Raw genomic sequence first — 57,671 nt, 5'->3', positions numbered from 1 at the left:
ATAAGCCACTAAATCTGCTGCTTGTTCAGGCGAAAGTGTTGGTACATATTTATAAATTTTAGTCGGTGCAATCATCGGCGTGCGGACTAAAGGCATATAAACTGAAGTAATTGCAATTTTATGTGAATGTACTTCCGCAGATAAACAACGGCTAAATGCATCCAATGCTGCTTTTGATGCAACATAAGCAGAGAAGCGAGTTGCATTCGCCAAAACACCAATTGAACTGATATTGATAATTTGACCGTCTTTACGAACCATCATTTGCGGTAAAATATTCAAAACTAAACGAACTGCGCCAAAGTAATTCAGCTGCATCGTACGTTCAAAATCATGGAAACGGTCAACAGATTCATGTACCGCGCGACGAATCGAGCGTCCTGCGTTATTGATCAAAATATCAATATGATCAACAGAGGCAATGATTTGTTTAGACACTTCATCAATAGCATCCATATCATTTAGGTCACAAGGGAAAATATCAGCCTGTCCACCTTCAGCCTGAATTTCAGCTTGGACTTCTTTCAATGTTTCTTCAGTACGAGACACTAAAAGTACATGCGCGCCTGCTGCTGCGAGTTTTTTTGCAACCGTTAAACCGATACCACTAGATGCACCTGTGATTAGTGCAATTTTACCTTGAACCTTTTTTTGAAAAAGTTGCTCTAATTTTTGATTCATAGCTATTTTCCTGATTCTACTGGCATAAATATATGCTGTATTTTTTTGTTTCGGGTGATTGGGTCTTTGTTTAAAAGATGATCACTTTTGTTGGAAGGCAATAATATACAAAAAAAATAAAAATACTAGTATTAAGTGACTGAATTTATAAAATATTTTTAGAGTAAATACTCTATTATATTTTTACTTATTTCGTGATTTTTACCATATAAAAATGAGTATTAAAAGCAAAAAATCAATCTTATTGTATAAAACATAACCAAATAAATTCACTTGAAAATTTGAATATATTTTTAAGTAAACAGAGTTGATTTCAACTCTGTTTATAGATGGGTATATGTAATATTTTTATCATGATTTATGAAAAAGCAAGCTCATCATATGCTTTTTTTAATTGTTCTTTGGCGTGGGTATGACCTTGATGTGCAGCTTGTTCAAGCCACTTTTCTGCATGACTATAACTTCGGTCTAACCCAAGTTGTCCATTTAAGTAGCTGAGTCCCATTTTATACTGAGCTTCTTGATCTCCACGCAAAGCAGCTCTTAAATAGCACCACATAGCATTACGATTTGCGATTTCATCTAAACTTAGATTTTGATCTTCAAAATGATGTGCTTGCGCTTTTTCGAGAGCAGCTTCGGAAGCATTCTGTTCAAATGCTCGACGAGATGTTGAATCTCCTAAAAAACGGTTAAAAATATGTACCAACATATACAACCTCCTTGCTAATCCATTAACAAAGTAAAAGAGACTGCTAATCACAAAAAAATGATTAGATATAATTAATCTAGCTGATTTTTTACACTTTGCAAATAGTTAAATGTAATTTGTCAATTGCGATTTTTACACATTTGTTAAAAAATACATTATTTAACAAACCAACAATTTTTATTTAAAGTATTAAATCACGCACTGTAATTTTATTACATTGAGAAAATTTGCTATATTTAGGTTGTTTTTTGATTTCGGATAGAATCTGTGAAACGCTCAAGTGTTTTCATCACAGTCTTGCTTAGTTTGTTTATGTTCCAAAGTCTTTGGAATGTAGCGGCAGCTTTTTGTGATCATGAAAGCACTACACTTCCATCACAAAGTCTAATTAGTCAGCATTTTGGACACCATAATGCGCCTGATTGTACTCAGGATCAGCAGCAGCATCCGCAGCTATTGGATGTGTATGGGATAGATAAACCGATTTCTGATCAGTCCGCATCAAAACAATTATCAGCACACCAACATGATGTGCGCTCCAATGATTTCCTTAATCATATAAATGATGATCATCGTGACCATTTGCCTTCCTTTGCGCATTTTATTGTGGTTGATGATCAGCAACAAACAGCGCAGCCTAAGTTTATAGGCTACCCTGAATCCCGCTTTATTGGCTGGAATAATTTGTACCAGTCACCTGATCTATATTTGCCCAATCCTCCGCCTCTCTCATCCCCGCTATAAGGTGGGGTAGCCAAAAAGATTGCCCACCGCTAATGGTTTAATTTAGTGGGGCATTTTTATGTCAAAAGAAATACGTAATTTAGTACAAAAGCCTGTATTTGGTTTTAGGCCGTCTTTGCTCGGTGCACTGATGTTGAGTGTGATGTCATCTCTTAGTTGGGCAGACAACCCATCTCAAGCATTAACCTTACAACAGGCAATTGCAAAAACTGAGCAATATCAGCAAACGCAGAACGTCTGGCAAACACAGCAACAAATTGCAACTGCGAACATCAAACAAGCAAAACTGTGGACAAATCCAGAGTTATCCGTATCGCAAACGGGTTTTGGTTCCAATCAAGATCAAGAGCTTTCAATTGGTGTTTCTCAACGTTTGGATATTTTTGGTGAACGTAGGTCAGCACAGCGGTTGGCACAACTTTCAAAAGACCAAAGTGACTTAAATCAGCGAATTTATCAGGCACAACTCGAATTGGCTGTGAAATACCAATGGTCACAGCTTGCCATTTTTGAATTAGAACGCAACGTGGTTCAAGAGCAACTCAACGTCAGTGAAGAAAATCTGAATGCAATTCAGAAGCGCTATCAAGCGGGGAGTGTCGCTCAGGTTGATGTAGATCGTGCCAGACTGAGTCATGCAGAAAATGCTCGCTTATATCGTCAAGCCGATTTGCAGGTGCAAGTTGCCAAGCAGCAATTATCCAATCTTTGGGGGGACGCTGATAAATCCATTCGTATTGGTTTAAATCCTCAATCTTTATGGCCGTCTTCTACACACCAACAGGTACAAGAATATCTCGCGGACAATCTTTTTGAAAAATCACGTCAGTTACAGGTGTTGCAAGCAAAAGCGACAGTGGCGCAATTAAAAGCTTCGGCACGGCCTAATCCGACTGTGAATTTAGGCGTGAATCGTACTCGATCACCTGAAACCTCGACTGACAATGCTTTAGTTGTGGGGGTCTCTATCCCATTGAATATTTTCAACCGCCAGCAATATGGTGTGCAAATTGCGCAAGCAAAGCAGTATTTACTCAGTAGACAACAGGAATTTTATCTCCGCCAAAATGCTTTGCAGGTGGGAACATTGTTGACTGAATTGCAAGGACTGGAAGTACAGTTTAAAGCAGTCGATGAGTCTCAGATTCCGCTTGCAGCTCAGGTTCAACGTAAAACTTTGCAGGGGTTTACTGTCGGTAAATTTGCCGTTAACGATGTGCAACTCGCAACGTTACAGTTGCAAGAAGTGCGTTTGAGAAAAGTGCAATTATTGAAAGATGGCTGGCAACGTGCCATTGAAGCGGAAAGTCTGAGTCTCGGTATTGAACCAAGTCAAATCATGGCAAAAGACGCTTTAGCTCAGATCAATCAGAGTTTATGGCAGGAAACACAAGCTTTACCAATCGTGGGCGGGGGAAATTAATATGCTGAATCAATTTAAATCTTTTAAACTTCAGAAAGGCAAAATTTCTCAACGCCTACTGATCATCATTACTATTGTAATGACTGCTCTTATTGCCATGGGGTTGTTCTTTTCAACCAAAAAAGGCACGAGCAAAGAAGGCGGTGAAAAAGAAGCAGAACATGCTGAAGAAGGACATTCACATGATGAAAATGCTAAAGGAACCACCAAAGATGGTTCCGAAGAAGCGAAGCACAGTGAAGAAGAGGGTGGCGAGAAAGAGAATGCTGAAGCCATTAGTTTGACTGCTCAGCAGATCACTGAACAAGGGATTAAACTAGCTAAAGTAGAGATGGGTACTGTTACCAAATCAGCTTCTTATCCTGCAAAGGTTATGGTCAATACCGACCGTCAAGCACATGTATCACCTGCATTTAGTGGGCAGGTGGTTGCAGTCAATGTTGAGTTAGGCCAGCGTGTGCAAAAGGGGCAGGCATTGGCGACCTTGGTGGTGCCTGATTTGGTTGATCAGCAGGCGAATTTACAGGTCGCACAAACAAGCTTAGAGCTGGCACGTCAGGACTATGAACGAGAGCGTCAGTTATGGTCACAAGGTATTTCTGCCAAGCAGGATTATCAACGGGCTTACAATGCCTATAAGCAAGCACAGATTCAGGTACAAGCCACCAGATCTCGTTTATCTGCTTTTGGTGCCTCATCGAGCAGTAATGGTCGCTATGTTCTCACAGCACCAATTGCAGGCATTATCAGTAAAAAAGACTTGGTCATGGGTGAAAATGTACAGCTTGCCAGCCAGTTATTTATCATCGATCAACTGGATCAGTTATGGCTTGAATTTATTGTACCAAGTTCTGAATTCTCAGCGATTGCACCCAATCAACAGCTTGAATTTAAGTCGCTGCAAACGGGGAATACCTTTAAAGCGCAGATTCAAAGTTTAAATAGTGAAGCTGATGTGCAGACAGGGCGTTTACAAGTGCGTGCCAAAGTGTTGTCGAATGCGGCTGAATTGCGCCCGAATTTGATGGTCAATGTTCAGCTACAACAGCAAGGCACTGCTCAAGCATTGCGTGTACTGAAAAGTGCTATACAGAAAGTTGAAGGAAAAGACGTTGTTTTTGTTTCCAGTGAACATGATAAGAAAATCGAGTTTACTGCACAGCCTGTTGTACTGGGTCAGGTATCCGGTGATGGTCAGTGGGTTGAAGTGAAGTCTGGTCTGACTCAAGGTCAGCAATATGCAGGCCAGGGTAGCTTTTTGCTGAAATCTGAATTGGAAAAAGGAGAGGCGAGCCATGGGCATTAATGATTCTTCTGATTCTAAGTTAGATCTCGATGCGGATTCAGCATTACCTCAACCTGAAGGTTTATTTGATCGACTGATTCAATTTTCGATTAAAAATGCCATTTGGGTCATGCTGTTTATTGTGGCATGGATTGGCGTAGGGATTTACGGTTATCAAAAACTACCGATTGATGCTGTACCTGATATTACCAATACCCAAGTGCAAGTGAATACCCAAGCAGCTGGTTTTACCGCATTAGAAGTTGAACAAAGGATTACCTATCCCATCGAAACTGCGATGGCGGGTTTACCAAAGCTAGAGTTGACCCGTTCAATTTCCCGTTATGGTTTATCGCAAGTGACCATTATTTTTAAAGATGGGACGGATATTTATTGGGCACGACAACAGATTAATCAACGCTTACAAGAAGCCCAAACCGAACTACCAGATGATATTGCACCGACAATGTCCCCTGTATCGACAGGGCTGGGTGAGATTTATCAGTGGGTGATCAAGGCTGAGCCGAATGCGAAAAAACCTGATGGTACGCCCTATACAGCGATGGATTTACGTGAAATTCAGGACTGGATTGTACGACCGCAGTTACAACGTGTTCCTGGTGTTGCAGAGGTCAACTCCATTGGTGGCTTCAATAAAACCTATGTGGTCACGCCTGATTTAAATCGTTTGCAACAATTACAAATCCCTGTCAGCGATCTACAAAACGCTTTAACTGGAAACAATGAAAACCGTGGTGCTGGTTTTATTGAAACCAATGGGCAGCAATTGACAGTACGTGTCCCAGGAACCTTGAACAATATTGAAGATATTCAAAATGTAAGTATCGGCAATAAAAATGGTTTTCCGATCCGAGTTGCAGATGTAGCGACTGTTTCGATTGGACATGATCTACGTACAGGTGGTGCAACTTACAATGGCGAGGAAACAGTACTCGGTATCGCCATGATGATGATGGGTGAAAATAGCCGTACTGTGGCGAAATCAGTGGATGCCAAAATCAAGGAAGTTCAGCAGTCTTTACCGAAAGGTATTGTGATTCAAACCGTATATGACCGGACAGCTTTGGTCGAGCGTGCGATTAGTACGGTACAGAAGAATCTTGTAGAAGGGGCCATTCTGGTCATTGTTATTTTGTTCCTATTTCTTGGTAATTTCCGTGCAGCGTTAATTACTGCGTGTGTGATTCCGTTATCGATGCTGTTTACTTTGGCGGGTATGGCTGAGCAGAAAATTAGTGCCAATCTGATGAGCTTAGGCGCACTGGATTTCGGGATTATTGTGGATGGTGCGGTCGTTATTGTTGAAAACTGTATTCGGCGACTGGCAGAGGCACAGCATGCAAAAGGCAGATTACTCTCACGAGCAGAACGTTTTAAAGAAGTTTTTCTTGCGGCTAAACAGGCACGTCGCCCTTTAATCTTTGGTCAATTAATTATTCTGGTGGTGTACTTACCTATTTTTGCCCTGTCTGGTGTTGAAGCAAAACTCTTCCACCCAATGGCTATGACGGTGGTATTGGCATTGGTGGGCGCAATCATTCTTTCGGTTACTTTTGTCCCTGCTGCAGTGGCTTTATTTGTTAATGGTGAAGTTAAAGAAACAGAAAGTCGCTGGATGCTGTGGTTAAAGCAAAAATATGAAAAACTACTCAATTTAGCCTATAACTTTAGAATGTTAGTCGTCACTCTTGCGGTGAGTATTCTGTTTTTAACGGGCGTGCTTGCCACTCAAATTGGTAGTGAATTTGCACCCACCTTGAGTGAGGGCGATTTTGCAGTACAACAAATGCGTTCACCAAGTACTGGCCTAGAGCAGTCTTTACGTATGCAGGAGAATACTGAAAAGTTATTGCTCAAAGAGTTTCCTGAAATCAAAGCCATATTTGCCCGCACAGGGACGGCAGAAGTGGCAACAGATGTCATGCCGCCTAATATTTCCGATGCTGTGGTGTTGTTAAAGCCACGTGATGAATGGAAGAATCCAAAGCAAACAATTGATGAGCTACGTCAACGTATGATTGCATTTCTTGGTACATTACCCGGAAATAATAGTGAGTTTTCTCAACCGATTGAGCTGCGTTTCAACGAATTAATTTCTGGTGTGCGAAGTGATGTGGGGATCAAGATTTTTGGCGATGATATGGAGGTGTTGAATCAGCAAGCCACTAAGATTGCACAACAAATCAAAGGGATTACTGGCGCAACTGCCGTCAATGTGGAACAGACTTCCGGCCTACCACTTTTAAATGTTGAAGTGAACAAAGCCGCGGCAGCGCAGTATGGTTTGTCGGTGAGAGCGATTCAAGACTTGGTGGCAACCAGCGTCGGTGGGCAGAATGTTGGGCAAATCCTACAAGGTGACCGCCGTTTCGACTTTGTGATTCGTCTGGATGATGCTCAACGTACACCTGAGCATTTGGCTGTTTTACCTATTCAAACGCCAAACGGAGGTCTAATCCAACTTCAGGATGTGGCTAAAGTTGAAAATATCCTTGGTATTAATCAGGTCAGTCGTGAAAATGGTAAACGTCGTGTCGTTGTGACCGCCAATGTCGAAGGGCGCGATTTGGGCTCATTTGTCACAGAATTACAATCGACTTTGGCGAAGCAGGAAATGCCTGCGGGTTATTGGTTGAGTTATGGCGGACAGTTCGAAAACCTAACCTCTGCGAAGGCACGTATGCAGCTGGTCGTTCCACTGGCGTTGATAACTATTTTTGTGCTGTTGATGGCCGTTTTCCATAACTTTAAGGAAAGTTTGCTGGTATTTACTGGTGTGCCATTTGCACTGTGTGGTGGTTTGATTGCACTGTGGCTTCGAGGTATACCATTGTCGATGTCTGCAGGTGTGGGCTTTATCGCGCTCTCAGGTGTGGCAGTATTAAATGGTTTGGTGATGTTGACCTTTATTAAGGAATTACGTCAACAACTGGATGTTTATCAGGCCACATGGCAAGGTGCAATTTTACGTTTAAGGCCCGTATTGATGACGGCTTGTGTGGCATCGTTAGGTTTTGTGCCGATGGCGTTGGCTACAGGGACAGGTGCGGAAGTTCAGCGTCCACTGGCAACCGTGGTGATTGGCGGCATCATGTCATCCACCTTACTGACTTTGGTGATTTTACCGGTGATTTATCGCTGGATGAATGAACGTAAAGTTAAAGCACAAACGGATGGTTGATCGTTAATTTAAAAATAACCTCACCGTTCTTAGCCAAGAAGGGTGAGGCATTGAAACTGTATAGACAGTTTATTATTGGCTAACAGGCAATACACCTAAACTAATGATGGTGTAATTTTGATTTACAGGTTGAGTGGTTTTGTTAAATGCTTCACTGACTTCAAGCAAATATTGCCCTGAATAAGGAAAAGTGACTGTCGCTGAACCATCTTGAGCAACCGAAACTTTTTGTGCTTGTTTATCTGTTTGCCCTTGAGCACGGATGAGCAGTTCAGCGTTTTTGAGTGCTTGTCCTGATTTTTTAATCAAGATTTGTATAGGTTGCTGCGCAGTAATGCTGTTGGGATGGGTTTTAAATTCGACTTGTATTGCAGCATCAGTGTTGTTTTGAATAGGTGACGTTTTTTCTTTAGAAATGTAGCTTTGGATTGACCATTCTCGGTTAATGGTGATCGGTACAGGCGGTTTCTTAAAGTCAGCTGGAATCACATATTCACGTTCAGCGATCTTACCTGCTTTCTCAGCAGGGACATCAAAAAGCATTTTCCATTCTTTATTATATTGGACATATTTGAGTGGGAAAGATGCTTTACTGAACAGGTGATAGGTGCCTGCTTGTGGTAAGGCTAAGTCAAACACCGTAGCCGATTTTAAAGTGCTTGCAGCTTCAACTTGTAACTTGCTCTGATCTGGTTGAATCACGTTGAGCGCGGTTTGTTTCATGGCATGTTCTGCATTCAGTGCTTCTTCAGCATAGGATGCAATCACTGGGATTTGTGTATTTGTGGTGTTATAGCCCAGAGGTGCAACATAGGGTTCATGTGCATAACTATAAGAGCAAAGAAGTACAGAAAGGTAGAGGTATTTTTTCATTGTCGATATTCCATTAACAGGGGTATTTGAACTGTGGAAAATATAGTCGCCATTATATAGAAGAAACCTTATTATTGATAATAATAATTATTATCAATAATAAATAGAAAAAATATTCATTATTTTGATAAAACAAAATCAGAGGTATGAACATGAGTGAGCAACAAGGGCATGATCATAGTCATGCTGTCGTCACAGAAGGAAATGTAAAAAAACTAACCTTTGCATTGGCATTAACCAGTACCTTTCTAATTGTTGAAGTGATTGCGGGTTTCATGACGCAAAGCTTGGCCTTATTGTCCGATGCCGCACATATGTTTACTGATGCAGCAGCATTGGCAATTGCATTGGTTGCTATCAAAATTGGTAAATTACCCGCAGATGATAAACGGACCTTTGGCTATCAGCGTTTTGAAATTTTAGCAGCGCTATTTAATGCCATGATGCTGTTTGTGGTTGCAATTTATATTCTCTATGAGGCGTATCAGCGCTTTAGCCAACCCCCTGAAATTCAGAGTGTCGGTATGATGATTGTGGCAGTTATTGGGTTGGTGATTAACCTTATTTCAATGAAGATTTTATTCTCCAGTTCAAAGGAAAGCCTCAATATAAAAGGTGCTTATCTGGAAGTGTTAAGTGATGCACTGGGTTCTGTGGGGGTGATCATCGGGGGCGCAATTATTTATTTCACCGGCTGGATGTGGGTGGATACGATTATTGCTGTACTCATTGGCTTTTGGGTCTTACCAAGAACATGGGTTCTGCTAAAACAAAGTATCAATATCTTACTGGAAGGTGTGCCTGAGGAAATTGATATTGAGAAATTACGTAATGATCTTTTATCGGTTAAAGGTGTAGAAAGTATTCATCAACTTAAGGTTTGGGCTATTACATCTAAAAATGTGCATCTGACAGTACATTTATTTGCACCAGAAGCGGATCGGAATCAACTGTATCAACAGGTCATGGAAATGCTCAGCCATCAACATGGGATTACTGAGATGACGCTACAAATTGAAGACAATGAGTGTATGGTGCATTCGCATGAATCAGATGGGCATGATCACAGTAATGCTGATGATGACACACATACAGATGAAGCAAAAAACCATTCACATTAATTAAGGTGAATGGTTTGATTTGAACATGAGGCAAAGCTGAAGGATTAGATTTGCCACTCATGATTGCAGTCACGGCACTTCCAGCTTTTATTGGCTTGCATAAATGATTGCATTGATATTTTAAAATCAGGCAGATCACGCCAAAACATTACCCCTGCAATCACAGCTGCAATGAAGACCACGACTGTTGCAATTTGCAATGTTTGACCTGCACCGTTGCTGAAAATCCACATCACAATACTAATGACGACCAGTAACAACAAAATAAACAGTAACGGAATCAAAAATACCAAGCTTTTTGGAACAACAGGACGTACAGCAGGCGTATTTCCATGGGTAACAGGCAAGATTTTTCGACTTTGGCACTTTGGACATTGGTATTGCATGGTGGCTCCACATTTATAATCTAAGCATATTCTAATCGTTCTATTTTAGAATGCAAAAAAGACTGAATAGCAGCTTAAAATCAAAATTTAGGCAATAAAAAACCCAAGTCGCTATGCTTGGGTTTTTTACAAAGATGTCGCCATCTTGAATATGGCGTCCCTACGGGGATTCGAACCCCGGTTACCGCCGTGAAAGGGCGATGTCCTAGGCCTCTAGACGATAGGGACAAGTGAGGCAACACAGGTAAAACTTTTGGTGGAGTCAAGGAGGATCGAACTCCTGACCTCTACAATGCCATTGTAGCGCTCTACCAACTGAGCTATAACCCCCAGTCTGTGTGAGCGCAATATTAGGGATATTGCGCTCACACGTCAACAGAAAATTTAATTAAGCTTCATCAACTGCATTATTTTTCGGCAATTTAATGCTTTCGTTCAGTTTTTCCCAAACTTTTGCTTCTTTTTTGCTCGGGCCACCCACAATTTCAAGTGCATGACGTAAACGGGCAAAGGTTAAATCCGGGCCAATGGTGACCATCGATTGCATCACAGGAGTAGATGATGTTGAACCAGCAATTGCGATAAAGAATGCTGGCATGAAATCACGGAGTTTGATTTCCATTTGATTCGCCAAATCCATCAATGTTTGGCTCACAGTATCGTTGTTCCAGGTAAACAAGCTTTCTAAACGCCAAATTGCAAATTGTAAGCTTTGACGAACTTGTTCTTCAGTCAACTTTTTGCTGTCAAATTGCTCTTTGGTCAATGTTGGGAATTGATTGAAGTAAAAACCAGCCCAATTTACTGCTTCAGACAGTAAGTTAATACGTGGTTGAATGGCCGCAGCAATATCTTCTAAGGTTTGGCGATCAGATTTCCAAGCCAAAAGTGTATTTAACAGTTCAGCAGGGCTGAGTGCTTTGATCCATTGTCCATTGAGCCAGTTTAGTTTTTCAACATCAAAAATTGGACCACCCAAAGACACACGCTGAATATCAAAGTGTTCAATCATTTCAGCCAAAGAGAATTTTTCTTTTTCATCTGGCATTGACCAACCCATACGGCCTAAATAGTTCAGTAAGGCTTCAGGCAGCACACCGATGTCTTTGTAGTAGTTGATTGAGGTTGGATTTTTACGTTTAGACAATTTTGACTTGTCTGGGTTACGCAACAATGGCATATGGCACAATGTTGGCATGTCCCAACCAAAATATTGGTAGAGCAACTGATGTTTTGGTGCAGATGGAATCCATTCTTCGCCACGAATCACATGGGTGATTTCCATTAAATGGTCATCGACCACATTGGCTAAATGATAAGTTGGCAAACCATCTGTTTTGAGTAGGATTTGCATGTCGACTTGCGCCCAAGGGATCTCTACTTCACCACGAAGTAAGTCATTGAATTGGCAAACGCCTTCTTCAGGGACTTTCATACGGATCACATGGGCTTCACCCGCAGCTAAACGCTGTTGTACCTCTTCTGGGGAAAGTTTTAAGCCACGACCGTCATAACCAGGGGTTTCACCACGGGCTTGTTGTTCAGCACGCATTTGATCAAGCTCTTCCGCTGTTGCGAAACAGTAAAAGGCATGACCTTTTTCAACAAGTTCCAAAGCATATTGTTTATAGATTCCCATTCGCTCAGATTGGCGATAAGGAGCATGAGGTCCGCCGATATCAGGCCCTTCTGACCAATTTAAACCTAACCAACGCAGTGAATCTAAAATCATTTTTTCAGATTCAGGTGTTGAGCGGAGTTGGTCGGTATCTTCAATACGAAGAATAAATTCGCCACCATGTTGTTGTGCAAAGCATAAATTAAACAAGGCGATATAGGCAGTGCCTACATGCGGAAAACCAGTTGGAGAGGGTGCAATACGAGTACGGACTTTCATAACTAAATATTATTCAGAATGTAAATTGAAACTATTATAACGAAAAAGCCCAACTGCTTAAGGGTTAATTCACCAATAAACGATTGGGCTTCTAAATTCTTTTGAGGAGCGTAGAATTTATTTTTCTAAATCAAATTTTTACAAAGTATGCGGTTGGAATAAAGCTTGTACAAAACAAGAAAATTTTTGATGTTGTTCAGCTAAAAAGTTTTGTGAGGCTGTGGTTTTAATCGACGTTAAAACTTTAAGCTGATCTTTATCTGAGATCAGTTTATTCTCGCCACGCTTTTGTTGATTGAGCGCTTTTTCAATCGGTGATTGTTTATCTACCACAACAATTAATGATTGTATTGGCTTGGTCGTATCTTTAATTGCAGCAGTATGGCCTGTTTGTGCCATCACTGTGAGTCCTAGACTTAAGCCCAAGATCTTTAAATAAGAATCATTCATTCCATCGGCTCCCCTTGACGGTCAAATTTTTGTTCTTGAACATGTTTATTGTAGCAAAACAACTTACAAAAAGCATAACTACGTCACATTTTTTAATAATACTACACAAAAAATGTTTAAAAAACAATCATTGAAACGAAATGTAATATTTTAATTGATAACATATAAATGTGGATGAATCGTGAAGAATTCAAGTTTAGGTTAATTTGTGTAAAAAATATACTCAATAATTTACATGAGTAATACACATTTTTAGATATCTTAAATTATGAATAAGATAGTTTAAATATTTATAAGTAATTGATTGTTAAATTAAAACAATAAAAATATAGTGCTTCTAAATCATTAGAAACCGAGAAAGAAATGAAAAAACTACTGCTTTTAAGTGCGATCAGTTTAATCGTCACAGGGAATGCCTATGCAGCGAAAGAATTTTTAAATGTATCTTACGATCCTACCCGTGAATTTTATCAAGAATATAACAAGAGTTTTGGTCAATTTTGGAAATCAAAAACAGGCCAAGATATTGAATTTAAGCAGTCTCATGGTGGTTCTGGTAAGCAAGCACGCTCAGTGGTAGATGGTTTGCAAGCAGATGTGGTGACACTGGCTTTGGCTAATGATATTGATGAAATTGTCAATGCGGGTCTGATTGAAAAAGGCTGGCAAAAAGAATTTCCGAATAATTCTGCACCCTACACATCTACCGTTGTTTTTTTAGTACGTAAAGGCAATCCCAAAGCAATTAAAGATTGGAATGATTTGGTAAAACCGGGGGTTGAAATTATCACACCAAACCCTAAAACAGGCGGTGCGCCGCGTTGGATTTATTTATCAGCGTGGGGCTATGCATTAAAACAACCGGGTGGTAATGATGCAAAAGCGCGTGAATTAGTCAAACAAATATATAAAAATGTCAAAGTGTTAGATTCAGGCGCACGTGGCTCACTCACAACATTTGCTGATCGTGGTATTGGCGATGTTTTGTTGTCTTGGGAAAATGAAGCAATTTTGGCGACGTCTGGTCCAGATAAAGATAAATATCAAATTATTTATCCATCCATTTCAATCCTAGCTGAGCCTTCAGTCGCAATCGTCGATAAAGTGGTTGATAAAGATGGTAATCGTAATTTAGCGAAAGGCTATTTAAATTATCTTTATTCACCTGTAGGGCAGGACTTGGCAGCAAAATATAATTTCCGTCCGCGTAATGCCAAAGCTGCGGGCAAATATGCGGCAAAATTTCCAAAAATTAAACTCTTTACCATAGATCAAGTTTTTGGTGGTTGGGCAAAAGCGCAAAAAACCCATTTTGCCAATGGGGGAATTTACGATCAATTTACGGCTGAAAAGTAATTTTAATCAAATACAAACAAGTCCTCTTTGATCAAAGGGGGCTTTTTTTAGCTTTATACATTTGTGATAAAGAAATAAATGAAACAAACAAAATATACGCCACAACGATGTTGAGCGCTTTCATCAATTAAAACCATAGATTGATTTTTAATCTGTTCTAAGTTTACGGGTATTTCGCTTTTTGATTGAAGTTTATTCGCTTATTTCATATATTTAGAATAATTTTAGCGATGTTAGCACTCATAATATGAAAACTAATTTTAAAGCACTGATGAGTGCTGTGGTTATTGCGACGGGATTAACTGTTGCAACGACAGCAAGTTATGCTGCTGACCGTGAATTTTTAAATGTGTCTTATGATGCAACGCGTGAGTTTTATGATGAGTTTAATAAATCATTTGGCGCTTACTGGAAATCTCGTACAGGTAAGACTGTTGATTTTAAACAATCGCATGGTGGTTCGGGAAAACAAGCACGAGCTGTGGTTGATGGCTTAAAAGGTGATGTAGTGACCTTAGCTTTGGCCAATGATATCAACGAAATTGTGAAATCAGGTCAAATTAATCCAGGTTGGGAAAAAGAATTTCCAAATAACTCAGCACCGTATACGTCTACCGTTGTGTTTTTAGTACGCAAAGGCAATCCCAAAGGTATCAAGGATTGGACAGATTTGACCAAACCTGGTGTACAAATCATTACCCCTAATCCTAAAACAGGCGGTTTACCACGCTGGATCTATCTCTCAGCTTGGGGCTATGCACTTAAACAACCGGGTGGTAATGATGCTAAAGCACGTGAGTTTGTTTCTAAGATGTACCATAATGTAAAAGTTATGGATCCAGCTGCACGTGCATCGATGACCACATTTGCTGAACGTGGGATTGGTGATGTTTTACTGACTTGGGAAAATGAAGCCATGGTGAGTAAGAAAGCATCTGGCAATAAATTTGATATTGTCTATCCATCGATGTCAATTTTGACTGAACCGTCAGTGGCAATTGTTGATAAAACAGTAGAGAAGAATGGCAATAAATGGTTAGCAACGGGTTATATTAACTATTTGTATTCTCCAATAGGTCAAGATATGGCAGCACGTCATTTCTATCGCCCGCGCAATGCAAAAATCTTAGCTAAATATTCCAATCAATTCCCTGAACTGAAAACATTTACCATTGATGAAGTCTTTGGTGGTTGGGCAAAAGCACAGCAGACGCACTTTGCCAATGGCGGTGTTTTCGATCAGATTTATAATAGCAAGCGCTGAGCATCAACTATTTTGATTGAAAAAACCTCCTTTTTCGGAGGTTTTTTCATTCTGTTATGAATCAGTTAGACTAATATCAAAGTGAGTAATCAATTTAAACTATGGATATTGTACTAAGGCTTGCGACTGAAAATGATATTGAGGTTATTTTTGATATACGAACGTCAGTCAAAGAAAACCATTTGTCAAAACAACAACTGACTGAACTGGGTATCACTGAGTTGGTAATATTGGATTTAATTCAAAATACTTCGACTGTCTGGCTTGCAGAGCTGCAGCATCAAGTGTGTGGTTTTTCGATCGTAGATTTAACCGACGGCAGCGTATTTGCCATGTTTGTCCACCCTGATTTTGAAGCCAAAGGTGTCGGAACTGCGCTTTTGAAAAAAGCAGAAGATTTATTATTTGAATCTTTTCAAGAAATTTGCTTGGAAACCGATCACAAAAGTCGTGCTTTTGAATTTTATCTCCGACAAGGTTGGCGTGTTTCAGCGTATTTTGACAATGGTGATGTAAAAATGCTCAAGACACGATAACGCTTTATCGTAGGATGGATGAGCTATTTTTTGTACTGAACTTTTATAAAAAGCACTTTAAAACGGTTTTCTCTATAAAAAGTAATATTTCCCTACAAAAAGTCGTTTGGAGCTTTGGCAAAACAAGGTAATAATGTGCAGTTACTTTTTTTGCTTAAACTGAAATCATAATTATGTCTCATATTTCTGTATTACTACATGAAACTGTCGATGCTTTACTTGCAGATCGCAATACAGGAATTTACGTGGATGGGACATTTGGACGTGGTGGACACACCCGTTTATTGTTGTCTAAATTAGATGAACATTCAAAAGTTTATGCTTTTGATAAAGATCCACAAGCGTTAGAAGTGGCATATCAGTTAGAAAAAGAAGATCCTCGTTTTAAAATTATTCATGCCAGTTTTGCAGATTTACAACAAGAATTAAATCAATTAGATATTTATCAAGTCGATGGGATTATGGCAGATTTAGGGGTGTCATCACCACAGCTAGATCAAGCAGATCGTGGTTTTAGTTTTATGAAAGATGGACCACTTGATATGCGTATGGATAATTCTCAAGGACAAACAGCCGCAGATTGGCTAGTGGATGTAGACGAAGAACATTTGGCCAATGTGATTTTTCAATATGGTGAGGAACGTTATAGTCGTCGTATTGCACGTGCGATTAAGCAAGCAGGTTATATTGAAACCACTGGAAAATTAGCGGAAATTGTGAAAGTTGCGCATCCTAAGTGGGAAAAGAATAAACATGCTGCAACACGGACGTTCCAAGCTATTCGTATTGAAATTAATAAAGAACTCGATGACGTACATACCTTTTTACCTCAAGCCGTAGATTTGTTAAAATCAAATGCACGTTTGGCCGTCATTAGTTTCCATTCACTTGAAGACCGGATTATTAAACAATTTATTCAAAAAGAATCAACGTTGCCAGAAGATAATGGTTGGGGATTGCCTCAAAAAGTACAAGATACTCGTCGACTGAAAAAAGTTGACAGAATTCGTGCCAGTGAGGAAGAAGTCAAAGCCAATCCTCGTTCACGTAGTGCTTGGCTTCGAGTTGCAGAACGCTTAGAACAAAAAGGCGCAGAATGAAACAAGAAATTATAGAAGAATCAAGTCATAAGCTGGCAATAAAAAAAGCGATTGTTTATGGCGTATTGGTTGTCGCAGTGTTGATCAGTGCCTTCATGGTGGTGTTGCAAGTCTTTGCTTATCGTCATGATTTTCGTGATTTAAATAGTTATATGCGTGAACGTGAAGATATCAATGCGGAATGGGGACGTTTGCTCATTGAACAACAAACATTTGGTGCAACTGCGCAAATTGGAACACGTGCAGTAACACAATTGAGAATGTATTCACCGCCAGCTGCGCAAACAGTTGTCATTTCATTACCAACTGAATCAGAGCAGAAGAAGTAAGGCATCTGTATGGCAGATAAGCAAACTAAACCGACTCGGCAGCCACGTAAAAAGCAGCCTTCCATTACCCAGAAAAGTACTGTATCGATAGATATGTGGCGTTTCTATTTAATGTGGGGCGTGGTGCTTTTATGTTTTGTCGGCTTGGTCGGACGTGCATTTTATGTGCAAGTGATTAATAAAGACTTTTTACAAAATAAAGCCAATGCCAATATTCTACGTTCTGAAACATTAAAAGCCATGCGTGGTGTGATTAGTGATCGTCATGGCGTACCTTTGGCAATCAGTTCTCCAATCATGAAAGTGGTGATTGATCCACGTGAATATTTTGAGACTAAAAAACAGTTTGATACCATTACGGCTGAATTACAGAAGACACCCAACAGTCGTAAACTCAAACGCCAATTGCCTGATGAAAATTTAAATTTAGATGAATTGGCAGATGCTGTTGGTCTTGATCGTGCAGACTTAAAAAAACGTTTAAATGAACGTCCACGTTCTCGTTATTTGGTACTTAAAAAAGAAGTTCCGCCACCACAAGCAGATTTTATTACCCAACATAAATTTGCTGGTGTTTATGCCGAAAAAACCTATAAACGTTATTATCCTCAGCCGCAGCCCAATGCGCAAATTATTGGTCTCACCAATAGTGAAGGGACGGGGATTGAAGGTTTAGAGATGCAGTTAAACTCCCGTCTGGCTGGTGAAGATGGTGAGCAAAAGATTTCTCGTGATAAACATGGTAACCGTATTACCACTCCTGAAGTTGTAAAAGAAGTGAAAGCAGGGGAGAACATCACCTTAAGTATCGACTCACGTTTGCAATATATTATGTATCGTGAGTTGACTGCGGTGGGTGTTGCCAATAATGCACGTTCTGCTTCTGCAATTGCTGTGGATGTAAAAACGGGCGAAATTCTGGCTATGGCGAGTTGGCCTTCTTATAATCCTAATGATAAAAATGGCTTAAGTAATAAAGATGCCATGCGTAACCGTGGGGCAATTGACATGTTTGAACCTGGTTCAACCATGAAACCTTTTACCATTGCAGCAGGCTTGGAAAGTGGCAAATATACCCCAAACTCGGTGATTAGTACCAGCCCGGGTTCGATGCGTTTAGGTTCACATACCATTCGTGATACGCATAACTATGGTTCGTTGACTGTCACTGGCGTGATTATCAAATCATCGAACGTCGGTTCGGCAAAAATTGCCTTGTCTTTACCAAAAGAAACCTTGCCAAGCTTCTTTAGAAAGGTCGGATTTGGTCAGCGTTCGGCGGTTAAATTCCCTGGTGAGAGTGGCGGTTTAGTGCTTCCACCTGAAAAGTTAAATTCGTCGCAAATTGGTACAATGGCTTATGGCTATGGTTTAAATGCGACGATTTTACAGTTGGCGCAAGGCTATGCAATGTTGGCCAATCATGGTGTGGAATATCCTTTAAGTCTCTATAAATTAAACGATCAGCCCAAAGGCAAACAGGTTTTAGCGCCTAAAATTGCTGATGAAGTTTTGTTGATGTTAGAGCAAGTCACGATGCCTGGTGGTACTGCAAAACAAGCCAATATTCCTGGTTATCGCGTGGGTGGTAAAACAGGTACAGCACACAAGTTGCGCCCTGACCATAGAGGTTATTCGAATACTGAATACCGTGCTTTATTTGCCGGTGTGGCACCGATTAGTGATCCTCGTTTGGCGGTTATTGTTGTAGTCGAAAATCCGCGTGGACAATACTATGGTGGTTTGGTTGCCGCTCCAGTGTTTGCCCGAATTATGCAAGAATCTTTACGTTTAATGAATGTGCCTTTAGATAAACCTCTTGAAACGGCTAAGGCCAAGCCATAGGTAAACTATAATGATTAATTTTCAAGATATTTATAAAGTTGATAATACAAAGGCTTGGATGTCTGAGTCATTTAATGGCTTTTCTCTAGATAGTCGTTATGTACAACAAGGGCAAATTTTTATTGCTTTGACCAGTTATTCGCAACCAGAAAAAACCACACAATTTGCTCAAATTGCTTTAGACAAAGGCGCATTGGGCATTATTAGTGAAACAGATTTAGGTTTTGAATCTGCATTGATCTGTCCAGATGTTCGTCAGTTGATGGGACAATGGCAAAAACAATATTTACAAGCAACATCCCCTGTAAAAGCTGCACGAATTCTTGCAGTCACGGGAACCAATGGTAAAACCACGATTTCACGCCTCATTGCTGAATTACTGGCATTACAAAATAAAAAATGTGCAGTGATGGGAACTACGGGGAACGGGATTCTACCAAACCTAGAAGCATCTTCGCATACCACTTTAGATGCGTTGCATTTACAAAATCTTCTGCATGATTTTGCTATGCAAGGTGCTGAATTCGCTTCAATTGAGGCAAGCTCGCATGGTTTGGAACAAGGTCGTTTAAATGGTTGTGATATTGAGATTGCTGCATATAGTAATCTGAGTCGAGATCATTTGGATTATCACGGGACGCTTGAAGCCTATGCTGAAGCGAAAGCGTTGCTGTTTAAATTTGCTGCGTTAAAAGTTGCAGTAATTAACATAGATGATGCGCATGCAGATCTAATGATGAATGCTGCAAGCAGCAATCTGTCACATCCGAAAGTATTGACTTATTCAACCTCTAAAGCGGCTGATTACCAAGTATTTGGGATTAAATATAGCCTAGATGGGGCAACATTCCATCTCAAAACAGCCAAAGCTGAATTTACCGTGAATAGCCCATTGCTTGGGCATTTTAATATTGAAAATTTGGTGGCCAGTTTAATTGTTGCTGAACAAGCAGGTTTTGATTTAAAACAACTGATCGCAACCGTACCTAACTTAAAAGGTGCACCAGGACGTATGCAGGTGATTCGTGATCAAGATCGTCTGTTTGTGGTGGATTATGCACATACACCAGACGCTTTAACTCAGGTTTTAAAAACCTTAAAACGTCATGTTGAAAATCAGCTTTGGGCCGTCTTTGGTTGTGGTGGTGATCGAGATCGCGGTAAACGCCCATTAATGACCAAAGCAGCTTTGGAACAAGCCAATCCTGTGATGATCACATCAGATAATCCACGTACAGAAAATCCTGAGCAAATTTTTGCCGATATGAAGCATGAAATTGATTTTAGCCAGCATGAGGTTCACGAAATCCGTGATCGCCGTGAAGCAATCAAATATGCAGTAAAGCATGCACAATCAGGTGATATTGTTGTGATTGCCGGAAAAGGGCATGAAAATTATCAAGAAATTGATGGTGTTCGTCATTGGTTTGACGATGTCGTTGAAGTGCAATCGGCAATAGATGCACAACACCATAAACCCAATTCAGCTTATCCAGCTCATTAGGAATAAGAGATGCACACCTCTACCACCAGTACTGTGCCTTTGGAGCCATGGTCAGCAGCACAACTTGCTGAAGCAACTCAAGGTTATTGGTATTTAGATCAAGCACCACAAGGTGAAATTAAACGTATTTTGACTGATTCACGTCATGCTGAATTAGGTGATGCTTTTTTGGCGCTCAAAGGTGAGCGTTTTGATGCACATGATTTTGTTGCCCAAGTGGCTGAGAATGGCTGTCAAATTGCCATCGTGAGCCAACCTGTTGATGTAAATATCTGTCAACTTGTCGTGGCAGATACACGTTTGGCATTGGGGCATTTAGGCGCGTATCGTCGTGCTCAACATCCACAATTAAAAGTGATTGCACTTACAGGCAGTAGTGGTAAGACCACCACCAAAGAGATGTTGGGGAGTATTCTTTCACGTCTAGCGCCGACCTTGATTACACGTGGCAATTTAAATAATGATCTTGGTGTGCCAATGATGCTATTGGAGCTGCGTTCAGAGCATCAATATGCGGTGATGGAACTTGGTGCAAGCCATCAAGGTGAAATTGATTACACCTCAAATCTTGTACAGCCACATGTTGCTGGTATTTTAAATATTGGAACTGCGCATTTAGGCGAATTTGGTGGACGTGATGGAATTTGCCGTGCCAAATCTGAAATTTACCGTCATATTGATCAAGCTGGAACAGCAATTGTTCCTGCTCATGATGATTTTACCGATACGATTCGCCAAGTGGTAGACACTGAGCAAGTGTTAAGTTTTGGACAGGGTGGCGAGGTCTTTGCAACAGATGTTCAGTTATACGCACAGTCTGCAATCTTTACCCTTAATACGCCTCAAGGTGCAAGAACCGTCAATCTTCCTTTTGCAGGTGAACATAATGTCCATAATGCAGAAGCAGCGGCAGCATTTGCCTTAGCGATTGGTGTTGGTTTAGACGATATTGTGATCGGCTTGGAGTCGGCACAAGGTGCAAAAGGGCGTTTGAATTTTATTCATAAGCACAAGCATTTATTTATTGATGATACCTATAATGCCAACCCGACTTCAATGCGTGCAGCAGCTGAAGTACTTGCGCAACAGCAAGGGATCAAAGTGATGGTGATTGGCGATATTGGTGAACTAGGCGATACTGCTGCGCAGCAACACTATATGTTGGGTCGTGATCTGGTTTCAATGGATGGGATTCAATTTGTTGTTGCAGTAGGTGAGTTTGCTCCTGCTACACAAGAAGGTGCGCGAAGCACTCAATATGGTAAAAAATTACAAGCTTTTCTTAGCCAAGAACAAGCTTTACCTTTATTGTTAAGTTTAATTGCAACACATCAACCACAGTCCATGAGTTTCCTGTTTAAAGGTTCTCGCTATACCCATATGGAAACGTTGATGGCTGATTTGATGGAGAAAGTTTAATGCTGTATTGGTTATTTCAACACTTGGCGGGTTATGAGAACGCGTTCCAAGTTGTTCGATACTTATCGTTACGAGCATTGCTCAGTGTATTGACTGCACTTGCGATTGGTTGGGCCTTGGGACCAGTAATGATCCGTAAATTACAAGCGCTCAAATATGGTCAGGCTGTTAGTTCATATGCACCTGAAAATCATGCAAAAAAAATGGGTACACCGACAATGGGCGGGATTTTAATTCTGCTTTCGATCGGGATCAGTACCTTGCTTTGGGCAGATTTATCCAATCCTTATGTATGGATTGTCTTGGCTGTTATGGTGATCTTTGGTGCTGTAGGTTGGGCAGATGATTGGATTAAAGTCCGTTATAAAGACAATGCAGGCTTACCTGCCAAGAAGAAATTCTTTTGGACTTCTGTTGGTTCCTTGGGGGCGGGTATTGCGTTATATGTCATTGCAACTCAGCAAGACAGCCCCGTACATACAGCGAATATGCTGGATTTGTTGATACCATTTTTTAAAAATCTGAGTATTCCATTGTCCTCAATTCCATTAGGTATTGGATTCATTATTTTTACCTATCTGGTAATCAATGGTGGATCAAATGCAGTGAATTTGACCGATGGTTTAGATGGTCTTGCGATCATGCCGATTGTTTTGGTTGCCGCAGGTTTAGGTGTTTTTGCATACTTGGCAGGTGATATACGCTTTGCCAATTATTTACATATTCCCTATGTAAAATATACCTCTGAGCTGGTGATTATTTGTGCTGCAATGATTGGAGCGGGTTTAGCATTTCTTTGGTACAACGCGCATCCTGCCCAAGTCTTTATGGGAGATGTTGGCGCATTATCATTGGGTGCAATGCTGGGCACTATCGCGGTAATGGTTCGTCAAGAGATCGTCTTTGCAATTATGGGCGGTGTCTTTGTTGTAGAAGCGATCTCGGTATTCTTGCAAATCGGATCATTACGTATGCGGAATAAACGTGTATTTCTTATGGCGCCGTTGCATCATCATTATGAGAAAAAAGGCTGGCGTGAGACTCAAGTGGTGATCCGTTTTTGGATTATCACAATTATGCTGGTAGTTTTAGGTCTAATGACATTAAAATTACGTTAAGCCAAAGTGATTTGAAAAGTCGGCATTAGCCGGCTTTTTTATGGCCTAAAAATATCTTTTGGAGAATACAATGAATTTGTTGATGTGCCCTGTATGTCGTGAGGCATTGAGCCTATCGGATCGGACTTGGCGCTGTGTAAATAATCATAGCTATGATGTGGCAAAACAAGGCTATGTGAATTTACATGTAGTACAACATAAGCATAGTAAAAATCCAGGGGATACGCCTGAATCTGTACAAGCACGCCGTGGATTTTTAAGTGGTGGATTTTATGCACCTTTACAGCAAGCCGTTGTTGAGAAAATTCGTGAGTTAGGTGTTGAAAACCTGTTGGATATCGGCTGTGGTGAAGGCTACTATACCGATGCAATGCAACATCAAGTGATGCAATGTATTGGGGTTGATATTGCAAAAAATGCAGTTCAGGTTGCTGCAAAACTCAATAAAGATGTGACATGGATTGTGGGAACAGGAGCGACTCTACCTGTTTTGGATCATTCGATTGATTTGTGTACCAGCTTATTTAGCCCGATCCCAGAAGAAGAAATACTCCGAGTACTTAAGCCGAAGGCTTATTTGATGGTGGTGACACCTGCGCCAGAGCATTTATATGGGATGCGTGAGGGCTTGTTTGATGAAGTTAAAGCCCATGAACCGCAAAAGTTTGTCACGCAATTACAGGCATCTTTTGAATTAATTGAACAGCCGATTATTGAAACAACGTTTGAGCTGGATCAAGCACAACTCAAAAACCTGATTGCGATGACCCCTTATGCTTATAAAGCAAAACCTGAAAAGCGGTTAGTTTTAGAAGCACAAGCTAAAACTACGTTAAAGGCAGCCTTTCAAATTTATATTTTTCAGAAAAAATAATAGAAATTTAAGCCATAAAAAATGCCATCAATTGATGACATTTTTTATTTGAGAAACTAATTATTGAACTTCATTAATCAAATTCTCAAGAGAATCACTTTCTCGTTTTGCACCGCCTTGATTCATTGCAGGCGGTGTTACTTTGTTCGGTTTTAGCGGTTGATCTGAACCTTCATCAGGTAAGTCTTCAAAGTCATTTGATGAATTACGTGATGGTGTAACAGGTGCAGGTTTAAAGATTGGACGGGCTAAAGGCGGTGATGAACCATTGCCTTCATTTTGAGTAGCACCTTCAACTTGAGTCTGATTACGTTCTTCACGAGAGATTGGTGCTTTGGCATTTTTATCAAAATGTACCCAAGCAGATGGCGTGTCTTTTAAGGCTTTACCCATAAAGCCGGTCCAAACTGGAAGCGCTGCGATCCCACCATATTCACGACGACCAAGTGTTGAAGGTTGGTCAAAACCGACCCAAGCAATCGCAACTAATTTGCCGTTGAAGCCTGCAAACCACGCATCTTTAGCATCATTGGTTGTTCCTGTTTTACCACCAATGTCATCGCGACCAATTTTAAGTGCTGCACGACCAGTACCATGCACAATCACATCACGAAGAATATTTGCCATATCAAAAGCAGATTGTGATTTTAAAATTCGTTGTGCTTGACGATATTTACTTTGTTCTTCTTTGCTTAATGGGGTCTGAACCTCATCCACTGTAAGGTTCGCACCTTCAATGACTTCATCATCCGGGGTGATGGCTTGGGTATCGGCTACCGTCTCTTTTTGATTGATACATGGAATACACGCATATTCAGGCGCTGCTTCATAAATGGTTTTGCCATAAGCATCTTCAATACGGCTGATGAAATGCGGTTGAATGCGATATCCACCATTGGCAATTGCGGCATAGCCAGTTGCCATTTGAACTGGAAGTACTTGTGGGGTACCGAGCGCAATCGTGAAGTTACGTGGGATTTGATCTTCTTGTAGACCAAAATCCATCAATAATTGGCGAGCACGTTCTACACCTACGCTTTGTAATAAACGTACAGATACCGTATTACGAGATAAGTACAATGCACGTCGTAAAGGAATCATACCCAAATAACGACCATCTGAGTTTCTTGGTGACCAACGACCAATGGTAATAGGGCTATCATTGACCATGGTATAAGGAGTCATACCGCGTTCAAGCGCCAGTGCATAGACGAATGGCTTAATGGTTGAACCTGGTTGACGCCAACCTTGTATTGCGCGGTTAAATTTAGATTGGTAAAAGTTGTATCCACCCACCACAGCTTCAATTGAACCATCATTCGGGTTGATTGCAATGAGTTGACCTTGTGCTTTCGGTGTTTGAACCAATGACCACGCGGTTTTATTTTCATTGGGACGTAAGCGAATAATATCTTTAACACTTACAATCTGCGAAGCGCGGCTTGGTGCCCCACCAACTGCATTGGCATTGATATATTTTCTTGCCCAAGACATACCTGACCAAGGCACAGTCACTGTTGAACCATCTTGCATTTTGGCATCAAAACTATTGCTGCCTACCTTGATGACTTCAGCAGGGTAGGTATTGGCATAAGCAATGAATTCTTTTAAAGGTTTATCATGTGCTTCAGCACCACGCCATCCATGCCGACGATCATAATCTTCCAAGCCTTTTTGTACTGCATCTTCTGCATATTGTTGGCGTTTGCTGTTGACTGTTGTATAAACTTTATAACCCGAATCAATTGCTTGTTCACCAAACTTTTCAACCAATTCTGAGCGAACCATTTCACCTACATAGGGAAATCGATTACTTAAGCCGCGATCAGGCATACTCAGATTAATCGGCTCAGCGACAGCTTTTTCGTATTCTGCTTGTTTAAGATAGCCAAGTTGTAACATGCGGCCAAGAATCCAGTTGCGACGTTCTAATGCGCGTTCAGGGTTAACCACAGGATTGTATTTTGATGGTGCTTTGGGTAAACCCGCAATCATTGCCATTTGTGCGACACTAAGTTGATCTAAGCTTTTGTCATAATAAATTTTTGCTGCAGCAGCAATACCATAGGCATTTTTACCCAAAAAGATTTTATTGACATATAAAGATAAAATTTCTTCTTTCGATAGATTTTGTTCTATTTTACGTGCCAAAAAAACTTCGGTAAGTTTGCGTTTGAGTGTTCGTTCAGGTGATAAATAATAATTTTTAGCCACCTGCATGGTAATTGTTGAGCCACCTGTTTGTACATTTGACCCAGTGACACTTTCACTCACTGCACGCCCTAAGCCTTTAAAGCTAATTCCGCTATGTTCGAAGAACGATGAATCTTCAGCAGCAAGGAAGGCATGAATGAAATGTGGTGGGATCTGATTGTACTCAACAGGCACCGAAAGCTTGCCACCATATTCAGCGATCAGCTGATTATCTGCTGAATAAACTTGCAAAGGTTTAAGCAATGGCGCCTTTTTTAAAGAGCTCATTTCTGGTAGTGATGGGGCAATATATAGATACATTCCATAAAAGCCCATCGGAATTGCGACTAAAATAATGATAATCAGCAAAAAAAAGGGATGAATATAACCTGAACAAGATAGCTTTTTCATAACAAGTAAGTTTTAATAATAGCTAATGGCAAACTAATTGCGTTCAGTATAGCTTCTCATGTGATGGATTGTTAGATGGGATATTGTATCTGTAAAAAATTAAGACCAAATGCAGTCGGTTTGTGTTATTTATTGGGGATAAAAAAATAATAGGAAATCAATCGTGCTTAGACTATATCGTAAGCCAAATAAGGGGTTAATAGGAGTAGATATTAGTTCTACTACTGTAAAGATTTTAGAGCTCTCTGTTAAGAACGGTCGTTACTGGGTTGAAAGTTATGGATTAAGTCCACTGCTCGATGGGAGTGTTGTTGAAAAAAATATTCTTAATCCTGAAGCAGTTGCTGATGCGTTGGAAAGGGCAGTCAATATTGGCAATCCTCAATCGCAAAATGTTGCGGTTGCTGTACCTACATCTATGGTGATTCACAAAATCATTGAAATGGATGCAGATATGTCGGATGAGGAAAGAGAAGTTCAGATCCGAATGGATGCTGAACAATATATCCCTTTCCCGCTGGATGAAGTCAGTTTAGATTTTGAAGTGTTAAAAGATAAGCTGGCAAATCCAAATCGAGTCAATGTGTTACTTGTTGCAACACGTGCAGAGAATATTGATTCTCGTGTTGAAGTTTTAGAAATCGCAGGCTTATCACCTAAAATTGCAGATGTAGAAAGTTATGCAATTGAGCGTGCTTTTGATGTCTTTTCCGATACCTTGCCAATCGGTGTAAATCTTGTGGGTATCTTGGATATCGGCCATACCATGACCACCTTGTCTGTGATGCAAAATGGCAAGATCATTTATACCCGAGAGCAAGTTTTTGGTGGCAAGCAGCTGACTCAAGATGTACAGAACCGCTATGGCTTGTCTTATGATGAAGCTGGTCGGGCCAAAAAAGATCGGACTTTACCTGACGATTTTGAAACAGAAGTCTTAATGCCGTTTTTAGAAGCAGTGGTACAACAAGCTGCTCGTTCATTACAGTTTTTCTTTTCATCTTCTCAGTTTAACGAGATCGACCATATTTTATTGGCGGGTGGTAACGCCAATATTCCTGGGTTGGCAAAATTATTACAACAAAAACTCGGTTATCGGGTCACGATTGCAAACCCTTTCTTGCAGATGGGGTTTTCACCACAAATTGACTTAAAAAAAATAGAAAATGATGCACCTTCTTTAATGGTTGCGTGTGGTTTGGCTTTGAGGAGTTTTGATTAATGGCAAAGATTAACTTACTCCCTTGGCGTGATGAGCTAAGAGAACAGAAGAAGAAGCAATTTGTTGCAATATGTGTTGGGGTTGCACTGATTGGCTTAGTTACAGTGTTATTGGCGTGGTTCTATTTTGATCATAAGTTAGAAGATCAGGAGCAAGCCAATCAATTGGTGACCAGTACCAATCAAAATTTAGATACGCAATTAAAAACTTTAGATGGTTTACAAGAACGTCGTAATGCCATTATTGAACGGATGAAACTGATCCAAGGTTTACAAGGTCAGCGTCCTGTGATTGTTCGCCTCGTTGATGAATTGGTTCGGATTGTCCCTGCACAAATGTACATCACAAAATTTAGTCGTGTGGGTGATAAATTTACAATTGAGGGCAAAGCTGAAAGTCCAAACACAGTTGCTGAATTGTTGCGTGGATTAGAGGCGTCTGAATGGTATCGAAATGCATTTATGAATTCATTCTTAGCTGCAGATGAAAATAAAAATAAAGGGCAGACTTCGGTGATTCCTCGTGTAGAAGAATCATATGGAAGTTTTGTGGTGACTGTGGATTTAGGTGAAATAGCATCTACTGCAGATGGGGACGCGACGAAGGTTGAACAAGTTTCAGCTGCTGGGGGTGCAAAATGAGTCGTGAAGATTTTGAGCAATTAGATTCATCTGTAAATGATGCTCCAAAAAAGAACAAGATGACTGTTGAGAAGTTTTTTCAACAGTTCAATACCTTGGATATGAATAACTATGGCAGTTGGCCTTTATCCGTTAAAGTCACCTGTTGGGTATTCTTGTTTTTTGTGGTGTGTGCAATTGGCTATTTTTTAGCAATTAAACCTAAATTAGATGCAATTGATCAAGCACGTACAATTGAACAAAACTTATTAAATGAGTTTAAAGAAAAAGATTCTAAATTAAGAAACTTGCAGCAATATCAAGCACAATTGCAACAAATGGAAGCGAATTTTAATCAGCAATTAGAACAGCTACCGAAAGAAACTGAAATTCCGAGTCTGGTTGAAGACATTAACGTGACAGGGGTAAGTTCTGGTTTGAAATTTAAAAATATCAAATTAGAACCAGAAGTGAAGCAGGAGTTCTTTATTGAGCAGCCGATCTCGATTGACGCAACAGGGGATTATCATTCATTTGGCAGTTTTGTAAGTAGTTTGGCAGCTTTACCACGTATTGTCACTTTGCATGATTTCACAATTACAGGAACGCCTAGTCAAGATAACAAATCTGATGTGCCAGTAATTGACTATACAATTAAAGCAAAAACCTATCGTTATATTGGTGCTGATGAGCAGAAAATAAATAAATTAGCGAATGCTGCTGCGCAGACAACAACACCTCAGCAAGGAGGGACGCCACAATGAAACAGCTCAGTAAAATAGTTTGTGGAATCTCATTTGCGATGCTGTTGGTGGGGTGCGATTCTAGAATTGATGCCGTTAATCAAGAAATGGCAAATATTAGAAATCAGCAACCATTGCCGATTGAACCTGCGCCAGTATTTAATCCAGTGCCTAGTTTTAATTATTCTGCTCAACAGTTACGCAGCCCATTTTTGCCAAACTCATTGGCAAATGAATTGAAAATCATGTCAGGCAAGCGCGTCTACCCGAATTTTTCAAGACAGCCACAGCCGCTTGAAAGCTATCCTTTGGAGTCATTAACACTGAAAGGAAGTATGAAAGGGGCCGTTGGTCAGACCGTGGGTTTGATCAAAACGCCAGATGGTGAGATTGAGCGGGTACAACTTGGCAATTACATGGGCATGAATCAGGGGCGAATTATTGAAATTACGCCGACCCGTATTGATTTATTGGAAATTGTTCCAGATGGTCGAGACGGTTATATAGAAAGACCACGGAGTCTAGTTCTAATCGGTCCAATAGATTAAAACGGAATAAAGGAATAAAAATGAAAAAGAGTTTGAAAAATATCTTTAACGGGGATGGTAAGTTTATGAATAGTCAACTTCGTCAATTTACTATGGCGGCAGTGTCAATTGCGATTATGCAGGTTGCAGCAGCGCAAACAACCATGACCAATATTGTACCGATGAAAATACCGGGGCAAGGTACAGAAATTCGAGTGATGTTTAATGGCTTACCGCCACAGCCTCAAGCCTATCAATTGGATAATCCATCTCGACTGATTTTGGATTTTGATCAGTCGAAGCAAACGATCAATCAGCCGTCTATTGCTGTGGCAAGTGAAGAAGCGTCGACGGTGGATATTGCGGCCGATGATCAACGTTCACGCTTAACGGTAAATTTAAAAAATAGTGGTTCTTTTACAACACGTGTTGAAGGGAATACCTTTATTTTAAAGATTAACAATGCCAATCAAGCTGCTGCTTTACCGACTTATGCCTCATCTGCATCTACGCTGAATAAGCAAAATCAAGGCATCGCAGATATCGGTTTTCAGCGTGGCAATGCTGGCGAGGGGCAGGTTATTGTAAATCTGTCAGGTGCAAATACACCTGTAGATGTACAGCAACAGGGCAGTAAAGTTGTTATTCGAACCTTAGGAAATAAAATTCCTGCACATTTAATTCGTCGCTTAAATGTCAATGATTTTGCAACCCCAGTTTCTTCTGTGGATGCTTATAATGATGGTTCAAATGGCGTGATTACCATTCAATCTGCTGGTAGCTATGAATATATGGCCTTCCAAGCGGAAAATAAACTGACCGTGAGTTTAAAACGTCCTATAGAAAATAAAGTAAATCGCCCAAGTTCAAGTCAGTCTTATACGGGTAAGAAAATCTCGCTTGATTTTCAAGATATTGAAGTACGCCGTGTGCTACAGCTGCTTGCTGATTTTACCAGTATTAATATGGTGGCTGCGGATTCGGTTCAAGGTAATATTACTTTACGTTTGAAAGATGTACCTTGGGATCAAGCCTTAGATATCATTTTAAAAACCAAGAATTTGGATAAGCGTCGTAATGGTAGTGTGATTTGGATTGCGCCAGTCACAGAGCTGATTAAAGCTGAAGAAGATGAAGCCAAAGCAATTGCACAAAGCATTAAGTTGGCACCGATTCAAACAGAATATATACAACTCAGCTATGCAAAAGTTGCAGATGTTCTAAAGTTACTCGAAGACTCTAGAAATTCTAAAAGTGCACAGGCGAATAATACCACGAACACAGATTCTTTGGCTTTAGAGAGTCTACTCAGCTCAAGAGGAAGTGCGGTTGCAGATATACGGACAAATACATTAATTATTAATGATACGGCTAATAATATTGATAAAGTTCGTAAAATGATTGATTTACTTGATATTTCGGTAAAACAGGTCATGGTTGAAGCTCGTATTGTTCGGGCAACAACAGATTTTACCAAAGAAATGGGGGTAAAGTGGGGGATTTTATCTCAAGGAATTACACGAAATAATGACTTGTTGGTTGGTGGTAGTGATACGACATTATGGGATTTAAAAACCCCGAGTGATGATGGGAAATATACCATTACTCGCCCTGACAATTTAAATGTCGATCTTGGTGTGACTACTGCGGGTGCAAGTAAAATTGCATTTGGTTTAATTAGTCTTTCTGATTTTATGTTGGACCTAGAGTTATCAGCTTTACAATCTGATGGTTATGGTGAAGTGATTTCAACGCCAAAAGTGATGACTGCTGATAAACAAAAAGCCAAAGTCGCATCTGGTCAACAAATTCCTTATCAAACAACATCAACTGCGGGTGGTACTGCTACAGCCACGACAGCATTTAAAGATGCCTTGCTCAGTTTAGATGTTACACCAAGTATTACCCCAGAAGGGAAAGTACAAATGCAGCTGAATATTACCAGTGATGCGCGTGGTGGGGTAGCACCGAATGGTGAAATTATTCTGAATAAAAATGAGATCAATACCAATGTGTTGGTTGATAATGGTGAAACGGTGGTGTTAGGTGGTATTTTTGAACAAGAAAATTCCACGAACCAAGTCAAAGTCCCATTTTTAGGCGATATTCCTTATTTAGGACGATTGTTCCGTAAAGATGCCAAAACAGAGAATAAACGAGAGTTACTAATCTTTGTGACACCAAGAATTGTTAATGACAGTCGTACCAGAAATCATTAATATACTTTCAATGAAAGCAATTCGATAGGTGACTCCTTGCCAAGCAAAGAGTTGGAAACCCTACCAAATATTTATTTGGTAGGGCCCATGGGAGCAGGAAAAACAACAGTTGGTCGGCATCTAGCGGAACTGTTAAGTCGTGAGTTTTTAGACAGCGATCATGAAATAGAAAGAAAAACTGGGGCATCTATTCCTTGGATTTTTGAAAAAGAAGGCGAACAAGGTTTCCGTACAAGAGAAACAATCGTGATTGATGAACTCACATCAAAAAAAAATTTAGTGGTTGCAACAGGTGGTGGTGCTGTTACTCAAGCCATGAATCGAGAATATCTTAAGCATAGAGGTATTGTGATTTATTTATATACCCCTGTAGAAATCCAATTATTACGTACACATCGAGATAAAAATCGTCCTTTATTACAAGTCGAGAATCCCGAGCAAAAGTTAAAGGATCTACTTAAAGCACGAGATCCACTGTATAGAGATGTTGCACATTATATTATTGAAACCAATCAGGGTGCTGCGCGAGATTTAGCGCTGAGAATATTGCAACTGATCGTTTCAAAAGAAATTATTTAGTCAGTAAATTATCATTCATTGTTATTTGGCAGAATCATGCAAACTTTACATGTTGAACTGGGTGAACGTCGTTATCCAATCTTTATTGGTAGTCATTTGAATCCTCAAGAATTGCTTGAACCTTATATTCAGGGGCATCAAGTGATGATTGTTACAAATACCACAGTTCAACCTTTGTATTTGTCGCACTATGTTGATGCAATTCAACAATTGGGTAAGCAGGTTACAACATGTGTTTTGCCTGATGGTGAAAAATATAAAGATATCCAGCACCTCAATTTGATTTTTGATGCTTTGCTTCAAGCTGGCTTTAATCGTGATTGTACGGTTTTGGCTTTAGGTGGTGGGGTGATTGGTGATATGGCAGGTTTTGCCTCCGCCTGTTTCCAGCGAGGCGTGTATTTTATCCAAGTTCCGACCACACTGTTGTCTCAAGTGGATTCGAGTGTTGGTGGGAAAACCGGAATTAATCACCCTTTAGGCAAGAATATGATTGGTGCATTTCAGCAACCTCAAGTGGTTTTGGCTGATATGGCACAACTCAAAACCTTGCCAGAACGTGAACTTTCAGCAGGTTTGGCTGAGGTGATTAAATATTCGTTACTGGGTGATTTAGACTTTTTAGCATGGTTAGAAGAGCATATGGATGGGCTGATTGCCCAAAATCCAGAATTATTGGCTGAAGCTGTTTATCGTTCTTGTGCGCATAAAGCAAGAATTGTGGCCAATGATGAGAAAGAGCAAGGTGAACGCGCTTTGTTAAATTTAGGACATACTTTTGGTCATGCCATTGAATCGTATCTCGGTTATGGGGTTTGGTTGCATGGTGAAGCAATTGCAACGGGTATGGTGATGGCTGCTGATTTGTCTCAGCGTATGGGATGGATTTCATCTGCTGATCTGGAACGTACAAAAAAAATCATACAACGTGCTCAATTACCTGTAGCATGTCCTAAAATTCCACTCGATGAATTTTTGGCATATATGTCACATGATAAAAAAGTATTAAATGGTCAACTTCGTTTAATATTGATAAAACAACTCGGCCAAGCCATCATTACTAAAGATTTTGATGTTGAGTTGATGAAACAAGCGATTCTCGCGAATCAGATATAGAAAAGGTTAGTTCCAAATGGCAGCAATTCGTACAAATTGGCAAAATATTCGACAATATATTTGGTTGGTTGGTGGATTAATCTGTCTTTTGGTGGCACTGGTTTTTTGGGCAGTGACCGACACCAAAGATCTGGTCACTGTGGTCAATCCGATAGAAGAGTCCCAAGTTCAAATTCAACCTGAAAAAGTTGCTGCGACATCGCATTTAGGCGCTTTGATGGATGAAGTACGTCCACTTGAAATGACCACACGTATTGTGACTGCGGGTAGCCATGATGCAGAATTTCGTGGTACAAAATTTTTTCAAGAAAATAAGAAAGCTTGGACCATAGAGCTATTTAAGACCTCAGATGAAGATGTCATCTTGGGCTTCTTACAGAAACAAGCGGATCGGAAAAATTTTATTTATTTCCGTTTAAGCGGTGAAGATCAAGCAGAGCAATATGTTTTAGCCTATGGTCTATTTAAAAGTGATGATCAGGCCAAAAGCCAGTTACAACAATTAAATTTAAAACTGCCTGCATCTATCCATCCACAAGCGATCCAGTTTGAAAAATATAGTGCTTTAGTCAATGATCTTGGCTCAGATGAAATGGCAAGTGCAAATAAACTCTATCAAGTGAAATTAAAATCAGCACCTTTACCTGTGGTTGATGAAACGCTATTGGCTCAAGCAAAATCGGCATTGTCCTCTTTAACGGGTTCAACTCCTGCAAACCAGACCACCAAAACCACAATTACCCGTCGTGATGCATCTGGCAATGTGGTAGATGTACAAAAGTCGCAATCTCGTGCACAGCCTTCAGGCAACAGCAAAGAGCCAACAGGTGCTGCTGCTGATAAAAAGCCAGCTGAGCATGAAGTCAGTGATCCATTTAATTAAAACTAGCTCTAAAATGAAGCAGAATTAATTATTTAATTTTATATTTGCACAAAAATGGTGCTATAAATGCCTTTATAAGACGCTTAGAATTTTAAAGAATATCTTTATTTCACTATCTTTTAGTGATTTGGTGAACAAAAATAAAATTTGGCATATTTTTTGCTTTATTGTTGCGCTAATTGAGTTGATTGTCCCTGTTTTGGAGCGAAATGATTCAGTTGGTGTGCGATTTAAGTCTGATTGAGTGCTTTATTTCAGTGCGGAAGTTGTAAAACAATCTTGCAATTAAAGTAAAAACAGACTGGTATTCGATTCTGACTCAGTGGTTTACTTGAGCTAAGAAAATACTTAAAAATCGTAATTGAGTGTTCGAATGTTTTTCGCCCTTTCATGGGCCTATGTAGAAAGAAGGGTACGCTATGCACATGCCATCGCCTAACACTGTAGCTCCCGCTCAAGGTTTATACCAACCGGATGAGTTTAAAGATAACTGTGGTTTCGGCTTGATTGCCCATATGCAGGGTGATGCGAGTCATGATTTAGTCAAGACCGCGATTCATAGTCTAAGCTGTATGACGCACCGTGGTGGTATTGCCGCAGATGGTAAGACCGGTGATGGTTGTGGCTTGCTCTTGGCTATGCCTAAAGCATTCTTCCGTGAAGAAGCAAAAAAGATCAGTGACATTACACTGAGTGAAATTTTTGCGGTCGGGACGATATTTTTAAATTTAGATCCAGCACTTGCGGCCCATGCAAAGCAAATTCTAACCCATGAAATTGAAGAAGAAGGTTGCCGAGTCATTGGTTGGCGTATCGTTCCAACCAATAATGATGCCTTGGGTTCAATCGCAATGCAGTCTTTACCTGCATTTGAACAAATTTTTGTAAATTGCCCAATGGGTGTGACTGAGGTTGAATTTAACCGTAAGTTACTTATGGCACGTCGTCGTGCAGAACAACAATTAACAGCTGATCCATATTTTTATGTGACTACACTGTGTTCTACAGTGATCACCTATAAAGGCTTAATGATGCCTGCATATATTGCAGAATTCTATACAGACCTTGCCGATGAACGTTTGGACTCACACATTGTTGTGTTCCATCAGCGTTTCTCGACCAATACTTTACCACGTTGGCCACTAGCACAGCCGTTCCGTTATTTGGCACATAATGGTGAAATCAACACCATTACTGCTAACCGTAACTGGGCAGTGGCACGCACCCCAAAATTTGAAAACCCATTATTGCCAGGCATTACTGAGCTGAATCCAATTGTAAACCGTACAGGCTCAGACTCATCAAGTATGGACAATATGCTTGAGCTGCTTGTGGGTGGCGGGATGGATTTATTCCGTGCATTACGTATGCTTGTTCCACCAGCGTGGCAAAACGTTGAAACATTAGATGCAGATTTACGTGCATTTTATGAATTCAACTCTAAGCATATGGAAGCTTGGGATGGCCCAGCGGGTCTAGTGATCCAAGATGGTCGTCATGCAATTTGTATGTTAGACCGTAATGGCTTACGCCCTGCACGTTGGGTAATCACTAAAAATGGTTATATCACTTTAGCATCAGAAATTGGTGTGTGGGGTTATGAACCTGAAGATGTGATCTCTAAAGGTCGTGTAGGTCCTGGTCAAATTCTTGTGATTGATACATTGACTGGAAAATTGCTCGATACCAAAGATGTGAGCAATCATCTGAAAAAAATGCGTCCTTACCGTGAATGGTTACGTGAAAACTCAGTTCGCTTGCAAGGTAGTCCGGAGCTTGAAGAGTATTTGTGTGATCAAGGCTTAAAAGGTGATGACCTTAAAGCGGCTCAAAAAATGTTTATGGTGACATTTGAAGAGCGTGATCAACTGCTTCGTCCAATCGCTGAAAGTGGACAGGAAGCTGTAGGTTCAATGGGTGATGATACACCAATGGCGGTATTGTCTCGCCAAGTGCGTCATGTGACGGATTATTTCCGTCAGCAATTTGCGCAAGTGACCAATCCACCGATTGACCCATTACGTGAATCAATTGTCATGTCATTGGAAACCTGTTTTGGCCGTGAGCAAAATGTATTTGAACAAGGTCCAGAGCATGCAGATCGTTTAATTGTATCGAGCCCTGTACTGTCAAATTCTAAAATGCATCAGATTCGTACCCTTGGTCGTAAAGGTTACGAAATTGCAGATATTGATTTGAATTATCCTGTAGTTGAAGGTCTTGAAGCCGCGATTTCACGTATTTGTGAAGAAGCTGCACAGGCGATTCGTGATGGTAAAACCTTATTGGTCATTTCAGATCGTAAAATCCGTGAAGGCTTTTTACCTGCAAATGCAGCAATGGTGACGGGTGCAATTCATCACTTCTTGATTAATGCAGGTTTACGTACCGATGCAAACATCATTGTTGAAACTGCACTTGCACGTGATGCACATCAGTTTGCCGTGATCTTAGGTTTTGGTGCAACTGCGATTTACCCATATTTGGCTTATGATGTGATCAACGATTTGATTGCAAAAGGTGAGTTACTGGGTGATCCAATTCATGCACAAGCGAATTTCCGCAAAGGTATTGATAAAGGGTTGCTTAAAGTCCTCTCAAAAATGGGGATTTCAACAGTCGCATCTTATCGTGGTGGACAGTTATTTGAAGCAGTCGGCTTATCTGAAGAAGTTGTTAGTAAGTGCTTTACAGGTGTGCCAAGCCGTATTAAAGGTGCAACATTCATTGACCTTGAAAATGACTTAAAAAAACTAGCAGATATTGCTTGGAAAGCACGTAAGCCAATTGAACAAGGTGGTTTGCTCAAGTTTGTCTTTGATAAGGAATACCACGCATTTAACCCTGATGTGATCAATGCGTTGCATAAATCAGTGCGTTCAGGGAATTATGCTGACTTTAAAGAATACGCAGAGTTGGTTAACACACGTCCAATTGCAACGATTCGTGACTTATTAAAACTCAAAACTGATCATTCTATTCCATTAGAAGCAGTTGAATCAGTAGAAGAAATTCTGCCACGTTTTGACTCCGCTGGCATGTCTTTAGGTGCATTATCACCAGAGGCACATGAAGCCATTGCGATCGCAATGAATACAATCGGTGGTCGTTCGAACTCGGGTGAGGGCGGTGAAGATCCTGCACGTTATGGCACTATTCGTAACTCTAAAATTAAGCAAATTGCTTCAGGTCGTTTTGGTGTAACACCTGCATATTTAACATCTGCTGAAGTGTTACAGATCAAAGTAGCGCAAGGTGCAAAACCAGGTGAAGGCGGTCAGTTACCGGGCGGTAAAGTGAATGGCTTAATTGCGCGTTTACGTTATTCGGTTCCAGGTGTGACTTTGATTTCACCACCACCACACCATGATATTTATTCTATTGAAGATTTATCACAGCTGATCTTTGACTTAAAGCAAGTTAATCCACAAGCCATGGTGTCTGTGAAGTTAGTATCAGAGCCAGGGGTGGGAACAATTGCAGCGGGTGTTGCAAAAGCCTATGCAGATTTTATTACCATTTCTGGATATGACGGCGGTACAGCTGCTTCACCTTTATCCTCTATTCACCATGCAGGTTCGCCATGGGAATTGGGTCTTTCAGAAGCGCATCAAGCACTTCGTGTCAATGACCTGCGTGGTAAAGTACGTGTACAAACTGATGGTGGTTTGAAAACAGGTCTAGATGTGGTTAAAGCTGCGATTTTAGGTGCGGAGAGCTTTGGTTTTGGTTCTACCCCAATGATCGCGCTTGGGTGTAAATACCTGCGTATTTGTCACTTAAATAACTGCGCAACAGGCGTGGCAACTCAGCAAGATCATTTACGTCAAGAGCATTATATTGGCGAGCCAGAAATGCTGATTAATTTCTTCCACTTTATCGCGGAAGAAACACGTGAATGGTTGGCTGCTTTAGGTGTTGCATCATTGAAAGATTTGATCGGTCGTACTGATCTACTTGAGATGTTGCCAGGTGAAACGGATAAACATGCACATTTAGATTTAAGTGCATTGTTAGAATCACACCCATCTGCGGAAGGCAAAGCGCAATATTGCCAAGTACAAGGCAATGAACCTTTTGATAAAGGTATTCTTGCTGAGAAAATGGTGGCAGAAATGTTGCCTGCGATTGAAGCAAGTACCGGTGGTGAATTCCATTTCACTGTGGGCAACTGTGACCGTTCAATTGGTGCACGTCTCTCAGGTGAAATTGCCAAACGTTATGGCAACCTCAGTATGGAAGCACATCCTGTTAAAGTGAATTTAAAAGGAACTGCGGGTCAATCATTGGGTGTTTGGAATGCGGGTGGTTTGCATATCAGCCTTGAAGGTGATGCAAACGACTATGTGGGCAAAGGTATGGCAGGTGGTCGAGTATCGATCTTCCCACCAAAAGGTTCACCATTCCAAACCCAAGAAACAGCAATTATCGGCAACACCTGTTTGTATGGTGCGACAGGCGGTAAATTATTTGCTGCGGGTACAGCGGGCGAGCGTTTTGCTGTGCGTAACTCTGGCGCGTTTGCGGTCATTGAAGGTGCAGGCGACCATTGCTGTGAATATATGACAGGCGGTATCGTGACTGTACTGGGTAAAGTTGGACACAACTTTGGTGCAGGTATGACTGGTGGTTTTGCTTATGTACTTGACTTAGATAACGACTTTGTTGATTACTACAACCACGAATTGATTGAATTAAACCGTATTTCTACAGAAGCGATGGAAGAACATCAAGAATTCTTACTTCGTATCTTAGATGAACACATTGCTGAAACAGGTAGTGCTTGGGCGTACAAGATTCGCAACGAGTTTGATTTCTATAGCCGTAAATTCTGGCTGGTGAAACCAAAAGCGGCTAATTTACAAACGCTTTTGAAAACAACTCAAGCAGATCCACAATAATTCCACTACTCAAATTTTAGGTAGGTGTGGATAACTTCGCAGATATACACAAGCGAATGAAGTTATCCACGCTCACCCACGGAGAGAGACATGGCTGAACGCCTGAATAATGACTTTCAATTTCTGGATGTAGCACGCCAAGATCCAGAGAAAAAAGATATTAATGTCCGCAAAGCAGAGTTTGTGGAAATTTATAAACCTTTTACAGCGGAAGTTGCAGCAAACCAAACCCACCGTTGTTTAGGCTGTGGTAATCCATATTGTGAATGGAAATGTCCAGTACATAACTATATTCCAAACTGGTTAAAACTGATCGCAGAAGGACGTATTTTCCAAGCGGCTGAGCTTTGCCATCAAACCAATACCTTGCCAGAAGTATGTGGTCGGGTATGCCCACAAGACCGTTTATGCGAGGGTGCTTGTACCCTGAATGATGGTTTTGGTGCTGTGACCATTGGTAATGCCGAAAAATATATCAACGATACCGCCTTTGCTTTGGGCTGGCGTCCAGATATGTCATCGGTAAAATGGACCAACAAAAAAGTTGCCATTATTGGTGCAGGTCCTGCAGGTTTAGGTTGTGCAGATATTTTAGTTCGTAACGGGGTAAAACCTGTTGTATTTGACAAGCGTCCTGAAATTGGTGGATTGCTTACATTTGGTATTCCAGAATTCAAAATGGAAAAAGATGTGATGAAACGCCGCCGTGAAATTTTCACAGGTATGGGTGTTGAATTCCGCTTAAATACTGAAATTGGTACAGATATCACCATCGATCAATTGCTTGCAGACTATGATGCTGTATTTATGGGTATGGGAACTTATACCTATATGAAAGGTGGCTTTGCAGGTGAAGATTTTGATGGTGTCTATGATGCACTGGATTTCTTGATTGCAAATGTTAACCGTACACAAGGTTGGGAAAAAGATCCATCTGAATACATTAGTGTTCAGGGCAAAAAAGTCATCGTTTTAGGCGGTGGTGATACTGCAATGGACTGTAACCGTACTTCAATCCGTCAGGGCGCAGAGTCGGTAACTTGTGCTTACCGTCGTGATGAAGAAAATATGCCAGGTTCACGTCGTGAAGTGAAAAATGCGCGTGAAGAAGGGGTGGACTTTCAGTTCAACCGTCAGCCAATCGAAATCGTTGGTGAAAACGGTAAAGTGACGGGTGTAAAAGTTGTGACTACCCAGCTGGGTGACCCTGATAGCCGTGGTCGCCGTAGTCCTGAACCGATTCCAGGCTCTGAAGAAGTTTTACCCGCAGATGCGGTATTACTGGCTTTTGGTTTCCGTACCAGCCCAGCAGAATGGTTTGCAGGTGCAAATATTGGGTTAGATGGTTCTGGCCGAGTCATTGCAGCTGAAAAACAACAATTCAAATTCCAAACCTCTAATCCAAAAATCTTTGCGGGCGGAGATATGGTACGTGGTTCTGATTTGGTGGTGACTGCAATCTGGGAAGGTCGTGAAGCTGCTGAAGGAATTTTGGATTATCTTGATGTTTAATTTTTAGACATTAAATAACATCTATTTAAGAGCCCGCAGTCATGCGGGCTTTTTAATGCAAAAAAAATCAAAAAATTAATCTGAGTCAATCGTTTGCAGATAATGACTTAGCTTTAAGCTATGTTGTTTTGCCCGAGTTCTGATTTCAGTATGTGTATGTCCTAAAACAGTTGAAATATCATATAAGAACACGGGTTTTAAATATTCCATTCCGGTATAAAGTGCTGATTTTTGAATTGGAGATAAAAAGTCCTCCAATAATGAATGCTGTTGTTCTGTACTAAAATTCTGCTCAGGTTGGCCAATGGTCATACTCAGCAAAAGCTTTTTATTTTTAAGCTTGTCTCCTTTGGAACCATAGGCGAATTGATAGGTAAATACTTGATCAAACCAAATTTTTAAAATGGCAGGTATACTGAACCAGTACATAGGACATTGTAAAATGATCAGCTCATGTCTTAATAGTGCACTTTGTTCTGCAGCAATATCGACTTGATAATCTGGATATAAATCATGAATATGGCGAATTTCTAAATCAGTTTGAGTTCTTGATAATTCATCGACAATGGTTTTATTTGCGACAGATTCAGTAAAACTGGGATGCGCTAAAATCAGTAATGCCATCTTGGTTTTTCCCACTATAAAAATTATAGTGAATATAAATATTATAGTTTTTATGTACAATAACTATCCATTTTGATAGCTGGCAGAAAAATGAATACTGAGCAAAACACCTGTGAAGTGACTTTTCACGATAAGACTTATCATTGTCCGATTAGTATGGTGATGGATTTAATCGGTGGGAAATGGAAAACAGTGATTCTTTATTATCTAAAGGAGGAGTCAAAACGCTTTAATCAACTTAAGCGTGATATGCCAGATATCACAGAAATGACCTTAAGTTTGCAACTCAAGCAACTGGAAAAGAATGGTTTTATTTCCAGAACCGTATTTGGTGACAAGCCTCCAGTCAAAGTGGTGTATGAATTAACTGCATTTGGTCAAACATTTATTCCTGTACTGGACGCTTTATCTGCTTGGGCACATGGCTTTTCAGAGCAAAACTGATTCAAAGTGGAGGCATTGAAATAAGTAGTTTTAATGGTTAAATCGGCTATGGAAAAGCGACGAAAAGTGCAATTTAGCAATAAAATTTGCCAATCACACTAAAGCAACAATTTGTTTTTTTAATAGAAAAAAGTTCCTAGACGAATCATATTTGTTTGGGTTCTATAAAACACATGCTTTTTTGTTGAATGTTTATATGACGTTGCAAGCATAAATATTTATAAATTGAGTTCTAATTTTGAATGGATCCTATGTGATTGTTTTAAAAATGAAAACACAACTCAACCTGATTGAAAAATGTCATTTAAGTCAATAAAAGCATGCTTATAAATCTCGATTTTAGGCTTTGTGTAAACGATAAAGCACTTTTTTGTGAATATAAGAAATATGTTTATTTTTAATAAGTTTAATTATATCAATAAATTATGTTTTTAATTTTTTTAGATTTTTAATTAAGCCATGTGTTTTTTTGAAAATGATATTTTAGGTCAACTGTGTGGATGATTCTGCAATATACAAATATTGAGATTGTGCCAATATAGCTTAAATTCAGACAAATGTAGGATTATCCTTATGTCAACAGTTCAAGCGACGGCAGAAAAATCATATTTAAATCGTCCTAAAGCTATTGGTATTAAAGTCCGTAAACCAAGCTTTAACCCAAAAGCAATTCGCAGACATTTTTTTGCGAATTCTCCTGTGATGTCACATTTATTGACTGCGCTTTCTTCAACATTTCCGATTGGTGAGCAGTTCTTTGTACATAGTGTGCGTAATGTACGTGACAAAATCACGGATGAAAAATTGCAAGCGCAAATTGCAGCATTTATTGGTCAAGAGGCCATGCACTCCAAAGCCCATACTGAATTTAATGATGCATGGCGCCGTGATGATTATAACTTAGACAGTTTTCAAGCATGGTTAGCACGTCGAGATGCACTGATTAAAAGTGTACATCCAAAATTACAACTTGCTGTTACCGCAGCTTTTGAGCATTTTACTGCATTATTGGGTGGCTATATTCTTCGTCATCCTGAAGTTTTAAGCACTCTGGATGATGATGCGGTTAAACTTTGGGTATGGCATGCAATCGAAGAAATTGAGCATCGTGCAGTGGCATTTGATGTATATCAGGCGATTTATAAAGATGATCGGACGCGTCGTACAGTGATGCGTAATGTGACTACGGGTTTTGCAAGTTTAACGTTTTATTCGGCTACCCGTTTGTTTATGCAAGACTGGAGAAAAAGTTTACCTAAAGTGCCGCAAAATATCTTTGGGGTATATATGATTTCTAAAATGTTGATTTCATTGATTCCTGAATATTTATCTTATTACAAATCTGACTTTCATCCTGATGAAATTGATTATTCGAAGATTGTGGCGTACTGGAAAGAAAAGCTGGCAGATGATTATGGAATGGAAAGTTTCCAAGATGAAGTGCACCTGCCGTTATATAGTTAAGACAATCTTTTAGATCAAAGGGCCAATTTAGAAAATTGGCTTTTAGTCTTCTTGCTGACGTTGATGGATACTTTCTAAAGTATCGACCATAGTGCGGGTCATTTGGTCAATTTCATAATTGAGTTTGCCACCAATTTGGACATGTTTAAATGTCGTCAAACGTAAGGTTTCGGGGATTAAATCCACTGAAATTTCATTGGTTTTCCGATCTACGCGATTGACCGTCAAGCTGCAACCTTGCAGTCCAATAAAGCCCTTTTTAAAGAAGTATTTGATATTGTCATCTGGAATAACGATATCAATGTGTAGCGTTTCACCGGTATGAACCACATCTTTAATGGTTGCCATACCTTCGATATGCCCAAAAATATTGTGCCCACCGTTTTCCATGCCTGCTTTGATAGATCTTTCGATATTGACTTCATCACCAATTTTTAAAAATTGTAATGTAGTGAGAGAAGTGGTCAGTGCTGAAACATCAAATGAGGCTATATTTGCAACAGCATCAAAACGTGTTGCGGTTAGGCATGTCCCATCGATTGCAACACTGGCACCAATAAAAACATCGTTAAAAAAGCCATTTTCATTGGAAATATAAAGGGTTGTAAAATTATCACCTTGTTGGATGTTTACAACTTTTTCTAAGCCTTGAACGATACCTGTATACATCGCTGATCTCTTTTATTTAGCTGATTTTTATTGTACAGATTTCATTGAAGAGGACTAGGGCTAAATTTTAGATTTATGTTGTATAGAAGAGTCTAACATCATACTTAGATGATTTTTTAAAAGAGAATGAATATAGCAGTAAGGTTTGCACAGGCTTATTTTATAGGGAAAAGTCTAAATCATTGATTATATAGTCAAATCACCTAAATCATTATACAGATCATTGATTATAAATAAATTTATATTTCTCATGAACCTTTAGAAACTATTCGTTATCAATTCGTTTTTTGTATTTTTGAATCTTAGATGGTTGTCCTACCGTGTGGCGACATGGATGTCGCCGTTGGGCGGGGGTACAGGACGTACCCCTCGCCAAACTGAAGATTTTTGTCATCTTTTCATCTCTGAAAAGTGAGGCATCGCCTACGCAACGGTATTTAAACTTTGAATGTAAGGTGTGGCATTGCAAACTTTTTTATAATCAAACAATTTATTTTTCCATACAATTGATTTAATTAGAAATATTAATCAAGAGAAATTATATTCTTGTGTATGCGTTTTTTAACAGGTTGACTATAGTTTGATGATAATGTATTTCAGACGATCTAAGCTTGATTGTGGCTTAAATCGGACTAAGTCAATATGCATTTACACTCAGTCCAATTCAATTTAGCCAATCAACCAATCAACCAATCAACCAATCAACCAATCAACCAATCAGTCATAAAATGAATTAAATCTTATCTTTAAACTGTTTTATGATTTTTTGACGTTGCCATGGTAAAGGACGATTAATCGCTTCAGGTACATCACCAGAGGTTGAACGCAGACGTAAATGAATTGCTGCCTGCGCAATTAAGTTTGCTGATACTGGGGCTGTAATAAAGGCAAGCAGGGTGATCAATAACTCTGCAAAACCTAAACGACTGTTAAACGCTGCGTAAATCATCCCCGCGATTAAAAAGCTGCCTAAGCCCAAGGTGCTGGATTTGGTCGGTGCATGTAGACGCATAAATAAGTCTGGTAATTTGACCATACCTATGCCACCCACCAAGGTAAAAAATGCACCGACAATCAAGAAGAATGAAACGATAATTTCCATGACTATTTGCATATTATTTTCCATGTACTTTCTCCTTAATCAACCACATGACCCGTTGTAAAATAACGAGCCAGTGCAGCAGTTGAAACAAAGCCAAGCATTGCAACCAATAATGCACCTTCAAACATTGAGGTGCTGGCCCAATAAATACCAAGAATGACAACTAAGCAGGTTGCATTTAAAAACAATGTATCCAGTGCCAATAATCGATCTACGATAGAAGGGCCCATCACCAAACGAATCAAACATAACAACATAGAGAGGGTCACAGCGAGCAGGCAAATGCCAAGTGCATAAGGTAAAATACTCATGAACGTGCTCCTCTTTGCAGGTCAAAGATTTCGATTAACGGAACTTCATAGCGGGTTTTAATGGCTTGAATTTCTGCATCTACATCATCACAACTTAGTGCATGAACCAAAATATCGCCACGTTCTTGATCAATTCCAGCACTGACTGTACCTGGTGTGGTGGTAATGATCATCGCCAGTAAAGTATTGACATGTTCATGGTCAGTTTCCAATGGAACTCGAAACCATTTTGGGGTGAGATTTTTGGTTGGGCCTAAGACTTGTTTAGCAACTTTAATATTGCTGACGATGATGTCCCATAGCACCACAAAAAATAATTGAATGGCGCTTTTCCAATGAATATTGGGTGTATGAATGATAAAGGGTTGAATCAGTTTAGGAATGATTAATCCCAAACTGATTGCCACAACAAAATCAAAGCTTTCAGCACTATGGTTCAACATGAGCCAACTCATTGCCACAATCACCGACACAAAAGGATGCGGTAAAATACGAGCGAATAATGATTTATTTTGCATTTATTGCTCCATAGGCTTGAGTTGAGCATTTTCAACATGTTGTTGCTGTTCTTGCCCCTGAATTTGGCGTTGCTTAAATTCAGAGATATGTTCGCCTTTTAGGGTTTCTGGGCTAATGATATAGGGAATATAGTGTGCATTTGGATCAACCATTTCACCATTGTATTTTGTTTCAGGTACATAGTGCGGATCGAAAGGTTGTACACTGATAGTTTCACCATGCCCATCCAATTTTAAAATACGCTGTTGATAAAGTGATGCATCAGAAACTTGCAGCGCTGTTTTTTCAACATAATTTAAAATTGGAGCAGCACAAACGACATAGACAATCAGTCCTACCAATAGCAGGTAAACACTTTTGTCATTGCGTGCAGGGGCTTGCTCGGGTAAGTCCTGATAGGCTGTATAAGCCTCTTCTTTCGGATTGTCCTCAGGTGTCGTCGCTCGCCAAAACAGGATAAATCCGACTCGTGTAAATGCCAGAATACTTAAAAAACTCACAATCAAGATAATCGCAATAATCCAGCCTTGTGCAGCCAAGTTTGCAGTTGCCTGTAAGATTAAGACTTTGCCTAAAAAACCACTAAATGGCGGCAAACCTGCCATCATCAAAGCGATAAGAAAGAACGTCATGGCAATGACTTTGTCTTGCTTCATCTTTGGTGCGACTTTGAGATGATCTTTCATTGCACCACGTTGTGAGGTAATCCAGCCACAGAGCAAATAGAACGAAGCGGCTATGATGGTACTATGAACGAGGTAGTACAACCCAGCAGCCCATGCTGGTGTGTTAAACATGGCAATGGCAACTAAAATCGTTCCGACTGAGGATAACACCATAAAGCCAACGAAGCGGCGTAAGCGTTCAGCTGCCAGTGCACCGATCACACCATATAATGATGTGATTAAACCAATTGGCAATAAGTAGTTGCTAAAGATCGTTTGCCCAAGCTGATCATTAAAGACAGTACCATTGACCCGTAAAATTGCATACACACCCACTTTGGTCATGATGGTGAAAATAGCAGCAACAGGTGTCGCGGCAACAGCATAGGTTTTTGGCAACCAGAAACCCACAGGTAACATGGCTGCTTTGATGCCAAATACAACAAATAGAAGCAAACCACCTGCTAGAGCAAGACGATGTTGATCATGTTCCAATGTTGGCAATAAACGACCGACATCGGCCATATTCAAACTGCCCACACTGCCATAAATCATACCTAAACCGATGAGGAATAGAGCAGAAGCCAGTAAGTTGATGGTGACGTAGTGAATGCCTAATTGGAAACGGGCTTTGCCTTGACCATGTAACAGCAAGACATAAGATGCCATCAGTAATATTTCAAAGAATACAAACAGGTTAAATAAGTCACCTGTTAAGAATGCACCAGTCAGACCCATTAAAAGAAGATGGAACATGGCATGAAAATAACGCCCACGTTCATCCCATTCTTTGCTGGCAAACCACAATATAGGCGCGGCAAGTGTGTAGGTGAGAACAAGCATTAACGCGGACAAACGATCCAGTACCAAGACAATCCCAAATGGTGCAGACCATTCAGCAAGTTGATAAACAAAAATTTTCCCGGTATTGGCTTGAATCAGGTAAGCAATTGCAGTGGCGAGTCCAAGGATAACCGAGATTAAGCTAATGCCACGGCGCCAAGGTTGTCGCCAATCATGTTTTAAAGCGCCTGAACCAGGATTACCTAATAAAATCAGCATAAAGCCTGTAAATGCAGGAATTAAAATACTCAGGATTGGAGAATGAGCATACCAAAAATCTAAAAAGCTGGTCATTATGGCTCATCCTCACGTGGGTCAAAATTACTCGGTTCCTCTTTGGTGTCTACATGGTCTGTCCCAGACTCATAACGACTGCGTAATGCCAATTGAACGATAAAAGCAGTCGTTGCAAAGCCAATGACAATTGCGGTTAGCACTAAAGCTTGAGGCAAAGGGTCAGTGACTTTACTGGCTTGGGTTAAAATCGCAGGTGAACTGATTTGTATTCTTCCCATCGAAAACAGGAAGATATTGACCGCATAGCCAATCATGGCTAATCCAAGAACGACTGGAAAGGTACGTGCACGAAGAATCAGATAAATTCCTGAGGCAACCAATAATCCAATCGCAGATGCAATTAAAAATTCTAAACTGATCATGCATTACTCCTTGGGTACTGGACCAGACATGCTTGAATGTCTAGAGTCGCCTAAAACAGAAATGAGTAACATTGCTGCACCAACAACCGTGACGTATACGCCAAGGTCAAATCCGGCAGCAGAGGCAAGATGGAATTTGCCAAATAGCCCTGATTCCACATAAATATGTGCACTGGTAAGAAACGGACGTGCCCAGAACCATGAAGCCAGACCTGAAAGCCCAGCAATGATCAGCCCTAAACCAATCCAGATTTCGTATAAACGACCAGATTGAGCACGCAGCATTTTTTCAGCCTGATCTTGTCCAATCGCAATATATTGAATCACCAATGCCATGGAGGTAATTAAGCCTGCAATAAAGCCGCCACCTGGATAATTATGTCCTCGTAGGAAAATATACAGACTTACCACAAGTGCGATCGGCAGTACCCATGAAGCCGTCATACGGAACATCAGCGGTGATGGATTGAAACGATAGCTCAGGCCTTGAGTGATCGTAGTGCCATGTGCACGCATCCCATCCATCATGCACAGTGCACCAATGGCTGCGATACCCAATACGGCAATTTCACCAAAGGTATCGAAACCACGGAAATCAACCAGAATGACATTGACAATGTTTGAGCCACCGCCTAACGGAATTGACTGCTGAACAAAGAACCATGAAATCGAGTTATGATCACGTGTCATGATTAACCAGGTAATCCAACCAATACCAATACCGCCACCAATTGCAATGACTGCATCACGCCAACGACGGGTTTGGCTGGATTCATAAGGGGTTAATTGAGGAAGCAGTGATAAACTCATCAATAGCAGAACTGTTGTGACAACATCCACGGTAATTTGTGTCAGTGCTAAGTCTGGCGCAGAGAGTGTGATGAAAATCATCGTCACGACCAAACCAATTGCACCACTAATCAGAACCGCTTTGATACGTTCATGGTGGAACCACAGCATCATCCAGCAGGCGGAGAATAATAAGAGCCATAACACGATTGCAGTAAAGGGTGCATGTGTGAGTTCACGTGTTCCTGTAGTTAAATTTTGGTTGATCAATGGCGTGGCAACCACGGCAATACTTAAGGCCAAAATCCACAATAAATAATTTTGTAATGAGCCAGTTTCAGTCTTTTTCTTAATTTTGCGTGAAATCAGCAAGAGATTTTTAAGGAAATCTTCAAATAATAATTTGCCTTGGAAACGACCTAAGCGTGGATCAAGATCAATTTCACGAATTCGCCCGCCTTTGGCCAAGGCGAAATAGAAAATTACACCACCAATTAAGGCAATTGCACTCATCAGTAACGGTAAATTAAAACCATGCCAGATGGCTAAATGAACCCCTTCAAAACTGGCAATTTGTGTTGATGCGCGTGTTCCCGCATTGACAATGTTTTCAACCAACAGTGCAGGAATGATCCCCACTAAAATACATAAAGTTGCCAATATGATTGCTGGAAATCGCATACCGATTGGCGGCTCATGGGCATTTTTATTGGGAACATTAGGCCCCACATCACCATCAAAAAATACGCCATGTACCAGACGAACCGAGTAAGCAACCGCAAATAAACCTGCCAATGTTGCAACAATCGCGGCTAACACAACATAGCCACCAGATAAGTTTGCCAATAGCTCAGTAAAGAACATTTCTTTCGAGATAAAGCCATTGGTCAAAGGTACACCCGCCATACTTGCAGCGGTAATCATGGTTAATGTTGCTGTGAATGGAAGAAGTTGCCAAAGCCCACTTAATTTTCTTAAATCCCGCGTACCAGATTCATGGTCAATAATCCCCGCGAGCATAAATAATGCCGCTTTAAAGGTTGCATGATTGATAATATGGAAAACTGCAGCAGCCACGGCTAAAGGTGAGCCTATACCCAAAAGGCACATGATCAAGCCTAAATGACTGATGGTTGAATAAGCCAGTAAGCCTTTTAAATCTTCTTTAAAGATGGCAAAAAATGCTGCCATACATAAGGTCAGCAGACCAATTGTGGTGACAAGATTATGGAACAGTGCCGAGCCAACAAAGATTGGCAATAAGCGTGCAACCAGAAAAATCCCTGCTTTTACCATGGTTGCTGAATGTAGATAGGCTGAGACAGGGGTTGGTGCTGCCATGGCATTAGGCAGCCAGAAATGGAAGGGGAATTGCGCACTTTTGGTAAATGCACCCAATAAAATCAACAATAAAGCGGGAACAAATAAACCACTATTTTGAATTGTACTCGCCATCATGGTGAGTTGGTCAATTTGATAGGTTCCTGCGATTTGACCAATCAGAATAAATCCACCCAGCATGGCTAAGCCACCCATACCTGTGATGGTGAGTGCCATCCGTGCACCACGTTGCGCGGCGTCGTAGTTACTCCAATAGCCTACTAACAAGAATGATGAAATACTGGTCAATTCCCAAAAAACCAATAAAATAATTAAATTATTCGATAAAGAAATACCCAACATTGCGGCCATAAACAGCATCAACAATGCATAGAGCTTACTCAGAGAATTTTTTGGGTTTAGATAATAATAGGCATAGATATAAATCAGTGTGCCGATCCCCGTGATCAGCAATGAAAAAATTAAACTTAACGCATCTAATCGGAAACTAAAATCAATACCAATTTGAGGTAGCCATTGCCACTGCTCTAAAACGGCTTGTCCACTTAATACTGTTTTCGCTTGAGTCAGCAGCAGGATAAAACTGCTTAAACTGACCCCGATTGCCCCTAAGGCTGTTACCCCGCGAGAGAATTGCTTCAGCCACAGAACAACGATAGTGCCAAGTATTAATGGTAAAAGAATAATAATCGGAAGCACACGCGTATCCATTGTCGTGAATAGGTCGTGAAACCTATGTGAATCTTATCTTTCAAGGATTTGAGGAATGCAAGGAACAGTCCAATAACTTAAATCTTGAAAGCCGAATTAAATTAGTAATTAAAAAATGAGTTGTGTTGCGCAACTTGAGAAAGCGATTAGAAAATCAATTTGCATTGAAAAATCTAATTTAAATTGATTTTTTCATCTTATTACATGAGTAGAATAACATCAATTTATTTTGTCGTTTTTTACGCAAACATTTGTAATTATACGCTTCATGTGACTTTTTGCTGCTTGAAAATCATGCGGTAACCATCAATCTAGTGCGTTTGGAATTTTATAGAACAATGAATATGAACGTGAATATATTCATGATTTGAGAATGGAGTATAAAAGACAGTGTTTCACAATTGATGATCATTCACTGTCTGCTATTGACGGGTTTAGCCTGAGGTTTTTTATAATAAGAACTTATGTGACGTTTGGTCATCACCAGACTGCATTAAACGTTTTAATTCGGTCTTTTGTTCTTCACTCAGGTGTTTAAACTGCTCAAAAAGCTGTTGAACATTTACTGGCAGATTGGGTTCGGGTTCAAGCAAGTCCTGTTCAGCGCTTTTGGGAACCTCTTTGAGCAAGTTTGCATAAATATCTTGGTATTCTTGCCATACTTTATTGTTCTGAATTTCATAAAGCTTTTTATTGTCCAGTTTAAAACATTGATATTCGTCGGCTTGCTCAAGCAGCTCTTCATGGCTGGCTGTGGCGATGATCTGTAAACGAGGAAAGGCTTGATTTAAACGATCGAGAATTAACTGTAGGCCAAATTGGTCTAAATCAACATCAATTTGATCAATCAGTAAGATGCCTTCACCTTCTTCACAAGGATAAAGACTTAAAGGATTGAGTATGCACATGCGACGTACCAAATCACCGACTAAGGCCAGCCAATTTTTAACCGTATTCGACAGTTGTGAGTAAGTCAGACTTTGATTTTTATAAGTGACCATCAATTGTAATTTGGGTTGATATTCTAAATAGAGATCTGTGACTTCAGGAAGAACGATACTTAAGCTTTGCTTTAAGGCTTTTAAGCTGGGTGCATGTAACTGAGAACGGGCTTGAAATAAAATACTTTGAAAATCCTCATCACTTTGATTTGAAGATTCTTTTTGTGCTAAAACACTTTGAAAAAGTTGCGCGATTTGCGCATTTTCGATATCACTGATTTCTCGAAACCATTCGAAAAATCGTGCAAAGGTGGTATATGGAATCGGTACTAATTCATAGGCATTGTGCGCTTGTAAAATAATAGGATTATTTTTATTGAGAATATTCACTTCATTTACAAATCGTTCAGTAGGGTAGTAGGCAATTAAAGGTAAGCCTTGAACAGGATCTTTTTTGAGCACTAGATTATAACGTTCTACCAATTGTTCGAGTTGTACTAAGTCAACTTTACTCAGACCAACACCAGAACTATTTAAGGTTTTATATAATTGCCAATGACAACTTTGTGGATCTTGTTCTGCTGTTGCAGTGCTTTCTGCGAGTTGACCAAACTCTATTGGGAAACTGATTTTAACATCTATTTTGGATTGCACTCGATCTTGCATAATGTCTTGGTCGAGCATTACCACACCAGGTGTGCGCAAATCTTTTAGACGTGCAGGAAACCAAGTCAAAGCTTGGTAAATATTTTTAATAATTGCCGTTTTTCCACTGGCTTGTTCGCCAACAATTAAACTGATTGGTTTGTTTTTATAATTAAAGTCTATTTTTAAATCAGCAAAATGGTATGTGTGGCGAAAATGAATTGCTGCTAGTCTCATAGGATACCTGAAAATTGACTGACAGCATAAAAGGCTGTTGATATTTTCACCTTGCGATTTTTTTCGCTGTGACAGATGAATTGGTCAAAAACTTTATGCTGTTGCTTTATTTTTAAATGGCGCTTTTACTTTCAATTGTTGCACGAGATCATAGATGTGATGAATATTTAAGCTGACCTTCGCCCGTGTACAGGCGACATATAACAGTCTTAATTCTTCATCGCTGATTTTATGTTCTAAACCGTTTATTTTAAATTGGTAATCATCTTCGATATGGACACGATTCCATTCTAGCCCTTTGGCCTTATGTGCTGTTGAAATCACATAATCAGCTTGCTCTATTGGGGTTATTTTAGCAAGTGCTTTTTTGAGTGGTTCCGTACCGTGATCGTCAACCAATTTGACTAAGGGTTTGATATCACTACCGTCATTGGTTTCACAGTATTCATGTACATCATGCCAAGAGTTAAACCAGGCCAGTTCAGGCACATCCACAACACGTTTGCCTTGTTTAAGCAAACTTGCCGCATCAACAAAACGGTTGAGTTTTGCATGATCGGCTTGTAGTCCAACTTTATCGCCTTGCACGAGACCAGAAAGAAGCAACTCCATTGCACGTGCATTGGTGCGACATAAAATCGCATCACGCATTTTAGTATGTGGTTTATTGACCACACTCGATTTCATTTCAGGATTGCCCAATAAAGGCACAGTTTCATCCAATGCACCGAGCAAATGATTGGCCACATCTGCAATCGCATCACCAAAACGGAATGAAGTGGTTAAACGAGATTCAGGAAGTGGCATTTGTTGCATGGCATTGACCGCACCACGCCATGCGTAAATTTGTTGATGTGCATCACCCACATAAATCACTTGAGTATTACGCTGACGCAATAAAATACCAAGCATTAATGGATCTGCATCTTGTGCTTCATCAAAGAGCACATAATCTGCCGGAATAAATGGATCTGATAATGCCCAGAGTTTTAAATAAATATCATGACCTATGCCTGCTTGATGATTGGTATCAATCGACTCTAACCAACGTCTTTCTACAGCAGGGTAAAGATGTTTTTGTAAAGACTCGATATCATCTGCATGCAGCCAACTTGGTGCTTGGATATGACGTGGTGCTGGATATTGTGAGCTGGTCGAGCAGAAATAGCTTACAGCATTGGCAACTAAACTCGCCAAACGGCTGGGCATTAGCACATATTTTTCATAACGCCCGCCCATTAAACGTCTAAGTGTGATCGGTTCGAGGCGATATTCTTTGGCAATAAAGCTGGGACTTAAACGCGGCAGGCGTAATTTATCGGTTACTCCACGCGACACACTACGAAAAGCCAAAGAGTGGAAGGTGCGGCAATCTACATTTTGATGAAATTTATTCTGTGCTTCTGTGGCAATTGCCTTATTAAAAGCCAAATACATCCCACGGCGCTCCGTCATCGCATCACTGATTAACTGCAAAGTCGTGGTTTTACCTGTGCCAGCATAGGCAATCACTTTAAATGATTGTCCTTTTTTCGCTTCTGCGATTGCAAAGCTTTGCTCAGATGTGGGTGTAAAAGAATAAGGCACAGTATTTATAAAATCTTATTAGCTTGAAAATTCAATATGGGACAGAGTATAGCAAAAATTGCTCAGCACTAGGGTGAAATCTAACAAGATGTTATTTAAACGACTATGCTAAGAATCTGCGGGGCGTATCCTGATCATTTTTATCATAATATGAGGTATTGGGGCTTTTGTCTTTAAAATGACTTAAAAGTGAAACTAGATTGTCATAACGGCTTTCTAAACTGAGCACGGGAAAATTCTAAAACATATTCGGATAAAGTTATGACAAATTCAGCCAGCCGACATACACGCCGTGAAGTGCTTACTTGGTTAGCCAGCATTCCATTTCTTCCACTTGGGGCAATGGCAACTTCAGCCACACTAGCAGGTTGTAACGATGATGATAAAAATACTGCAGTTAAACCGCCGATCAATCCAGCTAAATTAAAATCTGCAACATTTACGCCGATGGATGCACCAACATTGGCAAATGCAGCAGCAATGGCAACAACAACAGTTGCTTCTGGATTAGCTGTAACTTGGGATGACAATAGCAAGACTGACTACAAACTTGCCTATAAGACCTTCTTCCAAACAGGCGATATGATCAGTGATGGAAAAGGTGGGAAGATCTTGGCTGGTGGTTATTATGATATTAAAAACCAACCAATTATGGATAAATCTGTAGCTGGCAAAGAACGTCAATTCTTTTCAGATTGCCCAGATGGTACTTCATTATTGACGGTGAAAGATGCCAAGGTTGATGGTGTAAAAGGCAACCCAGTATTTGCGGTGGTGCAATTTGAATATACCACTCGTGATTTAGCTGGCAATGATATGTATGGTAAATTGCCATCACCAATTGGGGTAATTTCACTGGATCAAGACCTGAAAACAGGTCATTTAACTTTAGTTAAATATCATAATGTAGATATGTCTAAAGCACATGGTTTATGGATTACGTGTGGTGCAAGTTTATCGCCTTGGGGAACACACCTTTCAAGTGAAGAATACGAGCCAGATGCATTTGGTCAGGGCTTAGGCACTGATATGGCAACAATGAAAGCCTATAGTAAAAACGTCTATGGTGATGAAACCTCAGCAAAACCATACAACTATGGACATTTGCCTGAAATTACAGTGAACAAAGATGGTACAGGTACTGCAAAAAAACATTATTGTTTAGGTCGTATCTCACATGAACTGATCCAAGTTATGCCAGATAATCGTACTGCGTTAATGGGTGATGACTATACCAATGGTGGCTTGTTCATGTTTGTTGCAGATAAAGAAAAAGACTTATCTGCGGGAACATTGTATGTTGCGAAGTATTTGAATGAGTTGAATGAAACCTCAACGGCACAAATTCAATGGATTAAATTGGGTCATGCAACTAGCCAAGAAATTGAAGATTTGGTGAATGTTAGAAATATTCAACCAACAGAGATCATGGAAAGCTTGGACAAAGATCCACAAGATGCAAGCTATACTAAAATCATTCTACAAAAGAAAACCATTTGGGTGAAAGTTAAATCTGGAATGGAAAAAGCAGCAGCATTCTTAGAGACCCATCGTTACGCTGCTTTGATGGGCGGTAGTATGGCATTTACAAAAATGGAAGGCACAACAGTCAATGCCAAAGACAAAGTTGCTTATTCTGCTTTAGCCAATATTCAAGATTCAATGATCAAAGGCAATGCGGCTTGGGTCGATACGCATAACGTGTCATTCGCTAAGAAAATTTCAGCAGGTGGAATTGTTGCACATGATCTAGCAGGGTCTAAGAGTGATAAATCAGGTAGTCCAATCGTCAGTGAGTGGGTACCTTATCAATCGCATATGCTGTTAATCGGTAAGGATATTGATGCGGCTGCTGATCCACTAGGTATTGGTAACACTTCTGATCCAAACACGATTGCAAGTGCAGATAACTTAAAGTTCTCTGAAACATTCCGTACATTATTCATTGGTGAAGACAGTGGTAACCATGTGAATAACTACTTATGGGCGTATAACGTAGACACCAAGAAATTAGATCGTATTCTTTCTTGCCCAGCAGGTGCTGAATCTACAGGTTTACATGCAGTCGATTCAATCAATGGTTGGACTTATATTATGAGTAACTTCCAGCATCCAGGGGATTGGGGTTCTTTACATAGTAAGGTTCAAGCAACTTTGGATCCTTTGATTCGTGCGAATTATAAAGACCGTTTTGCAGCAGCAGTGGGTTATTTAACAGCAGACCCGATTGCCCCTTCGGTTGAGAAAAAATCTTCTTAATTTCGATTTTTGAATAAAAAAGGCAGCGAAATTTCGCTGCCTTTTTTATAAATCCCAAATTAATGATCTCGATTGGCTTTTTCAACTAAACCAGAAAGCCCTTGACGGCGTGCAAGCTCGTTGAGTACCAATTGCACATCCAACTCAAAATAGCCAAGCATCACAATGGTATGGAACCATAGATCTGCAACTTCATAGATCAGATCATTTTTATGATCTTCACACGCTTCAGATTTAAAATCTTTTGCGGCAATGATGGTTTCAATACTTTCCTCACCAATTTTCTCTAAGATTTTATTTAAACCTTTGTGGTAAAGCTTTGCCACATAAGAAGAATCTGGATCAGCTGCTTTACGTTCAGCCATCATTTTGCCTAAATAACCCAATACTTCGACCTGTTCAGCCTGCGCATTGGATGTATTCATGGCAATAGTATGCGAATTCGATGAAGGTTTTTCACCGTATATTGCATTTGGATCTTTTAATTGTGCATCGACAATTTCCCAACCAGTTGCAGTGAGCTTGCGATAGAAGCAAGACTCTCGACCTGTATGGCAGGCGATTCCACCATGCTGTTCGATTTGTAAGACGATGACATCTGCATCACAGTCTAAACGGATTTCGTAAACGGTTTGAAAATGGCCAGACTCTTCGCCTTTAAACCATAATTTATTTCGTGAACGAGAAAAATAAACGCCCTGCATTTTTTCAGCAGTCAGTTGTAATGCTTCACGGTTCATCCATGCCACCATCAAAATACGTCCAGTTTGATGATGTTGTGCAATAGCAGGAATAAGTCCTTGTTCGTTAAATTTT

Annotated in this window: 46 protein-coding genes and 2 tRNA genes (2 of these 48 cut by a window edge); 28 read left to right on the top strand and 20 right to left on the bottom strand. The window is 40.2% G+C overall.

What is annotated here, in order from left to right; genetic code table 11:
* Positions 1-681, bottom strand: partial view of an SDR family NAD(P)-dependent oxidoreductase gene (locus ASC84_RS18775; protein ID WP_034616823.1) — the 5' portion only. 207 nt of this gene lie to the left of the window's left edge; only the first 681 of its 888 coding nucleotides appear in the window; its start codon is at positions 679-681; its stop codon lies off the left edge, out of view.
* A gap of 358 nt (positions 682-1,039) precedes the next feature.
* Entirely contained in the window at positions 1,040-1,393 is a 354-nt protein-coding gene (locus ASC84_RS18770; protein ID WP_004816626.1) for an SEL1-like repeat protein, read from the bottom strand.
* A gap of 267 nt (positions 1,394-1,660) precedes the next feature.
* On the opposite strand from ASC84_RS18770, the gene ASC84_RS18765 reads away from it, so the two are divergent.
* Genes ASC84_RS18765 through ASC84_RS18750 form a run of 4 tightly spaced genes read left to right on the top strand, consistent with a single transcriptional unit; the run spans position 1,661 to position 8,047 of the window.
* A complete protein-coding gene (locus ASC84_RS18765) occupies positions 1,661-2,137 on the top strand; it encodes a hypothetical protein (RefSeq protein WP_056517521.1) in 477 nt (158 codons plus the stop codon).
* Positions 2,138-2,195: 58 nt separating this feature from the next.
* Positions 2,196-3,560 (top strand): TolC family protein, encoded by a 1,365-nt coding sequence (locus ASC84_RS18760; protein WP_056517518.1) that lies wholly within the window; start codon positions 2,196-2,198, stop codon positions 3,558-3,560.
* Position 3,561: 1 nt separating this feature from the next.
* The gene (locus tag ASC84_RS18755; protein WP_056517517.1) at positions 3,562-4,866 is read left to right on the top strand and encodes an efflux RND transporter periplasmic adaptor subunit; all 1,305 of its coding nucleotides are present in this window, start codon (positions 3,562-3,564) and stop codon (positions 4,864-4,866) included.
* Entirely contained in the window at positions 4,856-8,047 is a 3,192-nt protein-coding gene (locus ASC84_RS18750; protein WP_004725386.1) for an efflux RND transporter permease subunit, read from the top strand. Before ASC84_RS18755 ends, ASC84_RS18750 begins: the two co-directional genes overlap by 11 nt.
* 72 nt (positions 8,048-8,119) lie before the next feature.
* Here ASC84_RS18750 and ASC84_RS18745 read toward each other — a convergent pair whose 3' ends face one another.
* Entirely contained in the window at positions 8,120-8,920 is an 801-nt protein-coding gene (locus tag ASC84_RS18745; protein WP_056517514.1) for a DUF4198 domain-containing protein, read from the bottom strand.
* Between the two features lie 152 nt (positions 8,921-9,072).
* Between ASC84_RS18745 and ASC84_RS18740 the strand changes: the two genes are divergently transcribed.
* Complete coding sequence (locus ASC84_RS18740) at positions 9,073-10,041, top strand: cation diffusion facilitator family transporter (protein WP_056517512.1); 969 nt, start codon at positions 9,073-9,075, stop codon at positions 10,039-10,041.
* Between the two features lie 44 nt (positions 10,042-10,085).
* Here ASC84_RS18740 and ASC84_RS18735 read toward each other — a convergent pair whose 3' ends face one another.
* The 5 genes from ASC84_RS18735 to ASC84_RS18715 form a co-directional block, all read right to left on the bottom strand.
* Positions 10,086-10,427, bottom strand: coding sequence for a hypothetical protein (locus ASC84_RS18735; protein ID WP_004725393.1), 342 nt, complete (start codon positions 10,425-10,427; stop codon positions 10,086-10,088).
* A 152-nt stretch (positions 10,428-10,579) separates the two neighbouring features.
* A tRNA-Glu gene (locus tag ASC84_RS18730) sits at positions 10,580-10,655 on the bottom strand.
* Between the two features lie 26 nt (positions 10,656-10,681).
* A tRNA-Ala gene (locus tag ASC84_RS18725) sits at positions 10,682-10,757 on the bottom strand.
* Between the two features lie 58 nt (positions 10,758-10,815).
* The gene (gltX, locus tag ASC84_RS18720) at positions 10,816-12,324 is read right to left on the bottom strand and encodes a glutamate--tRNA ligase (protein ID WP_056517510.1); all 1,509 of its coding nucleotides are present in this window, start codon (positions 12,322-12,324) and stop codon (positions 10,816-10,818) included.
* A 138-nt stretch (positions 12,325-12,462) separates the two neighbouring features.
* Entirely contained in the window at positions 12,463-12,774 is a 312-nt protein-coding gene (locus ASC84_RS18715) for a hypothetical protein (RefSeq protein WP_056517508.1), read from the bottom strand.
* A 363-nt stretch (positions 12,775-13,137) separates the two neighbouring features.
* Between ASC84_RS18715 and ASC84_RS18710 the strand changes: the two genes are divergently transcribed.
* From ASC84_RS18710 to ASC84_RS18665, 10 genes are all read left to right on the top strand, one after another.
* Positions 13,138-14,130, top strand: a complete 993-nt coding sequence (locus ASC84_RS18710; protein ID WP_004725400.1) for a sulfate ABC transporter substrate-binding protein — start codon at positions 13,138-13,140, stop codon at positions 14,128-14,130.
* 247 nt (positions 14,131-14,377) lie between these two features.
* Positions 14,378-15,394 carry a sulfate ABC transporter substrate-binding protein gene (locus ASC84_RS18705; RefSeq protein ID WP_004816643.1) on the top strand — a complete coding sequence of 339 codons (1,017 nt, stop codon included), beginning with the start codon at positions 14,378-14,380 and terminating at the stop codon, positions 15,392-15,394.
* Between the two features lie 101 nt (positions 15,395-15,495).
* Entirely contained in the window at positions 15,496-15,930 is a 435-nt protein-coding gene (locus ASC84_RS18700) for a GNAT family N-acetyltransferase (protein ID WP_056517506.1), read from the top strand.
* A gap of 173 nt (positions 15,931-16,103) precedes the next feature.
* Positions 16,104-17,030, top strand: coding sequence for a 16S rRNA (cytosine(1402)-N(4))-methyltransferase RsmH (gene rsmH, locus ASC84_RS18695; RefSeq protein ID WP_056517503.1), 927 nt, complete (start codon positions 16,104-16,106; stop codon positions 17,028-17,030).
* A complete protein-coding gene (ftsL, locus tag ASC84_RS18690) occupies positions 17,027-17,359 on the top strand; it encodes a cell division protein FtsL (protein ID WP_004725407.1) in 333 nt (110 codons plus the stop codon). The genes rsmH and ftsL overlap by 4 nt, the downstream gene beginning before the upstream one ends.
* 9 nt (positions 17,360-17,368) lie before the next feature.
* On the top strand, positions 17,369-19,204 hold the full coding sequence (ftsI, locus tag ASC84_RS18685) for a penicillin-binding protein PBP3 (RefSeq protein WP_004816649.1): 1,836 nt from the start codon (positions 17,369-17,371) through the stop codon (positions 19,202-19,204).
* Between the two features lie 7 nt (positions 19,205-19,211).
* Positions 19,212-20,708 (top strand): UDP-N-acetylmuramoyl-L-alanyl-D-glutamate--2,6-diaminopimelate ligase, encoded by a 1,497-nt coding sequence (locus ASC84_RS18680; protein WP_056517500.1) that lies wholly within the window; start codon positions 19,212-19,214, stop codon positions 20,706-20,708.
* 9 nt (positions 20,709-20,717) lie between these two features.
* A complete protein-coding gene (gene murF / locus ASC84_RS18675; protein WP_056517497.1) occupies positions 20,718-22,127 on the top strand; it encodes a UDP-N-acetylmuramoyl-tripeptide--D-alanyl-D-alanine ligase in 1,410 nt (469 codons plus the stop codon).
* Positions 22,127-23,245: a phospho-N-acetylmuramoyl-pentapeptide-transferase gene (mraY, locus tag ASC84_RS18670; RefSeq protein ID WP_056517494.1), complete on the top strand. Its 1,119-nt coding sequence runs from the start codon at positions 22,127-22,129 to the stop codon at positions 23,243-23,245. Before murF ends, mraY begins: the two co-directional genes overlap by 1 nt.
* 70 nt (positions 23,246-23,315) lie before the next feature.
* A complete protein-coding gene (locus ASC84_RS18665; RefSeq protein WP_056517491.1) occupies positions 23,316-24,119 on the top strand; it encodes a putative RNA methyltransferase in 804 nt (267 codons plus the stop codon).
* A gap of 60 nt (positions 24,120-24,179) precedes the next feature.
* Here the strand turns inward: ASC84_RS18665 and ponA are convergent, their stop codons facing one another.
* A complete protein-coding gene (gene ponA / locus ASC84_RS18660; RefSeq protein WP_056517488.1) occupies positions 24,180-26,723 on the bottom strand; it encodes a penicillin-binding protein PBP1a in 2,544 nt (847 codons plus the stop codon).
* Between the two features lie 163 nt (positions 26,724-26,886).
* Here ponA and ASC84_RS18655 point away from each other — a divergent pair, with 163 nt between their 5' ends.
* From ASC84_RS18655 to ASC84_RS18610, 10 genes are all read left to right on the top strand, one after another.
* Positions 26,887-27,945, top strand: coding sequence for a pilus assembly protein PilM (locus ASC84_RS18655; RefSeq protein ID WP_004816660.1), 1,059 nt, complete (start codon positions 26,887-26,889; stop codon positions 27,943-27,945).
* Positions 27,945-28,586: a PilN domain-containing protein gene (locus ASC84_RS18650; protein WP_056517486.1), complete on the top strand. Its 642-nt coding sequence runs from the start codon at positions 27,945-27,947 to the stop codon at positions 28,584-28,586. Before ASC84_RS18655 ends, ASC84_RS18650 begins: the two co-directional genes overlap by 1 nt.
* The gene (locus ASC84_RS18645; protein ID WP_056517484.1) at positions 28,583-29,329 is read left to right on the top strand and encodes a type 4a pilus biogenesis protein PilO; all 747 of its coding nucleotides are present in this window, start codon (positions 28,583-28,585) and stop codon (positions 29,327-29,329) included. Before ASC84_RS18650 ends, ASC84_RS18645 begins: the two co-directional genes overlap by 4 nt.
* A complete protein-coding gene (locus tag ASC84_RS18640) occupies positions 29,326-29,856 on the top strand; it encodes a pilus assembly protein PilP (RefSeq protein WP_056517482.1) in 531 nt (176 codons plus the stop codon). The genes ASC84_RS18645 and ASC84_RS18640 overlap by 4 nt, the downstream gene beginning before the upstream one ends.
* Positions 29,857-29,876: 20 nt before the next feature.
* On the top strand, positions 29,877-32,054 hold the full coding sequence (locus ASC84_RS18635; RefSeq protein WP_056517479.1) for a type IV pilus secretin PilQ: 2,178 nt from the start codon (positions 29,877-29,879) through the stop codon (positions 32,052-32,054).
* A 36-nt stretch (positions 32,055-32,090) separates the two neighbouring features.
* Complete coding sequence (gene aroK / locus ASC84_RS18630) at positions 32,091-32,633, top strand: shikimate kinase AroK (RefSeq protein WP_004725433.1); 543 nt, start codon at positions 32,091-32,093, stop codon at positions 32,631-32,633.
* A 36-nt stretch (positions 32,634-32,669) separates the two neighbouring features.
* Positions 32,670-33,749 carry a 3-dehydroquinate synthase gene (aroB, locus tag ASC84_RS18625; RefSeq protein WP_056517476.1) on the top strand — a complete coding sequence of 360 codons (1,080 nt, stop codon included), beginning with the start codon at positions 32,670-32,672 and terminating at the stop codon, positions 33,747-33,749.
* A gap of 16 nt (positions 33,750-33,765) precedes the next feature.
* A complete protein-coding gene (locus ASC84_RS18620) occupies positions 33,766-34,632 on the top strand; it encodes a hypothetical protein (protein ID WP_056517475.1) in 867 nt (288 codons plus the stop codon).
* Positions 34,633-35,057: 425 nt separating this feature from the next.
* Complete coding sequence (gene gltB, locus ASC84_RS18615) at positions 35,058-39,533, top strand: glutamate synthase large subunit (protein WP_171252559.1); 4,476 nt, start codon at positions 35,058-35,060, stop codon at positions 39,531-39,533.
* A 90-nt stretch (positions 39,534-39,623) separates the two neighbouring features.
* Positions 39,624-41,045, top strand: coding sequence for an FAD-dependent oxidoreductase (locus ASC84_RS18610; protein WP_004725441.1), 1,422 nt, complete (start codon positions 39,624-39,626; stop codon positions 41,043-41,045).
* A gap of 75 nt (positions 41,046-41,120) precedes the next feature.
* Here the strand turns inward: ASC84_RS18610 and ASC84_RS18605 are convergent, their stop codons facing one another.
* Positions 41,121-41,669, bottom strand: a complete 549-nt coding sequence (locus tag ASC84_RS18605) for an NAD(P)H-dependent oxidoreductase (RefSeq protein ID WP_056517469.1) — start codon at positions 41,667-41,669, stop codon at positions 41,121-41,123.
* 90 nt (positions 41,670-41,759) lie between these two features.
* On the opposite strand from ASC84_RS18605, the gene ASC84_RS18600 reads away from it, so the two are divergent.
* Together ASC84_RS18600 and ASC84_RS18595 are read left to right on the top strand one after the other, a co-directional pair.
* A complete protein-coding gene (locus tag ASC84_RS18600; RefSeq protein WP_056517466.1) occupies positions 41,760-42,113 on the top strand; it encodes a helix-turn-helix domain-containing protein in 354 nt (117 codons plus the stop codon).
* Between the two features lie 573 nt (positions 42,114-42,686).
* Positions 42,687-43,577 (top strand): metal-dependent hydrolase, encoded by an 891-nt coding sequence (locus ASC84_RS18595; RefSeq protein WP_056517463.1) that lies wholly within the window; start codon positions 42,687-42,689, stop codon positions 43,575-43,577.
* Between the two features lie 42 nt (positions 43,578-43,619).
* Here the strand turns inward: ASC84_RS18595 and ASC84_RS18590 are convergent, their stop codons facing one another.
* The 9 genes from ASC84_RS18590 to ASC84_RS18550 all read right to left on the bottom strand — a co-directional run bounded on the left by ASC84_RS18590 (position 43,620) and on the right by ASC84_RS18550 (position 54,596).
* On the bottom strand, positions 43,620-44,246 hold the full coding sequence (locus tag ASC84_RS18590; protein ID WP_056517460.1) for a riboflavin synthase: 627 nt from the start codon (positions 44,244-44,246) through the stop codon (positions 43,620-43,622).
* 733 nt (positions 44,247-44,979) lie between these two features.
* Positions 44,980-45,360 carry a Na+/H+ antiporter subunit G gene (locus ASC84_RS18585; protein ID WP_034615073.1) on the bottom strand — a complete coding sequence of 127 codons (381 nt, stop codon included), beginning with the start codon at positions 45,358-45,360 and terminating at the stop codon, positions 44,980-44,982.
* Between the two features lie 23 nt (positions 45,361-45,383).
* Entirely contained in the window at positions 45,384-45,659 is a 276-nt protein-coding gene (locus ASC84_RS18580; protein WP_056517457.1) for a monovalent cation/H+ antiporter subunit F, read from the bottom strand.
* Entirely contained in the window at positions 45,656-46,177 is a 522-nt protein-coding gene (locus tag ASC84_RS18575; RefSeq protein ID WP_004725454.1) for a Na+/H+ antiporter subunit E, read from the bottom strand. The genes ASC84_RS18580 and ASC84_RS18575 overlap by 4 nt, the downstream gene beginning before the upstream one ends.
* The gene (locus ASC84_RS18570) at positions 46,178-47,980 is read right to left on the bottom strand and encodes a monovalent cation/H+ antiporter subunit D (RefSeq protein WP_056517453.1); all 1,803 of its coding nucleotides are present in this window, start codon (positions 47,978-47,980) and stop codon (positions 46,178-46,180) included.
* Entirely contained in the window at positions 47,980-48,345 is a 366-nt protein-coding gene (locus tag ASC84_RS18565; RefSeq protein WP_004725457.1) for a Na+/H+ antiporter subunit C, read from the bottom strand. The genes ASC84_RS18570 and ASC84_RS18565 overlap by 1 nt, the downstream gene beginning before the upstream one ends.
* Before the next feature lie 3 nt (positions 48,346-48,348).
* Complete coding sequence (locus ASC84_RS18560; RefSeq protein WP_056517450.1) at positions 48,349-51,186, bottom strand: monovalent cation/H+ antiporter subunit A; 2,838 nt, start codon at positions 51,184-51,186, stop codon at positions 48,349-48,351.
* Between the two features lie 449 nt (positions 51,187-51,635).
* Positions 51,636-53,009, bottom strand: a complete 1,374-nt coding sequence (locus tag ASC84_RS18555) for an AAA family ATPase (RefSeq protein ID WP_056517447.1) — start codon at positions 53,007-53,009, stop codon at positions 51,636-51,638.
* 93 nt (positions 53,010-53,102) lie between these two features.
* Positions 53,103-54,596: a UvrD-helicase domain-containing protein gene (locus ASC84_RS18550; protein WP_004725463.1), complete on the bottom strand. Its 1,494-nt coding sequence runs from the start codon at positions 54,594-54,596 to the stop codon at positions 53,103-53,105.
* Between the two features lie 261 nt (positions 54,597-54,857).
* On the opposite strand from ASC84_RS18550, the gene ASC84_RS18545 reads away from it, so the two are divergent.
* Complete coding sequence (locus ASC84_RS18545; RefSeq protein WP_056517444.1) at positions 54,858-56,855, top strand: PhoX family phosphatase; 1,998 nt, start codon at positions 54,858-54,860, stop codon at positions 56,853-56,855.
* Positions 56,856-56,914: 59 nt separating this feature from the next.
* Here the strand turns inward: ASC84_RS18545 and hisIE are convergent, their stop codons facing one another.
* Positions 56,915-57,671: the 3' portion of a bifunctional phosphoribosyl-AMP cyclohydrolase/phosphoribosyl-ATP diphosphatase HisIE gene (gene hisIE / locus ASC84_RS18540; RefSeq protein ID WP_056517442.1), read on the bottom strand. The gene runs 29 nt beyond the window's last position; 757 of the gene's 786 nt are visible here — the last part of the coding sequence; the start codon falls outside the window, past its right edge; the stop codon is at positions 56,915-56,917.

The organism is Acinetobacter sp. Root1280 (genome assembly GCF_001425285.1).
Lineage (GTDB): Bacteria > Pseudomonadota > Gammaproteobacteria > Pseudomonadales > Moraxellaceae > Acinetobacter > Acinetobacter guillouiae.
The sequence above is the reverse complement of the archived record's forward strand: the minus strand, read 5'-3'. Positions and strand labels throughout refer to the sequence as shown.

Bases quoted from the DNA above. Each gene is read 5' to 3' on its own strand.
- ASC84_RS18770 (WP_004816626.1), bottom strand. From the start codon at position 1,393: ATGTTGGTACATATTTTTAACCGTTTTTTAGGAGATTCAACATCTCGT.
- ASC84_RS18760 (WP_056517518.1), top strand. From the start codon at position 2,196: ATGTCAAAAGAAATACGTAATTTAGTACAAAAGCCTGTATTTGGTTTT.
- ASC84_RS18755 (WP_056517517.1), top strand. From the start codon at position 3,562: ATGCTGAATCAATTTAAATCTTTTAAACTTCAGAAAGGCAAAATTTCT.
- ASC84_RS18750 (WP_004725386.1), top strand. From the start codon at position 4,856: ATGGGCATTAATGATTCTTCTGATTCTAAGTTAGATCTCGATGCGGAT.
- ASC84_RS18745 (WP_056517514.1), bottom strand. From the start codon at position 8,920: ATGAAAAAATACCTCTACCTTTCTGTACTTCTTTGCTCTTATAGTTAT.
- ASC84_RS18740 (WP_056517512.1), top strand. From the start codon at position 9,073: ATGAGTGAGCAACAAGGGCATGATCATAGTCATGCTGTCGTCACAGAA.
- ASC84_RS18735 (WP_004725393.1), bottom strand. From the start codon at position 10,427: ATGCAATACCAATGTCCAAAGTGCCAAAGTCGAAAAATCTTGCCTGTT.
- gltX (WP_056517510.1), bottom strand. From the start codon at position 12,324: ATGAAAGTCCGTACTCGTATTGCACCCTCTCCAACTGGTTTTCCGCAT.
- ASC84_RS18715 (WP_056517508.1), bottom strand. From the start codon at position 12,774: ATGAATGATTCTTATTTAAAGATCTTGGGCTTAAGTCTAGGACTCACA.
- ASC84_RS18710 (WP_004725400.1), top strand. From the start codon at position 13,138: ATGAAAAAACTACTGCTTTTAAGTGCGATCAGTTTAATCGTCACAGGG.
- ASC84_RS18705 (WP_004816643.1), top strand. From the start codon at position 14,378: ATGAAAACTAATTTTAAAGCACTGATGAGTGCTGTGGTTATTGCGACG.
- ASC84_RS18700 (WP_056517506.1), top strand. From the start codon at position 15,496: ATGGATATTGTACTAAGGCTTGCGACTGAAAATGATATTGAGGTTATT.
- rsmH (WP_056517503.1), top strand. From the start codon at position 16,104: ATGTCTCATATTTCTGTATTACTACATGAAACTGTCGATGCTTTACTT.
- ftsL (WP_004725407.1), top strand. From the start codon at position 17,027: ATGAAACAAGAAATTATAGAAGAATCAAGTCATAAGCTGGCAATAAAA.
- ftsI (WP_004816649.1), top strand. From the start codon at position 17,369: ATGGCAGATAAGCAAACTAAACCGACTCGGCAGCCACGTAAAAAGCAG.
- murF (WP_056517497.1), top strand. From the start codon at position 20,718: ATGCACACCTCTACCACCAGTACTGTGCCTTTGGAGCCATGGTCAGCA.
- mraY (WP_056517494.1), top strand. From the start codon at position 22,127: ATGCTGTATTGGTTATTTCAACACTTGGCGGGTTATGAGAACGCGTTC.
- ASC84_RS18665 (WP_056517491.1), top strand. From the start codon at position 23,316: ATGAATTTGTTGATGTGCCCTGTATGTCGTGAGGCATTGAGCCTATCG.
- ponA (WP_056517488.1), bottom strand. From the start codon at position 26,723: ATGAAAAAGCTATCTTGTTCAGGTTATATTCATCCCTTTTTTTTGCTG.
- ASC84_RS18650 (WP_056517486.1), top strand. From the start codon at position 27,945: ATGGCAAAGATTAACTTACTCCCTTGGCGTGATGAGCTAAGAGAACAG.
- ASC84_RS18645 (WP_056517484.1), top strand. From the start codon at position 28,583: ATGAGTCGTGAAGATTTTGAGCAATTAGATTCATCTGTAAATGATGCT.
- ASC84_RS18640 (WP_056517482.1), top strand. From the start codon at position 29,326: ATGAAACAGCTCAGTAAAATAGTTTGTGGAATCTCATTTGCGATGCTG.
- ASC84_RS18635 (WP_056517479.1), top strand. From the start codon at position 29,877: ATGAAAAAGAGTTTGAAAAATATCTTTAACGGGGATGGTAAGTTTATG.
- aroB (WP_056517476.1), top strand. From the start codon at position 32,670: ATGCAAACTTTACATGTTGAACTGGGTGAACGTCGTTATCCAATCTTT.
- ASC84_RS18620 (WP_056517475.1), top strand. From the start codon at position 33,766: ATGGCAGCAATTCGTACAAATTGGCAAAATATTCGACAATATATTTGG.
- gltB (WP_171252559.1), top strand. From the start codon at position 35,058: ATGCCATCGCCTAACACTGTAGCTCCCGCTCAAGGTTTATACCAACCG.
- ASC84_RS18610 (WP_004725441.1), top strand. From the start codon at position 39,624: ATGGCTGAACGCCTGAATAATGACTTTCAATTTCTGGATGTAGCACGC.
- ASC84_RS18605 (WP_056517469.1), bottom strand. From the start codon at position 41,669: ATGGCATTACTGATTTTAGCGCATCCCAGTTTTACTGAATCTGTCGCA.
- ASC84_RS18600 (WP_056517466.1), top strand. From the start codon at position 41,760: ATGAATACTGAGCAAAACACCTGTGAAGTGACTTTTCACGATAAGACT.
- ASC84_RS18595 (WP_056517463.1), top strand. From the start codon at position 42,687: ATGTCAACAGTTCAAGCGACGGCAGAAAAATCATATTTAAATCGTCCT.
- ASC84_RS18590 (WP_056517460.1), bottom strand. From the start codon at position 44,246: ATGTATACAGGTATCGTTCAAGGCTTAGAAAAAGTTGTAAACATCCAA.
- ASC84_RS18585 (WP_034615073.1), bottom strand. From the start codon at position 45,360: ATGCAAATAGTCATGGAAATTATCGTTTCATTCTTCTTGATTGTCGGT.
- ASC84_RS18580 (WP_056517457.1), bottom strand. From the start codon at position 45,659: ATGAGTATTTTACCTTATGCACTTGGCATTTGCCTGCTCGCTGTGACC.
- ASC84_RS18575 (WP_004725454.1), bottom strand. From the start codon at position 46,177: ATGCAAAATAAATCATTATTCGCTCGTATTTTACCGCATCCTTTTGTG.
- ASC84_RS18570 (WP_056517453.1), bottom strand. From the start codon at position 47,980: ATGACCAGCTTTTTAGATTTTTGGTATGCTCATTCTCCAATCCTGAGT.
- ASC84_RS18565 (WP_004725457.1), bottom strand. From the start codon at position 48,345: ATGATCAGTTTAGAATTTTTAATTGCATCTGCGATTGGATTATTGGTT.
- ASC84_RS18560 (WP_056517450.1), bottom strand. From the start codon at position 51,186: ATGGATACGCGTGTGCTTCCGATTATTATTCTTTTACCATTAATACTT.
- ASC84_RS18555 (WP_056517447.1), bottom strand. From the start codon at position 53,009: ATGAGACTAGCAGCAATTCATTTTCGCCACACATACCATTTTGCTGAT.
- ASC84_RS18545 (WP_056517444.1), top strand. From the start codon at position 54,858: ATGACAAATTCAGCCAGCCGACATACACGCCGTGAAGTGCTTACTTGG.